Origin of the sequence: Microcoleus sp. AR_TQ3_B6, from assembly GCF_036702785.1 — a bacterium.
Lineage (GTDB): Bacteria > Cyanobacteriota > Cyanobacteriia > Cyanobacteriales > Microcoleaceae > Microcoleus.
This window is the reverse complement of the sequence record NZ_JAUBVJ010000007.1, coordinates 72,552-130,222: the sequence shown is the minus strand read 5'-3', so window position 1 is coordinate 130,222 and position 57,671 is coordinate 72,552. Positions and strand designations below refer to the sequence as shown.

The 57,671-nt window shown below is 45.5% G+C and carries 47 protein-coding genes, 1 tRNA gene and 1 other annotated feature (1 of these 49 only partly in view); of the genes, 28 read left to right on the top strand and 20 right to left on the bottom strand.

Annotated features, from left to right (window positions below; translation table 11 throughout):
* Nucleotides 1–931, top strand: the 3' portion of a protein-coding gene (locus QUB56_RS05925; protein ID WP_332954020.1) for an ATP-binding protein. It extends 455 nt beyond the left edge of the window; the window shows 931 of its 1,386 coding nt (coding positions 456–1,386); its start codon lies off the left edge, out of view; it ends in the stop codon at nucleotides 929–931.
* Nucleotides 931–1,497: a hypothetical protein gene (locus QUB56_RS05920; protein WP_332954018.1), complete on the top strand. Its 567-nt coding sequence runs from the start codon at nucleotides 931–933 to the stop codon at nucleotides 1,495–1,497. Before QUB56_RS05925 ends, QUB56_RS05920 begins: the two co-directional genes overlap by 1 nt.
* A 72-nt stretch (nucleotides 1,498–1,569) precedes the next feature.
* Here QUB56_RS05920 and QUB56_RS05915 read toward each other — a convergent pair whose 3' ends face one another.
* From QUB56_RS05915 to QUB56_RS05900, 4 genes are all read right to left on the bottom strand, one after another.
* Complete coding sequence (locus tag QUB56_RS05915; RefSeq protein ID WP_332954015.1) at nucleotides 1,570–2,046, bottom strand: DUF2656 domain-containing protein; 477 nt, start codon at nucleotides 2,044–2,046, stop codon at nucleotides 1,570–1,572.
* 8 nt (nucleotides 2,047–2,054) lie between these two features.
* Complete coding sequence (locus tag QUB56_RS05910) at nucleotides 2,055–2,942, bottom strand: HEAT repeat domain-containing protein (protein WP_332954014.1); 888 nt, start codon at nucleotides 2,940–2,942, stop codon at nucleotides 2,055–2,057.
* A 3-nt stretch (nucleotides 2,943–2,945) separates the two neighbouring features.
* A complete protein-coding gene (locus QUB56_RS05905) occupies nucleotides 2,946–3,218 on the bottom strand; it encodes a hypothetical protein (RefSeq protein ID WP_332954011.1) in 273 nt (90 codons plus the stop codon).
* A gap of 170 nt (nucleotides 3,219–3,388) precedes the next feature.
* Nucleotides 3,389–3,997 (bottom strand): phycobiliprotein lyase, encoded by a 609-nt coding sequence (locus QUB56_RS05900; protein ID WP_332954009.1) that lies wholly within the window; start codon nucleotides 3,995–3,997, stop codon nucleotides 3,389–3,391.
* Nucleotides 3,998–4,215: 218 nt separating this feature from the next.
* On the opposite strand from QUB56_RS05900, the gene QUB56_RS05895 reads away from it, so the two are divergent.
* Entirely contained in the window at nucleotides 4,216–5,046 is an 831-nt protein-coding gene (locus tag QUB56_RS05895) for a pentapeptide repeat-containing protein (RefSeq protein WP_332954007.1), read from the top strand.
* Nucleotides 5,047–5,048: 2 nt separating this feature from the next.
* Here QUB56_RS05895 and QUB56_RS05890 read toward each other — a convergent pair whose 3' ends face one another.
* Together QUB56_RS05890 and QUB56_RS05885 are read right to left on the bottom strand one after the other, a co-directional pair.
* The gene (locus tag QUB56_RS05890; RefSeq protein ID WP_332954005.1) at nucleotides 5,049–5,801 is read right to left on the bottom strand and encodes a phycoerythrobilin:ferredoxin oxidoreductase; all 753 of its coding nucleotides are present in this window, start codon (nucleotides 5,799–5,801) and stop codon (nucleotides 5,049–5,051) included.
* Between the two features lie 7 nt (nucleotides 5,802–5,808).
* Complete coding sequence (locus tag QUB56_RS05885; RefSeq protein ID WP_332954003.1) at nucleotides 5,809–6,543, bottom strand: 15,16-dihydrobiliverdin:ferredoxin oxidoreductase; 735 nt, start codon at nucleotides 6,541–6,543, stop codon at nucleotides 5,809–5,811.
* Between the two features lie 235 nt (nucleotides 6,544–6,778).
* Here QUB56_RS05885 and QUB56_RS05880 point away from each other — a divergent pair, with 235 nt between their 5' ends.
* Nucleotides 6,779–7,363, top strand: coding sequence for a phycobilisome protein (locus tag QUB56_RS05880; RefSeq protein ID WP_332954002.1), 585 nt, complete (start codon nucleotides 6,779–6,781; stop codon nucleotides 7,361–7,363).
* A gap of 38 nt (nucleotides 7,364–7,401) precedes the next feature.
* On the opposite strand, the gene QUB56_RS05875 is transcribed toward QUB56_RS05880, so the two are convergent.
* From QUB56_RS05875 to QUB56_RS05845, 7 genes are all read right to left on the bottom strand, one after another.
* Entirely contained in the window at nucleotides 7,402–8,058 is a 657-nt protein-coding gene (locus tag QUB56_RS05875; RefSeq protein ID WP_332954000.1) for a HEAT repeat domain-containing protein, read from the bottom strand.
* A 104-nt stretch (nucleotides 8,059–8,162) separates the two neighbouring features.
* Entirely contained in the window at nucleotides 8,163–8,441 is a 279-nt protein-coding gene (locus tag QUB56_RS05870; protein ID WP_332953998.1) for a CpeR family transcriptional regulator, read from the bottom strand.
* A 153-nt stretch (nucleotides 8,442–8,594) separates the two neighbouring features.
* Nucleotides 8,595–9,374, bottom strand: a complete 780-nt coding sequence (locus tag QUB56_RS05865; protein ID WP_332953996.1) for a phycobilisome rod-core linker polypeptide — start codon at nucleotides 9,372–9,374, stop codon at nucleotides 8,595–8,597.
* A gap of 239 nt (nucleotides 9,375–9,613) precedes the next feature.
* Nucleotides 9,614–10,381 (bottom strand): phycobilisome rod-core linker polypeptide, encoded by a 768-nt coding sequence (locus QUB56_RS05860; RefSeq protein WP_332953994.1) that lies wholly within the window; start codon nucleotides 10,379–10,381, stop codon nucleotides 9,614–9,616.
* Between the two features lie 111 nt (nucleotides 10,382–10,492).
* Nucleotides 10,493–11,377 carry a phycobilisome linker polypeptide gene (locus tag QUB56_RS05855; protein WP_332953991.1) on the bottom strand — a complete coding sequence of 295 codons (885 nt, stop codon included), beginning with the start codon at nucleotides 11,375–11,377 and terminating at the stop codon, nucleotides 10,493–10,495.
* A 226-nt stretch (nucleotides 11,378–11,603) separates the two neighbouring features.
* Nucleotides 11,604–12,206 (bottom strand): chromophore lyase CpcT/CpeT, encoded by a 603-nt coding sequence (locus QUB56_RS05850; RefSeq protein ID WP_332953989.1) that lies wholly within the window; start codon nucleotides 12,204–12,206, stop codon nucleotides 11,604–11,606.
* Nucleotides 12,207–12,260: 54 nt separating this feature from the next.
* Nucleotides 12,261–12,797 (bottom strand): phycobiliprotein lyase, encoded by a 537-nt coding sequence (locus QUB56_RS05845; protein ID WP_332953988.1) that lies wholly within the window; start codon nucleotides 12,795–12,797, stop codon nucleotides 12,261–12,263.
* Nucleotides 12,798–13,031: 234 nt separating this feature from the next.
* Here QUB56_RS05845 and cpeB point away from each other — a divergent pair, with 234 nt between their 5' ends.
* From cpeB to QUB56_RS05815, 7 genes are all read left to right on the top strand, one after another.
* Nucleotides 13,032–13,586, top strand: coding sequence for a C-phycoerythrin subunit beta (gene cpeB / locus QUB56_RS05840; RefSeq protein WP_332953987.1), 555 nt, complete (start codon nucleotides 13,032–13,034; stop codon nucleotides 13,584–13,586).
* A gap of 76 nt (nucleotides 13,587–13,662) precedes the next feature.
* Nucleotides 13,663–14,157 carry a bleomycin hydrolase gene (locus QUB56_RS05835; RefSeq protein ID WP_332953986.1) on the top strand — a complete coding sequence of 165 codons (495 nt, stop codon included), beginning with the start codon at nucleotides 13,663–13,665 and terminating at the stop codon, nucleotides 14,155–14,157.
* A gap of 171 nt (nucleotides 14,158–14,328) precedes the next feature.
* Nucleotides 14,329–15,618, top strand: a complete 1,290-nt coding sequence (locus QUB56_RS05830) for a HEAT repeat domain-containing protein (RefSeq protein WP_332953984.1) — start codon at nucleotides 14,329–14,331, stop codon at nucleotides 15,616–15,618.
* A gap of 27 nt (nucleotides 15,619–15,645) precedes the next feature.
* Nucleotides 15,646–16,377, top strand: coding sequence for a HEAT repeat domain-containing protein (locus tag QUB56_RS05825; RefSeq protein WP_332953982.1), 732 nt, complete (start codon nucleotides 15,646–15,648; stop codon nucleotides 16,375–16,377).
* Nucleotides 16,378–16,598: 221 nt separating this feature from the next.
* The gene (locus QUB56_RS05820) at nucleotides 16,599–17,078 is read left to right on the top strand and encodes a GNAT family N-acetyltransferase (RefSeq protein ID WP_332953979.1); all 480 of its coding nucleotides are present in this window, start codon (nucleotides 16,599–16,601) and stop codon (nucleotides 17,076–17,078) included.
* A 45-nt stretch (nucleotides 17,079–17,123) separates the two neighbouring features.
* Nucleotides 17,124–17,633 (top strand): GNAT family N-acetyltransferase, encoded by a 510-nt coding sequence (locus QUB56_RS37125; RefSeq protein ID WP_445243311.1) that lies wholly within the window; start codon nucleotides 17,124–17,126, stop codon nucleotides 17,631–17,633.
* Between the two features lie 542 nt (nucleotides 17,634–18,175).
* On the top strand, nucleotides 18,176–18,379 hold the full coding sequence (locus QUB56_RS05815; RefSeq protein ID WP_332953978.1) for a hypothetical protein: 204 nt from the start codon (nucleotides 18,176–18,178) through the stop codon (nucleotides 18,377–18,379).
* A 306-nt stretch (nucleotides 18,380–18,685) separates the two neighbouring features.
* On the opposite strand, the gene QUB56_RS05810 is transcribed toward QUB56_RS05815, so the two are convergent.
* Nucleotides 18,686–24,394, bottom strand: a complete 5,709-nt coding sequence (locus QUB56_RS05810) for an AAA family ATPase (protein WP_332953976.1) — start codon at nucleotides 24,392–24,394, stop codon at nucleotides 18,686–18,688.
* A gap of 574 nt (nucleotides 24,395–24,968) precedes the next feature.
* Here QUB56_RS05810 and QUB56_RS05805 point away from each other — a divergent pair.
* The 4 genes from QUB56_RS05805 (at nucleotide 24,969) to QUB56_RS05790 (ending at nucleotide 28,914) form a co-directional block, all read left to right on the top strand.
* Complete coding sequence (locus QUB56_RS05805) at nucleotides 24,969–25,163, top strand: hypothetical protein (RefSeq protein WP_332953974.1); 195 nt, start codon at nucleotides 24,969–24,971, stop codon at nucleotides 25,161–25,163.
* Nucleotides 25,160–25,483 carry a hypothetical protein gene (locus tag QUB56_RS05800; protein WP_332953972.1) on the top strand — a complete coding sequence of 108 codons (324 nt, stop codon included), beginning with the start codon at nucleotides 25,160–25,162 and terminating at the stop codon, nucleotides 25,481–25,483. Before QUB56_RS05805 ends, QUB56_RS05800 begins: the two co-directional genes overlap by 4 nt.
* A gap of 182 nt (nucleotides 25,484–25,665) precedes the next feature.
* Nucleotides 25,666–25,866 (top strand): type II toxin-antitoxin system HicB family antitoxin, encoded by a 201-nt coding sequence (locus tag QUB56_RS05795; protein WP_332953971.1) that lies wholly within the window; start codon nucleotides 25,666–25,668, stop codon nucleotides 25,864–25,866.
* 1,053 nt (nucleotides 25,867–26,919) lie between these two features.
* Nucleotides 26,920–28,914, top strand: a complete 1,995-nt coding sequence (locus QUB56_RS05790) for a bifunctional serine/threonine-protein kinase/formylglycine-generating enzyme family protein (RefSeq protein WP_332953969.1) — start codon at nucleotides 26,920–26,922, stop codon at nucleotides 28,912–28,914.
* Between the two features lie 246 nt (nucleotides 28,915–29,160).
* On the opposite strand, the gene QUB56_RS05785 is transcribed toward QUB56_RS05790, so the two are convergent.
* On the bottom strand, nucleotides 29,161–30,939 hold the full coding sequence (locus QUB56_RS05785) for a DMT family transporter (RefSeq protein ID WP_332953966.1): 1,779 nt from the start codon (nucleotides 30,937–30,939) through the stop codon (nucleotides 29,161–29,163).
* 656 nt (nucleotides 30,940–31,595) lie between these two features.
* On the opposite strand from QUB56_RS05785, the gene QUB56_RS05780 reads away from it, so the two are divergent.
* Nucleotides 31,596–34,931, top strand: coding sequence for an amino acid adenylation domain-containing protein (locus tag QUB56_RS05780; protein WP_332953965.1), 3,336 nt, complete (start codon nucleotides 31,596–31,598; stop codon nucleotides 34,929–34,931).
* A gap of 731 nt (nucleotides 34,932–35,662) precedes the next feature.
* Nucleotides 35,663–36,760, top strand: a complete 1,098-nt coding sequence (locus QUB56_RS05775) for a HAMP domain-containing sensor histidine kinase (protein ID WP_332953964.1) — start codon at nucleotides 35,663–35,665, stop codon at nucleotides 36,758–36,760.
* 76 nt (nucleotides 36,761–36,836) lie between these two features.
* On the opposite strand, the gene QUB56_RS05770 is transcribed toward QUB56_RS05775, so the two are convergent.
* A complete protein-coding gene (locus tag QUB56_RS05770; protein ID WP_332953963.1) occupies nucleotides 36,837–37,946 on the bottom strand; it encodes an alpha/beta hydrolase in 1,110 nt (369 codons plus the stop codon).
* A 245-nt stretch (nucleotides 37,947–38,191) separates the two neighbouring features.
* Between QUB56_RS05770 and QUB56_RS05765 the strand changes: the two genes are divergently transcribed.
* The 3 genes from QUB56_RS05765 to QUB56_RS05755 all read left to right on the top strand — a co-directional run bounded on the left by QUB56_RS05765 (nucleotide 38,192) and on the right by QUB56_RS05755 (nucleotide 47,915).
* Nucleotides 38,192–38,338, top strand: coding sequence for a hypothetical protein (locus tag QUB56_RS05765; protein ID WP_332953962.1), 147 nt, complete (start codon nucleotides 38,192–38,194; stop codon nucleotides 38,336–38,338).
* Nucleotides 38,339–38,344: 6 nt separating this feature from the next.
* The gene (locus tag QUB56_RS05760) at nucleotides 38,345–43,690 is read left to right on the top strand and encodes an amino acid adenylation domain-containing protein (RefSeq protein WP_332953961.1); all 5,346 of its coding nucleotides are present in this window, start codon (nucleotides 38,345–38,347) and stop codon (nucleotides 43,688–43,690) included.
* 118 nt (nucleotides 43,691–43,808) lie between these two features.
* Nucleotides 43,809–47,915: an amino acid adenylation domain-containing protein gene (locus tag QUB56_RS05755; RefSeq protein WP_332953960.1), complete on the top strand. Its 4,107-nt coding sequence runs from the start codon at nucleotides 43,809–43,811 to the stop codon at nucleotides 47,913–47,915.
* 394 nt (nucleotides 47,916–48,309) lie between these two features.
* Here the strand turns inward: QUB56_RS05755 and QUB56_RS05750 are convergent, their stop codons facing one another.
* The gene (locus tag QUB56_RS05750) at nucleotides 48,310–49,686 is read right to left on the bottom strand and encodes an inorganic phosphate transporter (RefSeq protein WP_332953958.1); all 1,377 of its coding nucleotides are present in this window, start codon (nucleotides 49,684–49,686) and stop codon (nucleotides 48,310–48,312) included.
* A gap of 67 nt (nucleotides 49,687–49,753) precedes the next feature.
* Here QUB56_RS05750 and rplS point away from each other — a divergent pair, with 67 nt between their 5' ends.
* Together rplS and QUB56_RS05740 are read left to right on the top strand one after the other, a co-directional pair.
* Nucleotides 49,754–50,137 (top strand): 50S ribosomal protein L19, encoded by a 384-nt coding sequence (rplS, locus tag QUB56_RS05745; RefSeq protein ID WP_015174940.1) that lies wholly within the window; start codon nucleotides 49,754–49,756, stop codon nucleotides 50,135–50,137.
* A gap of 134 nt (nucleotides 50,138–50,271) precedes the next feature.
* Nucleotides 50,272–50,344, top strand: a tRNA-Trp gene (locus QUB56_RS05740).
* Nucleotides 50,345–50,402: 58 nt separating this feature from the next.
* Here the strand turns inward: QUB56_RS05740 and QUB56_RS05735 are convergent.
* Complete coding sequence (locus QUB56_RS05735; protein ID WP_332953953.1) at nucleotides 50,403–50,597, bottom strand: hypothetical protein; 195 nt, start codon at nucleotides 50,595–50,597, stop codon at nucleotides 50,403–50,405.
* Between the two features lie 78 nt (nucleotides 50,598–50,675).
* On the opposite strand from QUB56_RS05735, the gene secE reads away from it, so the two are divergent.
* The 6 genes from secE to rplL all read left to right on the top strand — a co-directional run bounded on the left by secE (nucleotide 50,676) and on the right by rplL (nucleotide 54,400).
* Nucleotides 50,676–50,909: a preprotein translocase subunit SecE gene (gene secE, locus QUB56_RS05730; RefSeq protein WP_332953951.1), complete on the top strand. Its 234-nt coding sequence runs from the start codon at nucleotides 50,676–50,678 to the stop codon at nucleotides 50,907–50,909.
* On the top strand, nucleotides 50,906–51,544 hold the full coding sequence (gene nusG, locus QUB56_RS05725) for a transcription termination/antitermination protein NusG (protein WP_332953948.1): 639 nt from the start codon (nucleotides 50,906–50,908) through the stop codon (nucleotides 51,542–51,544). The genes secE and nusG overlap by 4 nt, the downstream gene beginning before the upstream one ends.
* A 3-nt stretch (nucleotides 51,545–51,547) precedes the next feature.
* Entirely contained in the window at nucleotides 51,548–51,973 is a 426-nt protein-coding gene (gene rplK / locus QUB56_RS05720) for a 50S ribosomal protein L11 (protein ID WP_194061482.1), read from the top strand.
* A gap of 285 nt (nucleotides 51,974–52,258) precedes the next feature.
* Nucleotides 52,259–52,972 carry a 50S ribosomal protein L1 gene (gene rplA / locus QUB56_RS05715; protein WP_332953943.1) on the top strand — a complete coding sequence of 238 codons (714 nt, stop codon included), beginning with the start codon at nucleotides 52,259–52,261 and terminating at the stop codon, nucleotides 52,970–52,972.
* A gap of 108 nt (nucleotides 52,973–53,080) precedes the next feature.
* Nucleotides 53,081–53,253 (top strand) — a sequence feature (ribosomal protein L10 leader region).
* 29 nt (nucleotides 53,254–53,282) lie between these two features.
* Nucleotides 53,283–53,873, top strand: a complete 591-nt coding sequence (rplJ, locus tag QUB56_RS05710) for a 50S ribosomal protein L10 (RefSeq protein ID WP_332953942.1) — start codon at nucleotides 53,283–53,285, stop codon at nucleotides 53,871–53,873.
* Nucleotides 53,874–54,010: 137 nt separating this feature from the next.
* Nucleotides 54,011–54,400, top strand: a complete 390-nt coding sequence (gene rplL / locus QUB56_RS05705) for a 50S ribosomal protein L7/L12 (protein ID WP_332953940.1) — start codon at nucleotides 54,011–54,013, stop codon at nucleotides 54,398–54,400.
* A gap of 165 nt (nucleotides 54,401–54,565) precedes the next feature.
* Here rplL and crtD read toward each other — a convergent pair whose 3' ends face one another.
* Both crtD and QUB56_RS05695 read right to left on the bottom strand, forming a co-directional pair.
* The gene (gene crtD / locus QUB56_RS05700) at nucleotides 54,566–56,182 is read right to left on the bottom strand and encodes a C-3',4' desaturase CrtD (protein WP_332953939.1); all 1,617 of its coding nucleotides are present in this window, start codon (nucleotides 56,180–56,182) and stop codon (nucleotides 54,566–54,568) included.
* Between the two features lie 179 nt (nucleotides 56,183–56,361).
* The coding region (locus QUB56_RS05695; RefSeq protein WP_332953937.1) for a CopG family transcriptional regulator at nucleotides 56,362–57,671 on the bottom strand (1,310 nt) is incomplete at its 5' end.

Here is a 57,671-nt window from a genome sequence, read left to right as displayed (position 1 = left end):
GATAGTTGAAAAAGACAAGGTAAAAATTCCCAAGTATATAATTAGGCATCTCATTACTGATGCAGTAAAAGACATTATTTTTGCTAAAATTATTCCTCGTCCTTTTATCGCTAGTGCAGAACGAACTGGTACAGCTATTTTTCGCAAAGAGTTGAATTTTGCCCGTAATCGCTTGCTTGACGAAATGGATCCAGCCAACAATAATCTCAATCCAATGAACCTTTTCTTAGAGGTTTATCAGAATTATGCTCTGCCGATAGAGACAAATGTAGATTTTACCAGAAAACTGGAAACCATTGTTAAAACAACCAGTTTCATTGCTGAAAACCATGCCGATGTATTGACAGATTTTGCTGACATCCTCGGTGGTGAGTACACTGTAATCCTAAACGATCACCTTTATTATGTGCCGAAGGGTAAACGGGTTAAGCTTTCTATGGATCAAAGTTCTAGTGCTGTTCGTTCTCTATTACATATCGGTTTTTACCTGAAACATGAGGCTCAGATTGGCGATTTATTGATTGTAGATGAACCAGAATTGAATCTACATCCTGAAAATCAGCGCCGCGTCGCACGGCTATTTGCCAGACTGGTTAATCTAGGTATTAAAGTGTTTATAACTACCCATAGCGATTACATTATTAAAGAACTGAATACTTTGATTATGCTTAACCACGATCAACCTCATCTGAAGCGAATTGCTGAAGAAGAAGGTTATCGCGAAGTGGAACTGATCTCGGCTGAAAAAATTAAAGTTTATATTGCAGAAGAAGCATCAATTCTTTTAGAAGGGAAGAAAAGAAAAACTCAATGTCAAACCCTGACACCAGCAGATATTGATCCAGAAATGGGTATTGAAGCTCGCAGTTTTGATACAACTATTGAGACTATGAACCGGATTCAGGAAGCGATTGTCTGGGGTAAGGATTAATGTCTGATATTGCTATCCTCAAAGAGATGATTAAACAAAGTGCTACAGTGCCATTGGTAGAGGATAGCTATGGTAAAAAGCAAGTGACACTCAGAGAACCCGCTCTCCCCAACTGCTTTGTGACAATTCGTGGAATGCCCCAGGACGATCAAGTTATTATCATTAAAGTCGATGATTTTACATCACCTAAAGCGATATTTTGTGGCTCAAAAGGTGAATGCAAACGTGCAGATTTTGCGATCATTGCTGATACTGGTAAGAAAAAAGTTATCCTCTGTATTGAGATGAAGGCAAAAAGTAAAACAAGCCTAGAATGGGAAATTATTCAGCAACTTAAAGGTGCACAGTGTTTTGTCGCGTATTGTCAGAAAATTGGCAAAGAATTTTGGTCTGCAAAGCACTTCCTTGATGCTTATGTCTATCGATTTGTCACTATCAGAAATATCAATATTCATAAGAAACCAACACGGGAGGCAATAACTGATAACCATGACTGTCCAGAAAATATGCTGAAAATCAGTTCCCCACATTACCTTCAATTCAATTTTTTGATCGGAGGGAGATAGATAATATCCTGGCCAACATCAAAATCAGTATTTTGGGACTTAGCTCTTACTTTTCCAACAACCTGTAACCCGTTACCCCTTTCTCCTTTCAACCTTAAAAACATCCTCAATACTTTTCCCCGCCGTTTTCTCCTCCCACCCCATCGCCATCAAAAAACTCTCAGCAGACTGAGTTTCCACCACATCCACCCCCCATTCTCCCGGTTGCAACGCATCAGCATCGCTACTCAAAGGAGGAGTCTTCTTCAATCCCGCTAAAATCAAAATATCAGGAAAAGAATCATCAGTTTTCCCCTGACTCATCCGCTTATCCACCAAACTTTGAACACAAAATTCTCCCACTTGAGGCGGAGAAAAAGCATCAGTAGAAAATAAAACTTCTACCATCCAATGCGGATGATTTAATTGACGACACTTAATCTCAGAATATTGACTTAAACCCTCAGCAAATACCCGAGTAAATTCTTCCCTACTTAAACAGGGAAAAACACCCTCGGGCATATCAAAATTATGAGAAAGTAACATCCGCCCCGTTCCCGATTCAGTCATACTTTTAGTTACTTAATTTGAGAAATTGCCAACTTAATCACACCTTGAATCGCCGCTTCAGACTCCTTTGCCAAAGCAGCTTGTAGCGGTTCGATCGCAGCCCGATCGCCCACTTTCATCAAAGACAAAGCCGCCGCCCTACGAGTTTCCCCATCACCATGCTCCAGCAACTCAATCAGATTAGGAATAGCCGGTTTATAAGCCAGATTTCCTAAAGCCGCCGCCGCCTCACAGCGCACATCCACATCAACATCCGTCAGAGACTTAACCAAAATCTCGAATAATTCATCCTGCGGTTCTTCCTGTGCAACCTTCGCGATCGCACCCACCACCGCACCGCGCACCACAGGTGAATCAGACGCGATCGCCCGATACAAATACTCCTTCGCCCCCGCCCCAATAAAAGCCAACGCCCAAGCCGCATGACCGATCGTACTCTCAGGCAAATCAGTTGACCCTAAAATATCCAACAAAGCCTGCACAGACGGCTCCCCAATCCTCGCCAGCGCCCCAATTGATGAACCCTTAACCACCGTATCCTCATCATTCAACAAAGCATGAATTAAATGAGGAACCGCAGTCGGATCCGCAATCAAAGTCAGAGTTTTAGCAGCAGCACGCCGCACAACCGGATTAACATGATTTGCCAAAGCATCTAATAAAAAAGGAGTCGCCACTTCCCCAATTTCAGCCAAAGTTTCCGCACAGCGCAGTCGAGTCATCCCCCGCGTATCGCCCAAAGATTCAACCAGAAGGCGCAAAGTTTCCGCATCATTAGCATTGAAAGTATCTAAATCTATTTGTTCCCTAACCCTTCCCAGTAAAGCATCTGTTTCAGCCTGAGCCAATAAAATTGGATCGGCCTCCGCTCGAGCATTAGAATTCACCATCATCATCACCTAATTATTAGTAGTTAGAGCCGCCAATTGAGCGCGAAGAGCGTCCAGTCCAGCATCAATCTTAGCAAGTTCCGGCTCAATTTTAGCCATCGCCGCCTTCTGAGGTAATTTTGCCTTTTGTGCCGCAATCATCGTTTCATTAACCAAACGTTCGCGATATTTCTCAAATTCAGCAATTACTTCTGCCACTTCTTCAGCATTAGTCTCCCTGGAATTAGCAACAGTTTCATCACCCTCAGAATCCGATGGATTAAATTCTTCGTTTTCAGACATAGTTTTGATACTTTAATAATTAGTCCGCCTAGGCAAAATTTGTGTGTGTAGCCGCGATTGCAATCGCCCGGATATTTTTTGTTTATGTAACCGCAACTTCAATCACCGGGATATTTCGACTTTGTGTGTGTCTAGCCGCGCCCGATTGCAATCGCCGGGATATTAGTGCTTTAAGGTGACAGCACACCCACCCCAGAAAACCTCAAGCGATTGTGTTCTAACATCTCTTCTAAAGCAGAGTGAGAAACACAACGACGCTCAGAACAGTACGCCATTTGTTTAATCCCATTTATCATCTGCACCGTCATCACCCGTACCCGAAAATGATCGTTAATAAACCAACAGCGTTCCTGTCCTTGATTAGTCTCATATTCCGTATCAATAGTCAACACCCCATCATCCGCAAAATGGTAAACACCAATGACCGGAATACCTTCAACATACCCTCGATTTCGCAGAAACTTGCCCGTTCTCGGATTACTAGGATTAGGCACATCTACAAGAATAGCAGCATAGTTTTCGTTCGGGACAGTATCATCTAAATTATCCTGCCACATAAAACTGCATCCCCCACTAACTAAAGCGGGATCCACATTCTGCTGTTGACAAACTTCTAAAATTCTGCGATCATCTGTTGACAAGACATCAACGATAACATTGGATTCTCCCGACTCATCAGCCGCAGCAGTATCAAAATTATGGACTGTTCGCTGAGTAAACCAAACGCCCTCACTCTTGCGAAAGAAATCCATCATAGTCATAGGTGGTGTTAGCAGCATTTCTGTGTCAAATTAGCGATAGGAATCAGAGGCATTGAGACAAATCTCCTTGAAAAACCGAGATTTAGGCTTTGACCTGAGCTTAGCCGAACCGCGAATCCGATCTGATTTTGGTTAAGAAAAATAAACAAACGTCAGTCTCGAATCCGTCAAATTCTAGGATAAATGACACAGGACAAATTTGAGCAACTCGCTCAATAAAATTTCAGAAAAATATAATGTCACCTCGTCAACACTCATCTTTCCTCTCCCAACCCCTTTCTGCAACAGAAATCTTACCAGCCATTGAGCAAGGCAAAAGTCTAGCTCAAACCAACCTCCCGGGAATCAACCTCAGCCAGATGGATTTATCTGGTATTGATTTCAGTGGAGCAAACTTGATAGGGGCAAACCTCAGTCAAACCAATTTGCAAGGGGCAAATCTCAAAGGAGTTGATTTACGAAGGGCCAATCTCAGAGATGCCAATTTGAGTGGAGCGAATTTACAAGAAAGCTATCTTTTTCGTGCAGATTTACAGGGCTGTAATTTAATCGATGCCAACCTACAAGAGGCAAAATTAAAATTTGCTCAATATGATGCTCATACCCTGTGGCCAGAAGGATTCAATTACAAAAATTCCGGAGCCATTGGTCCCCAAGCCAATCTCAGTGGAGCTTTTCTAAATACAGCTTACCTCAGAGGCGCAGATTTACACGGCTGTAATCTGCGAGGTGCCTATCTAAGTGGAGCCGATTTAACTGGGGCAAATTTAGAGGGAGCAGCCTTAAGTGGGGCGAGTCTTCAGAATGCCTTTCTGACTGGTGCTTATTTACGGAATGCTATCTTAATAGGAGTCGAATTACAAGGAGCGGATTTACGAGCGGCTGACTTAACCGGGGCAAACTTAGAGCAATTAAAGAGTATCGCTGGCGCTGATTTTACCCTAACACAAGGACTCACCAAAGAGATGAAAGCCATGCTTTGCAGTCGCGATCCCAAAGAATTAGGAACTTGGAATGCTTTTACTCGTAACAATACCGCTCAGAGTCTTGGCTCTCAGGTAAGATAAATTTACACTGATTGTGGAACTTCAAGAAGGTAGCGTTCTAAATCGAACAGAAAACCGTGAATATATTCCTCAGTCCACTCCTCACCATAGAACCGCGTAAACATCCCCCTCGCCGGATCTTTTGCAGCACGATAATTAATATAACGTCGCTGTGCCTCAAGAATCTCTCCAAGTCGCTGACTATCTGTGACAGGTTGTGCTTGCTCAACCAAATCGAGATAAGCTTGAAGATAATCCTTAAAAGCTTCAAAGACCGTAGTTTGCACAGCCTCTGTTTCCTTGGGGCGAGTCCAAAGAAAAGCAGGAGAAAAGAAAGGTTTTGCCTCGTCAGGAAAATCTCCTCCCCAAGGCAACTCCTTTTGATAAGTGTTGAAAATCGGTAAAATCGGCTCTGAGTATTGCTTCTGGTAAGCCCCATCGTGAAAAAGAGGCTGCATATCTAAAGCAATTAAATGTCCCCCCGGCAAGGTTACTAAGTCTGCCCCAAAAAAGGGCACGTCATAATTTAACTGCGGGAAAATCACAAAATTAAGTACCTGGAGAGCATCACCACCCTGAACATGAGCCGCCCGAATTTGCCGTAATTTTGAGGACTTAAAAGCATGACTTGTCGTCACAACCAACTGCTCTTTTTTCCCCTTCCCAGTTAGAGATTCTTTCCGTTCAAAACCTGCGGGAATGGGATAGGGCGCCCAGTCAAGTCGTTCTTTGAGAAGGGGGATAGCGTAATCTAAGAAAGGCTGATAAAGAGTCATTTTTAACTTATCTTACCCCCGCTGGAACTGCTAAGGGCACAGCATCTTCAAACAAAAACTCGTACAGAAATCGCTCTGACCATTCATGCCCAAAATAGCTGCCGAATAGCCCTGATGCTGGATCGCGTTCCGCACTATACTGATCGTAATCTTTCTGCGCCTTCACAATCCGCTGAATCTCTTCGGGAGTGTTAAGCGGAGAGGCTTGCTCTAGCATTTGCCAATACAACTCGACATATTCTTGATAGGCTGGAAACAAACGAGTTACAACCGTTTCTGCATCAGTTTTAGCAAATAGCAAGTTCTTGGAAAAATACTGGTTCGCATCGTAAAACTTCATTTCTAAGTCTTGCGTTAAATCTTTGTATTTCTCCTTAAGTGCGCTCATTGGCCCGATATATTTGTCTAGATAGGCTTCATCGCGGAATAAAGGTTGAAAATCCAAGACCACCAAGATTTTCTTCTGTCCAAAGGCTAAAAAATCAATTCCTAGTAAGGGCAGATCGTAATTATAATTCGGATAAATGACACTATTGAAAATTTGTGCCGTTTCTCCCGCATCAATGTAGGTGTAACGAATCTTTCGCAATTCGGGACATTGATAGCACCAACTTTGAATCGTGGCGGGATTTTTGCCTCTTTCACTCACCACCGATTCCAACCCAGAGGGAATGGGACGACTCTCTAGAGCAAAACGTCCAAACAGTTCTTTTTCTAAGAATTCCTGAAACGGCTTAAACATAGATTAAAATTTAGCTCCTTCAATCTTTCCCTCAAAGCACAATCATAAGGGATTGCCTTAAATCTTGTCCCTGTTTTTGACAAACAAAGTAATATTTCGTTACGAAACTCTGTTGTGCCCTCAGGATTTCCAAGCAAAACCCTGTACCAACCATCATTAAACGGCTGTAATTGTAATAAATCTTAACAAACTCCCTCATAATTTTAGTCTATCCTAGTAAACTACGTGTAATTTAATGACTATGCAATTAAGTGAAAGAGCAAAGCAATTAATTCCCCAAGCCAGAATTGTCAGTTTTGCCACTTGGAAAAACTTATATTCAGATGAAGTAATTGCCATTTTTCAAGAGGCTGACAATCAAAGTCGATATCTCACAGATGAGGATTTAGAACGCCTTAAAAAAATCGAGCCTAATCTCTCTTCAATGCTAGACAAAGCCAGATTATTGCGAGAGCAAGCTCCTAATCTTGTTGCTGATGCGAGGAAAAAGGTATTAGCCGACTTTCCCCATATCACTGAGCTTGGTAATGACCTTTATCCTCCCGAGCGTGCTGAAGCCTGTTGGCGAGATTTTTGGCATTTCCTACGCTGTATCACCTATGGAATTGCAGGTAACAGTCCTCAATTTACGAGCCAAGAAGGACTCAAAAACATGGAGCTACTCTATCAAGAATTGCGGGTTCCTCTTTCGGCGATGCTCTGTGGACTAGAAGAGTTGAAAACAGTTAGCTTGCAGCAATTTAATTTGGAAGAGCGGGATTTATTGAGTCTCTATTTTGACCATTTAATCACTGAGTTAAAAAAATTTAGTCAAGCTTAATCAACTCTCAAAGTATCAGATTTCTTACTATTTATTGTCTAAAGCAGCTTTTCTAAAGCAGTAGCAACGACTCGATGATTTGAGTCTTGCCGAAGTTGACTTAAAATTTCCTTAGCCTGCGGAGCGTCAAAATGTTGCAAAGCAGATGCGACGTGCTGACGCATACGTTCCGACTCAGAATTAGCCAGCATTAGTAACTGAGAAAGTGCAGCCTGTTCCTGATTAGTTCCGGCTAATGTACCAAGTGCATCCACAGCGGCTTCCTGGGTGGTCGTATCTTCGCCAGCTAAGGCTTCCAGACAGACCTCAAAGAGTTCGCTTTCGCACTCCATATCAACCAAAACAGCCAGAATACTACGACGAACTAACCAGTGGTCATCCTGAAAAAAAGTCAAGACTAAATGAGATGCAGCACATCGACCAAAAAGCGAAAGAGAATTAGCAGCCTCAGCTCGCACATTAGGCGTATTATCAAATTTCATGATTTGGAGCAATGCGGCGAAGGAATCGGCGGTTTGTTGTGTCCCAAGTGCCCGGCTAACAAAGGAACGTACTAAGAATTCCGGGTCATCGAGTTTGCCCTTGAGCAAGGGAACGGCAATCTCTGGTTGATAATCCTTGAGAGCCGCGACGGCCTTGAGTCGATACTGAAAATCAGGATTGTTCAAAGATGTTTCGATTTCGTGAATATCCATAACCACAACAAATTATAATTTTTGTTTATTTTAACCAAAAAGTTCCTAATTGTGCAAATAACCAAAGATATTTTAACACTTAATAACCTTGGCGGTTGTTAGTGCTAAGCTCTTTGATCGAATCGAGTCTGAAAACAGCCGTACTTGAACCAATATTGTCGCAGTTCATGATGAGGTGTATGCAAGCTGGCTTTAGCCTGATAGAGAATCACTTGTCGATGATTTCCCATCCAAAGTCGTTTGCCTGGTTCAACAGAAATTAAGCACCCTCCTAGACTGTTAACACATTCCTCAAATCGCTCAACTGCTGGATAGTCTAAAGTTTCAAAAATTAGCAATTGACCGGAAAAAATTAGGTGACGACTTCTGATCCAAGCCTGCATTTTTTTACAAGCTATTGGGGGTAGCATCTTTAAGATACTCAGCTTGAAAACCGAGTGATTTTTTTTCAACGTGGACAGAGAAAAAGAGCGAATAATAAACTCGCTCTAGAGAAAGTAGGAGATACCCAACTTAAAGGAAGACAAAGGTGAAGTTTAGGTAAATTTAGAGCCAACTTCAGTAATATTGAGAATTTTGCCTCCCATTCTCTGAATATTTTTAATTTGCTTAGACATTTGAGCATAGCTGACTTCATAGCTGATATTGCTCACTCTGACCTTATCGCCACCAGACTTAGCAGCAGTAATCCGAAAACGTTTACCAGTTGTGCTAGAGGCTCCACTGCTACCAACGCTAGAAAGTTTGATTTTCTGAGGCAGATTGCTCGCAACCGTAGCAATTAATTGAGCTTGATTACTGCTATCGCTAGTAGCTGAGCCTCCCAGCAAAGAAAGCATCCGATTAAACCCGACATTCTTGATACCAGTTTGGCTGCGAATGCTCCGAGGATAAGGCACAATATTCTCACCAAAGTTCTGGGTGTAATCGTCACTATCGATATAAGAATCGATTTCGGCTTCATAGCCTTGACCTTTACAAATTTGGACGTGTTCCGAAATCTCCGTCTGTTCTAAAGGAGGGCGACCTAGCAAATGCTTGCAGTTTAACTCGATGAACCGATAGGCAAAATTGGTGTTAAAAAATAGAGACTGATACAGGTCAGATTTTGCCACTTTTCTGACAAAATCACTGACGGTAATGTCACCATTGCGAAGCAAAGATTCGGCACTGGTGAGACGCTGACTTTCCATCACGTGAGCATTTCCTAACACCTGTCGGTAAGCAGCACGAATGACGGCTTGTAACTCGTATTTCGTTGCATTGGCTCGCAGTTCTACGGCGTCACTGACGAAAGCTGCTGTTAGACTGGACATTGTTTTTTCCTAACGATAATTAACGTTAATTAAAGTTGGATTGAGACTGTCAAAAGATGTTACTGTTGGTTGAATTAGCTTGACAGACGCGATCGCATCTGTTATCTAGACAGAGGAACACTATCTGTTTTTATCGTTATCGATTTCATAATTTCGAGGGGATAAGATAAAAATCGCGATGTTTCTGAGAGGGTAGAGAAGCAAATCTTTACTTCTCTACCCGCGCATCAGTCTAGGCCTCAAACAACTTCTGTGATGCTGACAATTTTGCCGCCTGCACGATGAATGCGCTGAATTTGCGGAGTCATATTCGCACCGGATACCAGATATTCAGTGTTACTTACTCGGCGAGGACTATCAAATTTAGACCCCTTGACTAAAATCTTGAAGGTCTTTTCGGTGGCATCTTTGTAAGCGCTGAGCCGACCGCCTGTTGTTGGTAAAGTAATCTTGTTACCGCTATTTCCAGCCACAGAATCTACTAAGCGAGAAGCGGTAAAAGCACTATCAACTCCTGCATAACCTTGATACAGGGAAAGGGTGCGATTGTAGCCGACTTGCTTTTGTCCGACTTGACTTTTTGCCCCTTTATAATAAGGGACTGTATTCTCGCCAAATTTTTGTTGATATTCTGGACTATCGAGGTAAGAATCAATTTCTGCCTCGTAGCCTTCTTGGATACACCGACAAATATGCTCAGAAAGTTCCTCTTGAGCTAAAGGAGCGCGACCCAACAAATGTTTGAAGTTTAGCTCGACAAAGCGGTAAGGAGCGCAGGATTCAAAATACCGACTGCGATAAAAGTCAGATTTAGCCACAGCGCGGACAAATTCTCGTACTGTTATGCTGCCATCGCACAACTTGGATTCTGCACTCGTCAGGCGTTCACTTTCCATGACATGGGGATTGCCCAACACTTGCTTGTAAACAGCGCGAATTACTGCCTGTTTATCCTCGGAGCTGCTGGTAGGCCAAAGTTCTACTGGCGCATCTAAAACGACACTCATTGAGTTTCTCCTCAGAAAAAATTATGCTTCAAAACAGAAAATCAGGGATTGTAAAAAACACGATCGGGGAGATAATTCCCCAAGTCGTTAAGGCAGAAGTTTGAGCGGTTGTTAGTTGACAGCAGTAATGCTGGAAATTATGCCGCCTTGTTTGTGGATGCGTTGATATTCTTGCGAGAGCCTTTCAAATGGTACGAGATAGGCTTGATTGCTAGAGCGAAATTTAGAGACTCGGTTGATCCCAGTCGCTGCTGAAGAACGATATCCAGTCACGGTAATGCGATAAACTTTGCCTTCTGTTGAGCCGCCTAATCCAGCACGAGTACGTGAATTAATAGCAGACTCTTGGAATGCCCAACCATCTCCAACTGCACCACCTGAAGGGGGAACTATTGGTAGGGGGGTTTGCTGAATCACGAATTTATTCAGAACAGGGGTTTTTCCTGAAAGACTGCCCTTGAGGTCGCTACTGGAAGCTCCCCGCAACAGAGCAAACATATGAGTAAACCCAACCATATTTTGTCCTGGCTGGGTTTTGTAGCCTCGGTAATAGGGAACGATATTTTCCCCGTAGGCATTTTGGTATTCATCGCTGTCGAGGTAAGAATCAATTTCTGCCTCGTAGCCTTCAGTATCTAAAATGGTGCTGTGTGCTCTCATTTCTTCTAAGCCATCTGGAGCCCGACCTAGAAGATGTTTGAAATTGAGTTCAATAAACCGATAGCGAGGAGAAGTATCGAAAAAGCGAGAGCGGTAAGCGTCTGATTTTGCCAGAGCGCGGACAAATGCGCGCACGCTCAATTCACCACTTTTGAATTGGGATTCAGGAATCGTCGCTCGTTCACTTTCCATGACGTAAGCATTACCCAAAACTTGCCGATAAACGGCACGAATAATGGTTTCTACTTCTTCTTCTGAACGTCCTGGGGTCAGTTCTAAACGGGGTGTTTCTTCAAATAAACTGACTCCAAGTCGAGATGCAGGTCCAAAAACCATTGAGAAAATCTCCACAATTGTATTACAGGAAAAACTACCATACTTAGACGTTCTATTAGAAAACTTAACATAAGTTAACAGTATGTCTGATTTGGCAGCTTATTTGTAGTACAGAATGAGGTTGAGATCTTGGCTGGGAGTCTCTTGTTACAAAAATTTTGCTGTAGTACGAAATGAAGGGTTGTAATATATGGCGAATGTGAGTTGAAATTATTAAGCCGATAAGTTATAAGATGTGAGGTAACTCAGTGGCAAAACTTTGACGCTTTTGAAAATGTAGAGAGCCAAAAGCCGAACCCCAAACCTGTTGATGAGTATTCACATCCAGTCCTCGATCGAGGCTACTCCAAGTTGTTTCTGTAATCTCGACATCACTAACTAGGTAGGTTGAACAACCTCTTTTTTCAATGAGACAAAGGTTTCCCGGTTCCACTCCGCCTCGAAACATTTCACCGTCTCGTTTGAAAATCATGGAACAGTGATAGCGTCGTTGCAGACTATCTGGTTTAATAGTTTTGAGAATGCTTAATTCTCGTGCGGCTCCGGCGTACTGTATTGGGTCTTCGAGGCTATAATTTTCAATATAAATTTGATCTCCTTGGTCAATTAAGCGATGAACTCCCTGACGATAAGGAGTCCACAGATCGTGGTCGTAAACCTGTTCTGAGTAAAAGCCAATGGCATTGAAAAATTCAAAGGGTAAGGGACGAAAAAATATCCGAATATGGGCAAATTTTTGTGGGTTATTAAAGGATTGTTGAGAGTTACTGAAATCCCCAGCCATCCACTGAGCTAAAGTGATTAAATCATTGCTTTTAACTGAATTCATAAGCTAGGAAGAAGGTAGAAGAAAGTTTGAGGGTAATTAACAATTAGCAAGTCACTAATTCCCTGAAAGCGAACGAATCTCTGAGGAAAATGAGGCGGTTACTACTCCACTTCCTCCACTGGTTTTAATTAGGGAAACACGAAACCGTAAATTAGGATTAGCAAACCAGATTTTTTCTTCTGCTGCGGCGCGATCGTAGCTAGTCAACAGCACAAAAGTTCCGTCCTCTGTGATGTGATAGTCACTTGCTGCGGCCATTGTTTCAGCATAACCTCGATCGCGTAATAACTTACCACGATTAGGCAGATTGGGATCGGGGATTGGTACAAGAATGCAACTCCCCTTAACCTCAGAATTTTCATCCCAATCTGACTCACCCTCCCAACTCATTTGAAAAGGGATTACGGCTTGGGATGGGTCAACCTTATACAATTGGCAGAGTTCGATTACGGCAGGATCGTCCGGTGAGATAGCAACGATATCAATGACTGACTGCACAGATTCAAAGTGTCTGAATGTCAAATGATGGGCGCTGCGCTGCGATCGCCACCGTCCTAGAGAATTTTCAACAAACTGCTTAATATTGTTCATGGAAAACATTGTACAGGGGCAAGAGCCAAAATATTGTTGTCTTGAGAACTACACTTTTTGCGCTCCTGTCCACGAAAAAAAGTGCTTTTAGCAACAAAAGTAACAAATTGTTACTTTGTTTCTCAGGAATGAGACAAAGGGAACACCCCAGAGATATATTCAAAACCATCAAGTTAGTCACCAAGTTGACCAACTCAGATTCAGAAATAATTTTTCTAAGTTAAGGAGAACTCAATGCTTGACGCTTTTTCAAGAGCTGTAGTTTCAGCCGATGCCAGCACCTCGACTGTCGGTGATATTGCTGCCCTCAGAGCTTTCGTTGCCAGCGGCAACCGACGCTTGGATGCTGTAAACGCGATCGCCAGCAACGCTAGCTGCATGGTTTCTGATGCTGTTGCCGGTATGATCTGCGAAAACCAAGGCTTGATTCAAGCTGGTGGTAACTGCTATCCCAACCGCCGCATGGCTGCTTGCTTGCGCGATGCAGAAATCATTTTGCGCTATGTCACCTATGCTTTGTTGGCTGGTGATGCTTCTGTTCTGGATGACCGTTGCTTGAATGGTTTGAAAGAAACCTACGCAGCTTTGGGCGTGCCCACTACCTCCACCGTGCGTGCCGTTCAAATCATGAAAGCTCAAGCCGCTGCTCACATCCAAGACAACCCCAGCGAAAAATTTGCTGGTGCTAAGTTGCGCAAAATGGGCAGTCCTGTAGTAGAAGATCGTTGTGCTAGCCTCGTTGCCGAATCTTCCAGCTACTTCGACCGCATCATTTCTGCACTGAGCTAGTCTGTTGCTAATCGCAATTCGCTCAGCAAAATAGAAACTACGCTCACTGTCAAAAGCACTTTAGGAGATTTAGGAAATGAAATCAGTTCTCACCACGGCTATCGCCTCTGCTGATGCAGCAGGCCGCTTCCCTAGCACCTCAGATCTAGAATCAGTTCAAGGTTCTATCCAACGCGCTGCTGCTCGTTTAGAAGCTGCTGAAAAACTAGGCAACAACCTCGATGCAGTTGCTAAAGAAGCTTATGATGCTTGCATCAAAAAGTATCCTTACTTGAACGAATCCGGTCAAGCTAACTCCACCGATACTTTCAAATCAAAATGCCATCGTGACATCAAGCACTACCTGCGCTTGATCCAATACTGCTTAGTTGTTGGCGGCACAGGCCCTCTGGACGAATGGGGTATTGCTGGTCAACGCGAAGTTTATCGCGCTTTGGGCTTGCCTACTGCTCCTTACGTTGAAGCATTGAGCTTTGCTCGCAACCGCGGTTGCGCTCCTCGCGATTTGTCTCCTCAAGCTTTGACTGAGTACAATGCTCTTCTTGACTACGCGATCAACTCTTTCTCCTAATTAACGGACTGGTTGGTAATGTCGTGACTGGGTAGTTTCTACCCAACAAGTCTAGGAACTCTTGGCTCGTTGCTTTACCGATTTTGGTGAGGTAAGGGTAAAGAATTTCTAGGCTTGTTATTGTGTTTTAAGAGGCATATCATATTATAGTTATTGCAGAATGCTAATTTTATGGATAAACGCTTTTTTAGTTTTTTTAATTTAACGGAAGACCAGGCGATCGCTCTTTTAGATACGCCGCAAGCCCAAATCGGGGAAGAGGATTCCCGCTACATAGCTGCTTCCCACTTGATCAATTTCTCAACAGATCGATCGATCGCAGCACTGATGCGAGCTGTACAACAAACCGATCCGGTGCTGGAAAACCGGATTGTGCGCCGCAAATCGGTGGAAACCTTGGGAAGGCTGCAAGCTGTGCAAGCATTGCCGGTGATTCGCAGCTGTCTGGCGGATGATGATTGCTACACGGTGGAAAATGCTGTTTGGGCGATCGGCGAAATTGGCACTCAAGATCCGGATATTTTAGAAGAAGTTGCTCAATTGCTGGATAAACCGGGACAAACCTACCGGGTAATTATCCACACCCTGACTAAGTTAGATTATCAGCCAGCGGTAGCCAGAATTCGCAGATTTGTCGATGATATTGACCCGCCGACTGCTAGTGCTGCGATCGCCGCAATTTGTCGCTTAACCAGAGACTTTTCTCAAATGGGAAAAGTTGTGGCAATGTTGCAACACAAAAATGTCCTTGGGCGCCGATTATCTATTCAGGATTTGATAGATGCGCGTTACTACGATGCAATTGCCAATATTGCCAGATGTCCGGTATCTTTAGTTTTTCGGCTCAGAGGAATTAGGATGTTAGCAGAAGCAGGAATTGCTGACAAAGCCCTTACCTTTGCGACCATTCAACCGCATTTAGAACAAACCTTAAGAGACTATCCAGGGGATTTAGATTTAGTGCACAGTTATGAAAAATTACCAGATTTACCGTTTCTGATTCGCCAGTTATATGAAACGGATTTTGGACGTTGCTATTTAGCCGCTAAAACGATACTGGAAAATTACTCAGAGGAGGCCCCAGCAGCTCTGTTTGCGGCCTTTGCGGAAGAAGCAAATAATGACTATGGAGCGCATTTTCATGTGGTAAAATTGTTTGGTTGGTTAAAACATTTTCCCGCCTACGATTTGTTATTGGAAGCTTTGCATAACTCCCAGCCCCAGTTTCAGAAATCCCGTGCAGCGGCGGCGATCGCCCTGGGGGAACTGGGAGAACAACGTGCTATTCCAGAATTGAAAGCCTGTCTGGAAACTAAAATCTGGGATTTGAAGTATGCTGCATTAATGGCACTAGAAAAACTTGGTGATGTCACGGGTTATGAAATCGCTGCGGCAGACCAAGATTGGTTGGTTCGAGCTAAGGTAGATGCTCGTACTTGTGTAACATCCGAACTATCTTAATAGGGCATAGGGCATAGGGCATCGGGCATGGGGCATCGGGCATACCTCACCACGCGATCGAACCGCCATACAACTATCAACAGTCAACAGTCAACAGTCAACAGTCAACAGTCAACTGTCAACTGCTATAAAACCACAAAAACCATGACAACAGATGCTTTGTTTGAACAACTAAAACACCCAAATCCTCATCTGCGCGAGCGGGCAATGTTTGAAATTGCTGATTCCCGCGATGAAAATACAATTTCTCGACTGGTGGGCATTTTAGATGAAGAAGATGTCACCTATCGTCGGGCGGCGGTAAAAGCCTTGGGCGTGATTGGTGAAGATGCTGTGCCATCGGTGGTTGAGGCATTGTTACACAGTGATAATGTGACTGTGCGAGGGAGTGCGGCGAAGGTATTGGCACAAATTGCGGTTAATTATCCAGATTTGCCGTTTCCTGAAGCGGGGTTGCAGGGATTGAAAAAGGCGATCGACGATCCGAATCCTGTGGTTAATATTGCTTCAGTGATGGCTTTGGGGCAGATGGGTTCCTCTGCTTTTGAGATTTTGGTGGAGTCGCTGAATACAACGGATAATGTGGCGGTACAAGTGGCGATCGTGAATGCTCTTGCTTCTGTGGGCGATCGGCGTTGTGTAGAAGTTCTCACCACTTTTGCGAATGATGAATCGGTGGATTCTTATGTGCGGGAATCAGCGACAAGTTCTTTATCGCGGTTGGATTTGGTGATGAATTATAAGCGTGCAGATAGTTAGATTTAGTGAGATTTTTAGCAATACTCTCGATCGCACACAGCACTGGCAGCCGACTAAGCTACGATCGAACTTTGGGCTTTGCTGATTCAGGGTATAAATCAACTTTTCGCTTGAAGTTACAAAACTCACCCTCAAGCGGGCTTATAGCTATTGGGAAATCTTGAATTCATACCTCTATTCAGCAACGCCAGCTTTCAGAGTTAACTGGAGTTCATGTGGGAATGCAAATTGAACCCTACGACCCTCGCCACCTTGATGCTGTTATTCGTCTTTCGCTTCGGGCATGGACTCCGGTATTTGATTCGATTCAGAAGGCGATGAACGCTGATGTTTACCAGGCATTCTATCCCAATCATTGGCGCGTGAGCCAGCAAAAAGCTGTGGAGGATGTCTGTGCTGCGGAAGATACGAATGTATGGGTTGCGATCGATGCGGGTTCTACTGTGGGCTTTGTGGCCGTGAAACTACACTCAGAGGACAGCATGGGTGAAATCCACATGGTTGCTGTCGATCCTGACTTTCAAGGTCGCGGCATTGGTAGTGCTTTGATAGAATTCGCTCTGGGTTGGATGAAAGATGCTGGGATGTCTATTGCTATGGTTGAGACTGGGGGCGATCCAGGTCATGAAAGAGCCCGTCACACCTATGAAAAGGTGGGCTTTGAGCTATTCCCAGTTGCCAGATACTTCAAGAAGCTTTAAGTGCAAATGTGTTGATTTCGCGATCGCATTGTATGCTTCAAATTAATGCGATCGCCCGATTTTATGAGTGAATTGGTAATTGAAACAGAGAGTCTCAGGCTGATCCTCCCATCGACTGAGGAGCTCCTCGCCCGCATCGAGTCCCTGAGTCCTGCCGATAAGGCGGAGGTCTCACCCGATTGGCTGGCGCGGGTTCGCGCCTCGACAGCGCCAGACCCGTGGACGCATGGATTCTCCATGGTGGAGCTCACTAGCGGTGCCGTCATCGGAAGCTGCGCGTACAAGGGTCCCCCGGACGAAGGCGGAGTCGTTGAGATTGCTTACGCAGTAGACCCGGAGTATCAGGGGCGTGGGTATGCCACGGAGGCAGCAAGGGCGCTGGTCAATTTTGCGTTCCGTAGCGGGCAAGTCCGTCTCGTTCGTGCCCACACACGGGCGGAGAACAATGCCTCGATGCGGGTGCTCGCGAAGTGCGGGTTTGAGCGTATCGGTGAGGTGGTAGACCCAGAGGACGGCTTGGTTTGGAGGTGGGAATTACAGGGAGGAGCCACCTAACAGTTTGTATCCTTCAAGTTAATGCGATCGTCCGATCTTGTAGGTCGAGTTGAAGGATGAAACCCGACACTCATCACTGCTTCTTCACCTCAATCCTGTGCGATCGGCCGATCGAGTCATGTTTGGTTTTACGTTCCCGGCTGATTCACAAGTAAGGACGTGACAAGCTTAATCCAACCTAGAGCGAGGGGCGATCGAACTCGTTCCAATGCTCCGCCTTGGTATGCTCCGCCTCCAGCAAGCGGCGAAGCTGCATCCGAGCGGTGGTTGCGACATTAGGTTAATGCTCGATAAGACCGATATAGCAATCCTAAATCATTTTAAATTATTTCCTCAAGAACTATTTTTTTGCTAAAATTAAATAATTTGACTCAAGAAGACTGTTGATTTAAACAAAAACGAAGACACAACTGTAAGATTTATGTCCATAATCTAGTGATAAAACCCTTGAAATACTATAGCAAATACCAGAATATGGTAATGGGATAAGGCAATTCAAAGTCTAATCCAAACTGAAAAAACTTTACCTAGGAGATATTCAAATGGCTCGCATCCAGATTTGTGACCTTAATCACTCTGATTCTGAATTAATTCAATGTTTATCAGACCGAGAAAGTACATCCATTTCAGGAGGAATATCAGTTCAAGAATTTTTGGTACTGGCTATGTATTTTTTAAATACATATGACGTTGTAGTTGGTCATTGGGATTCTTCTGGTGCAGGATTTCTTTTCGGAGCAAACTAGAGCAATCCTCGCATCAGTTTCAATAACTGGTTAACTGGTTACCAGGAAGAGCCTCTTAACCGATGTCACTCTTGCTCTGCCTCGGCCCAGACTATGGAGGCTCTTCCTCCGGATATGCGTTACCAGGCTCGGACTGGTAACGAGTATAATCATTTAGGATTGCTATATAGGGGATGTTATCAGCAAAAGTTACGGATAACACCCAAGAGCCGGGACTTAACCTAACCTGCAAAATTTCGGTTTAATTCCTTAAGACGAGGGAATTATCCTGCAGATCTGACAGATAATACCAATAACAACAACTCATCAGGTTTGGCTTTGGACAGCCAATTCTTGATAGTCCTGTCGAATAGGAATGTGAATGATGAACTCTGCCCCCTTACCGGGATGAGAAACACACTTCAACAGTCCGCGGTGTTTTTCTACCACAATCTGGTAGCTGATTGACAGCCCCAGACCAGTGCCCTTCCCTATCGGTTTCGTCGTGAAGAAGGGGTCGAACACCCGCCGGTACACTTCCTCTGTCATACCCGGGCCATTGTCGCAAATGCGAATCACAACAAATTGGGGATTTTTCCGGGTCTGGGCGAGGTTGTGGGAATCCACCTCAACCGAAGAAACTGTAGAGCTTTCGGCAAGAGGGGAATTGGAAATCGGGGATTTTTCTTCTTCCGCATACCCCACAGAGGTGCGAATCGCGATCGCCCGCGGTGTTTTTTGGTTGCTGAGAGCCTCAATCGCATTCGCCAGTAAATTTACAAACACCTGGTTCAGTTGGCCGGCATAGCACTCCACCAGCGGCAGCGGGCTGTACTCTTTAATGATTTGAATAGCAGGCTGGTCTAATTTAGCTTGCAGTCGATGCTGCAAAATCAGTAGGGTGTTATCGATGCCCTCATGGATATCCACCTCTTTCATTTCCGCTTCATCCAGTCGCGAGAAATTTCGCAGGGAGAGGACAATTTCGCGAATTCGGTCTGCCCCCACCTTCATCGAATCCAACACTTTGGGTAAGTCTTCCATCAAGAAATCTAATTCGATCGCGTCTATCTCCTCAACAATCGCTCCTGTGGGATGGGGGTATTGTTCTTGATAGAGTTTCAGCAGTCCTAGTATGTTTTCACTGTATGTCCTGACGTGAGTTAGGTTGCCATATATAAAGTTAATCGGGTTATTGATTTCGTGGGCCACCCCTGCCACCATCTGTCCGAGGGAGGACATTTTCTCAGTCTGAATGAGCTGCGTCTGGGTGCGCTGGAGTTCTTGGAAAGAAAGCTCTAGTTGTTGGGCTTGTTTTTTTAATAGCGCTTCTGATTCTCGCAGAGCTTGCTCTATCTGCACGCGATCGCGAATTTCCTGGCTCAAGAGCAGATTTTTTTCCTTTAATTCCTGCGTCCTATTTTCCACTTTATGTTCTAAAGTCCGGCTGTAATCTTCTAATTGCTCGTTGGCTTGTTTCAGGTTGTCAGTCGCCTCAGACAAACTGGCATAGAGTCGGGCATTTTCCAGGGAAATCGCCGCTTGAGAACAGATCGCGGTTAAAACTTCCAGGCGATCGGGAGTAAACGCACTCCTTGTCAGATTATTTTCCAAGTAAAGCAGACCAATGAGCTTTGCTTTATGGACGATCGGCATACATAAAACTGACTTGGGTTGGGCATTAACTATATAGCTATCCCTGGTAAAAATTCCCTCCTGACTTGCATCATTTAATACCACACTTTCCTGAGTTCGACCCACATAATTGAGGAGAGAAAACGGCAAATCTTGAGTAGTTTCTATTGGTGTGGATTGCAGCACTACGACCTCATTATTATCGGTGCTTGCCGTGCCTTCTACCACCATTTGACCATCTTTTTCTAAAATCAAGTAGCTTTTTTCGGCCCCAGCATTCTCCATCGCAATTTTCAATAACTTAGAAAGCAGACTTTCCAGAACAATTTCGCCAGAAATAGCTTGAGAAGATTTCATCACAGAGGCGAAATCCAGTGCGACAAAACTCCCAGTAGTCGTCGAGCTGGTCGTCCGCGATACGTCGAAGCTGGGGGCTTCTTTAGTCAGTATTCGCGAGAATAATTCAGGATATTCTTCTGATAAATCCTGCACTTTTGCTTGCGCTCCCCAGCGAACATAGCCATAGTAAGCATCCGTCAAATAAATCTCCGCTATCTTCTCCCGGCCGCGAGAGAAATAAAACTCGGCAGCCCGTTCATTAGCTAGGGCTTCTTCCTGAATGTATCCCTGTTCTCTGGCTCCTTGAATGCTAGCGTCATAATACTCCATCGCTTTGCCAATTTTACCCAATACCCGCGCTTTCTCCGCCTCCACTAACTCGTACTTATGCTGGAAGTTAGACGGGGCATGAAATGCCCATTTCTGCATTTTTTCTTGATTAGCTTCAACTAAGCTGATGTATTGTTGTTGTTCGGCCTGTGAAGCTTGAGGATAAACAGCGAGTAGAGCAAGGGAATAATAGAAGTTGTGAGGAGCACTAACTACCATTCCCATCACGCTGACTGCGTGTTCGGCGGCTAAACTGGCATTGGCAACGGCATTCTTTGGTTCGTTAAATAGATATAATAGAATTGTCTTGGCTAGATAAGTAATAAATAGCAAAATTCTATTGTTAGTTTCAATAAAAACAGGCAACATTTGTGTTTCATTAAAACTTTTGCCTACCAACTGACATTTTGCCTCAGATTCATTTTGAAGATTTAGCGTCAATTGGTGAAATATCTGGCTGTAATAGATAGAATAGTCTTGTTTTAGTTTGAGCGCTAAATCAAGATATTGCTCTTGTTCCTCTTCTACAATGTCTAATCGTTCGCCAGTCAAAAATATGCTCGCACAATAGACAGTCACACAATAACCGGCATATTCTATATCTCCAGTTTCCAGTCCACTTTGAAACGCTGACAGTAATGGGGCTAAAGCTTGTTTAGCTGGCTCTTTCCAGTGTATAACAAAGCCATAAAATAATTGATTAACTCTACATTTAAGCGAGTTGGCATTAAATTTATTCAACAACTTTAATGCCAAGTTGCCAGACTGATATCCGGCATCTATATCCCCTATTGCCGAGCACAGTATTACACTATAAAAAGCATAGGCAAAAGCAGCAGTAGAGGAATAGCCATGCTCCATGCAGATTTTAACCAAAGTCACTGCAAGTGGGAGCATAATTGCGGGATTAGCAGTCATAACAGGAGAAATAAGAGAAGTCAGTATACTTAAAGCCGCTATTTTGTAAGGGTCTGTCATCTCTGGGATATTGTCTAAGTCTGCGATATCTGGCAACTCAACCACAAAACCCCCGTTACCCTCGTCATTTGACAAGGAAACACCCAGCATATCCAGCACTTGCATCCCAGTATCAATGGCTTTTAACATCTGATTTTGAGCCATATAAAACTGGATTTGTAGCTCGTATACTTTCACTTTTTCGAGCAGGGTGGTAGCTTGTTGCAGAACAATCTCAGCAAGAATTGCTGACTGTTCGTAATTGGTATTAATATATTCAGCTTCCACCGCTTCTACATAGAGTGCTAGTGTCAGATCGTAGTTACTCTGCCAACTGTTTTCTGCCAAGAGTTCTAACCCTACTCTTAGTTGCGTGACAGCAGCTTCATAAGCTGACGATGCTTTGGCTTTTCGACCCGCTATTAAATTTAATCGGGCTAGACGATCTTTTTCTGCCTGGTCCGTGATGAAGCCAGCCCCAACATTTAACTGATTGACAATCTCAAAAATATTTTCTTCAATCTCGTCTGCTGGAGTATGCAGCAGTAGCAGTTCACCAATTTTTAGGTGGGTCTGTTGTTTCTGAGATTCGGGAATAAGAGAATACGCCGCTTGCTGCACCCGGTCATGGAGAAATTTGTAAGCGATAGGCGCGTGATAGCTGTAAGGCAAAGGGGCAGGTGAGGATGATAGGAGAAGAGAATCTGGAGCTATTCTCTCCTTTCCTTCCCTGCTCATTTCATCGGAGGTAAAAACGAGAGGGATTTTGTAGGCTTCGCTCAGGGGCAAAACCAAGCCAGCCTGAAGTGCTTCCCACAAATCAGCGGCCGTTTCCGACTGAAATTTTTCATTGACAATAGCCAGAACGTCTAAATTAAATTTGTCTCCAATGCAGGCGGCTAATTTTAAGACATCCTGCGTCTCCTCCGGGAGTTTTTGAATATTTCTGGCAATCAGTTCGACGACATTATAATCCGTGATGCCTACCGCTTGAATTTGGTTCAATGACCAATGCCAGCACCCAGCACTGAAATCAAAGGTCAATAGCTTTTCTTGATGCAGAGTAGCGAACATCTGAGTCAAGAAGAAAGGATTGCCCTGGGTTTTATTGAAAAGTAGCTGGGACAATTTAGAAACCCGGTTTCGAGGAGCGGAAGACTCTTTCAGGGTATCTGCTACCAGCAAGCTGACATTGGCAATATCCAAAGGACGGAGGGTGATATTATTTACAACCGCCCCATTTTTTTGAATCTCATCCAACGTCAGCATCAACGGGTGCGTCGGACTGACTTCGTTATCTCGATAGGCTCCCATCAGCAGTAAATATTGGCTGTCCGGGTCACAAATAAGCAGATGAATCAACTTGAGCGATGCCGAATCTGCCCACTGTAAGTCATCCAAAAAGACGACGAGGGGGTGTGAGGGTTTAGTAAATACATGAATGAATTCTTTAAACACGCGATTAAAGCGATTCTCGGATTCAGATGGCCCCAATTGCGGAACCGCTCCTTGAGGCCCGACAATCAGTTCGACTTCGGGAATGACATCTACTATGACTTGGCCATTTGAGCCTAAGGCTTCTAAAAGTTGCTGTTTCCAAATCGCTAGTTTTTCCGAACTTTCTGTTAACAGATGCCGCATCAAGTTGGCGAAAGCTTGAATCAATGAAGCATAAGGAATATTTCGCTTTAATTGGTCAAATTTACCGGAGATAAAATACCCGCGCTGCCTGACAATCGGTTTTTGAACTTCATTCACTAAGGAAGATTTGCCAATTCCTGAGTAACCGCTCACTAGCATCAGTTCGCTGTTTCCGCCGGAGACTCGCTCAAAGGCTTCCATCAAAGTGGCTACTTCTTGCTCGCGGCCATAGAGTTTTTGCGGGATAAGAAATTGTCCAAATTTATCCCTCTTACCGATTGAGCAGTTGTCAATTTTCCCATGGGTTTGTAGTTGATGACGGCACATTTCTAGGTCAGCTTTTAGCCCCAAGGCGCTTTGGTATCTGTCTTCAGCGGTTTTGGCTAATAATTTCATTACAATGTCAGAAATCGCTTTGGGAATTTCAGGGATATGCTCATGGGGTGGCACTGGTCTTTTAGCGATATGGCAGTGAATTAATTCCAGGAGGTCGGTGGCTTGATGCGGCAGCTTTCCCGTCAGAATTTCATAAAAGGTGACACCTAATGAGTAAAAGTCGGTGCGGTAGTCTATTGAGCGATTCATCCGCCCGGTTTGCTCTGGGGACATATAGGCAAGGGTGCCTTCTAGCAAGTTGGGATTGCTGAGGGTCTGGTTTTCTCGCTCTAGGTACGTGGAAATGCTAAAATCTATGATTTTAATTTTATCTCTTTTGGAGCTGATAATGATATTCTGCGGTTTAATATCTTTATGGATAATCTTTTTTCCGTGCAGTTGAGCTAGGGTCTCTGCCAAATGAATTGCCAGACTTAGAAATTCGCTTATTTCAAGGTGTTTAGCTGCGATTAGGTTTTTCAGAGATTTTCCCCCAAAATCTTCTAATATCAGCGCCAGACCGTTATTATGCTTTTCCAAAGAGTGAGCTTTGACAATCCCTGGCACGTCCAGGGTTTTGAGGATTTTATATTCATGTCTCAACCGCGCGATTTCTTCTATTGTGGGATACTCGGCTTTGATGGCTTTTACTATAACCTGAGTTTGCTCCGACTCCCTAACCCCCCGATAAATAACTGTATTGACACCTTCATGAAGCGGCAACGATAAGAGTTTGTAACCGGGCAGCGTGGTTTTCATATTCGTTTTTTCGATGAGTACCATTATTCAGGTCGGGAATTGATAGAGGGGAATCTGAGACGGCCATGTTCGATCGCCTGTTGAAAAAATTAAACTAGCAGAACATCAGCTTCTTAGCAAGTGGCAATATTTTCTCCGCTCATTGTAATGCTAAAGTGTATCATGGTGTGATGTTTAACTATCATATCTCTGCTGGAGTTGGATAAACAAGGATTGGCGCTTGGACAGGTGCATCCAGATAAATTATGCGATCGCACTAACTCCACCGTATGTTTAAATGTTTCTGGACGTACTCCGCACAAACACTTAAAATTTTCAGAACTCAGGTTTTTTAATCTCAGTAGTTCATTATGTGTCTCAGGCTGAATTATTCCAGCTTCGGATTATAAATCCTACTACAACATATTCGCAGCACTTCGACCGGGCGCGATCGTTGCTCTTACTAGGGTAAAAATCGCGATGCTTTGTCTACTTTTGTAAGTGGTCTATTGTAAGAGTGTGCTAACAATGACTGAGTTACTTGAGGGCGCGTAAGTGTTGCTTGCAGCTATTGGATCGCGCGGGTTGAAAAACCTTGTCTGCAAGTGAGCGCGCGCAAGCGTTGCCCTTGAAGAAAATCGCCTCAATGATTTTGGCAGAACTTGAAGACGATCCCAGATACGATCGAGCAAATCCTCGTTCTCCCGATACTCTTGCCAAACTTGCAGCGCCGCCAATGGCTGAGTATCACGCAGGTAAAACCCACGAACGCGATCGAGAAACATTGTGAAGTCGCCGACTACAGCCGAATTCCGTAAATCTTTTGTCGCACTGCCAAAGCAAGTCCATTCTTCTCTCCGCGCGAGGCCTATCGTCAGTTCAAGGAAAACCCAAGTTATCCAAGTCTGCGTTTCAAAAAAGTGTATCGAGAGTTACGAATCTACTCGGCTCGAATTAGCAACAATTATCGACACATTGGTCAGTTGGATGGAGATACTGCGATCGGGTTTTGAGTTGGTTCACACGCAGAGTACGACAAGTTGCTATCTCAGTTATAACCGTGCAGCACAACAAGTAGCTGCACTGAAAGGTCCCACTCTTGTTGGTTGAATCGCAGAGTTTGTCTGCGTCTGGCGATATCGATGGTTAGCGGGCGATTAAGAGCCCGATAGCTTCGCTTCAGACAATACTCGATACCCAATACTTCAAAATTACCTGGGGGCGATCGCTTCAAAAGCAAGTTTTGAAGCGATGCGCTAAAATCCTCTTCAGATAGCTATTAGAGATTAATCATGAAGATTAAGGCGATTATCTGGCAAGAAGATAGCCTATGCTGCGGCTCAGTTCCAGCACTGCCAGGTTGTCACACATGGGGAGAGAGTTACCAACAATTGTTAGAGATGCTTGAAGATGCTGTTCAGGGTTGGCTTGAAGTCGTCAATCAACCAAATGAACTTGCGCCAAAGAAACAGTTAATTGAGTTATTTCTATGAAATCTGTTTTTGGCAAAGCACTCTGCAAAATATTTTAGCAACAGGTTTAGAAGCTAAAAAAACTCGCTTTGTCTCGTTAAAAGACTCTTTTGCTCTCCTTTTCTAATTATTCAATCCACCGGGTTGTATTCATCAAAAATATTGAAAATGTAAAAGCCTTTTTAAATCTATGAAATGGTTAATTCAATATCTTTACGAAATCAAATTAGATAAAGCTATTCTCTGGTGCTATCTCATTTGGTATGTTACAGTAGTTTGTTTTCATTTTGATCCTTCGGTTAAGATATGGATCAATTCAATTGGTATAAGTGCTGTAATCGGTACGGGCCTGATGCTAAGTGTTTCTTCTAGTAAGGTCGAAAGAGATCGTTGGCAGGCATTCAGGTTATATCTCATGCCATTTTGTGTCTCAAGTTTCTCTGCCTTGATTAAAGAGCAGGGATTTATCCTATTCATATCACCAAATATCACAGAAACAATAGTGTCAGTATCATGCTGTGTTCTGTTTATCTTAGTTATTTTCGTAGTTAAAAAAATTAAAAATAAAGTTATTTAGCAGGAGGCGGAAAGTTGGCACAATGTAGCAGAAATATGAGATTTCAGGTTGAAATTACCCCTAGATATTTTAAGGACTATGGAGCTTGTAGAATTCTGAGGCCCCGACTCTAGCGATTGAATAGGTTATTGAAATCGCTTTCTTAGTTTCTAGTCCGATAGTTCTTTGAGTGCGATCGCTTTTTAGTTGGGCGATCGCCGATTTGTACTATACTGGCTTCTGTAAATAAATTACTAATATCCCCAGAGGAATATCTGCCGTAAGCGGGTTGCTAAAATCGATCGCTCGCGCTAACCTTTTTTGCCATTAAATCGCTTTCTTTGTTGGATTAATTGGCATTTTAAATTCTGCCTTCTACTTTCTCCGTTGGGGCGACACAAGCTGCAGTAATGCCCTCACAACGATCGACGGTCAATAACCAATTATTAATTGTTAGTATTCCATGAGGGGGCAAAAAAGATATATCATAATCTTAACCGGATCATTTCTTCCCAGATATGTTCTACTGTTCTAATCCCAGATGTTCTAATCCTTTCAATCCCGACAACTCTAAATTTTGTCAAAGTTGCGGCAAGCCCGACCTCACGCCTCTCTTCAGAAACCGCTACCGCGTGATTCGACTGTTGGGCGAAGGGGGATTTGGCAGAACTTATGAAGCGGTAGATACCGATCGCATGGACGATCCGTGCGTCATCAAGCAGTTTATGCCCCAATTTCAAGGAACCTCAGCACTTGAAAAAGCCACAGAATTGTTTAAAGAAGAAGCGAAACGGCTTTACGAACTCGGCGAACATCCCCAAATTCCTCGATTAATTGCTTATTTTGAACAAGACAACCGACTTTATTTAGTACAAGAGTTGATAGAGGGGCAAAATTTACTGGCTGAATTAACTCAGCAGGGCGTTTTTAGCGAAGAAAAAATTTGGCAGTTGCTGGCAGATATTTTGCCAATTCTGAAATTTGTGCACGAACGCAATGTCATTCACCGAGACATCAAACTTGAGAATATCATCCGCCGCCGCACCTCTGTCAGCTCATCTGTGCCTAAGGCGGGAAATTTTCGCAGTACCGCTTTCCCAAGGGGAGGGCGAGGAGAGTTAGTTCTGATAGATTTCGGCATTTCCAAACAAGTGACGGGCTCGCTAATGAGCCAAGTAGGCACAACGGTAGGAACGCCCGGATATTCGCCGATGGAACAAATGCGGGGTCAAGTTTTCCCCGGAAGCGATTTGTACAGTTTGGGGATAACTTGCCTGAGACTGCTAACTCAATGTTTGCCAAAAGCTGACGGTTCCGATGACCTTTACGACCCAATAAACGGCGGCTGGATGTGGAGAAAACGGTTGCCCCCCGGCACAAAAATTAGCACCGAGTTGGGAAACATTTTAGATAAATTAATTCAAGATTATCTCAAAAATAGATATCAATCTGCTGATGAAGTAATCAAAGCTTTAAATCTCTATTCTTTACCTCCCCAACCCCAGTTTGTCAATGGGGGACAACGAGATATAAATTCTTTGCGGGCAAAGGGAGGACAAGTTGCTATCACTCCCCCGCTCACTCTAAGCGGCAAAATCAACAGCAATGTCTCTGTAAATCCGAGGGAAAAATCCAACACCAATCCGCCTCCTAGCAAGGCACCGCAAAGAATTTCTGTTGTCAAAAGCACTTTTGAATTTCAAGTAGTGACTATAGACAAAAGCGGGAAGCAAAGTAATATTAAAAGCGGCAAAGCTGGTTTTTTTGAAGAACATCTCGATAGCAGTACAGTCCTGGAAATGGTATCTGTTCCTGGCGGTACTTTCCTCATGGGTTCCCCAAATAATCGGGGTGACAGCGACGAAAAACCGCAGCACCCAGTAACTTTAGCATCTTTCTATATTGGCAAATTTCCCGTCACTCAGGCACAGTGGACAGCAGTTGCCGCGCTGCCGGAAATTAAAATATTTCTCGATCCCGATACGGCCCGTTTTAAAGGTCCAAATCGACCTGTAGAAAATGTATCTTGGTACGAGGCTATGGAGTTTTGCGCTAGACTTTCTCGAAAAACTGGTAAGCGTTATCGCTTGCCTAGTGAAGCCCAATGGGAATATGCTTGCCGGGCGGGAACTCAGACGCAGTTTCACTTTGGAGAAACGATTACCAGCGAGTTAGCAAATTACAACGGAAATTCTAATTACGCTGAGGCGCCCAAAGGAGTTTATCGCTTTCAAACGACAGATGTAGGCAGTTATAAACCCAATGCTTTCGGATTGTACGATTTCCACGGAAATGTTTGGGAATGGTGTGCGGATGCTTGGCACAATAATTATAACGGTGCGCCTGCTGATGGCAGCGTTTGGGAGTCTGACGGCGACCCTTCGCTGAGGTTGTTGCGGGGGGGTTCTTGGAACGATCATTCTCCGAATTGTGGCAGCGCGTGTCGCCTCCGATATCAGGCGAATTGCAAGGCTAGTATTGTGGGTTTTCGAGTGGTTGTTTCTCTTGTTTAGACTCCAATTGCAGGCCTTCGCTCTCAAGACTTGAAATTCATCTGCGTTAATCTGTGTTTATCTGCCCTCATCTGCGGTTAAAAAAAGAGAATTTATTAACCGCAGATGACAAGGGATTGACGCTGATTAACGCAGATGAGGAGAAGAGAGATAGGAATAATTCCGATGCTAACAGATTTGATATGATATTGTGTCGGCCATTCAAGAAACCGGGTTTTTGAATGACCGATCGCCAAAATTCAAGGGTTAACTAGCCTTCTTCTGAGGAGCCATTATGCGTTCCACACTCATAGCACCCACGCTCAACGTCACCACAGCCATGCCGAGAATTGCCACAGGCTGCAACTTCTCATTGATAATTATAAACCCGAAGAGTGCGGTCAGCGCTGGTCCCAAAGTGCCAATTACTGACGCTAAGGCTGCCCCCGCGAACCGGATGGCAAAATTATTCAAAAGATAGCTAAACAGCGTCAGCACCCCTAAAACAACGCCTCCCACAATCAAACCAGGCCACACATTTTGGTCGATTTTAGGAGCAAAATTTTCCGACAGCGGCACCCACAAACTCAGGGAGGAAAATACAAAAACCGCGGCGAAATTAATTAAACTAAAAGGAATCGGGTGCAGCTTGCCCGCGGCCATTTGCGTCAGCAATACGTAACCTGCAAAGGTAATCCCAGAAGCCAGTGCAGCCGTGACTCCCACCCCGACATTGCCGCCGCCCGGAGCTGGGACCGCAAAACTCGGCCACCCAGCTAAAATCAGACCTGCGGTAATCCCGACTATTGCCAAAAAGCCGACTCTGCTGGGGCGAGAGCCAAACAAGATCCAAGAACCCAGTACGGTGACGATCGGATAAATAAAGAAAATCGTAATCGCAATCCCCGCCGGAATATTGCCGATCGCCAAATAAATCAAAACCTGAGACAAAAACAGAAAAAATGCGCTTCCTAAAACCTTGCTCCACAAAGCTCGATCGCCCGACTGGAACAACCGCCTAATATCTTTCCACACAGAAGGATACAGAAAGGTCGCCAATATCGGCATCAAAGCCATCACTACGATCAGCCGCATCAACAAAATCAACAAAGAATTTCCAAAACCCGGAGTCACCACCCCCGGAAATTCAAACAAGCCAAAAGCCACCCGAGGAGTTTTGCTTTTAATCAGAATTCTCAAACAAACATTAAACAGCGACAATACCACGGCCGAAGATAAAGCCAGCACCAAACCTGTCTGTACTTGAGACGGTGCTTTAGCGGGTGCGGTCGAGGCCGCTGAAGAGGAATCCGGCACGGGTTGCCGCGGCCTATCCGCAGGTGTTGGCTGCAGAACTTGCGGGCGGACAGAATTAACAGAATTAGTTGATTCCTCGGGATAGGAATCTTGAGCATCGAAAGGATTCTCAAGATATTCTTCTTCTGATTCAAGTTCTTCCCTGATGCGGTTTACGAGATTTTGTAACAGTTCTTCCCCTTGCCGCTCTAGGGTTTGCATATTGTTGAGCCGCATGGAAAGCTCGCTTTCATAGCTGCTCAAATCTTGTTCCAGCATCTGGAAACTGCGATCGATCCTTTCATCCAGGGCCGCCAGCAACTCCGAGGCTCGTTCGCCGTAGTTGCTCGGCGGCATGGGTATCGGGAACTCCCCGCTGGGAATAGGGTTGCTGAGAGAATGTCCCGAGTTAGCGCTGAGTTCGTTGAACCGCTGCACTAACAAATCCTGCAAATTGTGAGCCAAAACTTGAGCCAACTGCTTCAGCCACAATTGCTGCTGCTGAATGTATCGCCCAGACAGAGATTCCATTTGCTGAGACTGCAATTTGCGGTATTGCTCTCTGAGGTCTTCAATATCCTCAATCAGGTGATTTTTTTCAGTTTGCAGCCGTGTAATGTCTTGATTTAACTGGCCTTTGACATTTTCATGCAAAGCGTCCAGTTCTTGCATTACTGAGTGGAGGACTTCTTCTGCTGATTGTCCATCCTCTGGCTCGCCCTTTGACGAGTATACATTCCGCTGCGCCATTAGCCTATAACCTCTAATTTAAACTGCACGTTCAGTGTTCTTAAGTATTGTGGCAAATCAGCTCGCAAGTTATAGTGAGTCGATCTAAAAGATTGCGGAGACTGTTTAATCAATAGTAGTCGCTCAGTTGGAGATGTGAAAATTTGGCGATCGCCCCAAGAACACTTTGTGCAATTAGAAATCATACTATACCTTGACCTCTCCACCGATTGCTCCCGGTAATTCTCCCATCTAACTCACCCGATTGCACCCGAATCACCAGCCTAATGACCGAAAGCATCCAGGATACAAGCTCCCGGATTCATCCGTCCAGAAATAAAAAACCTGTATCCGATGAAACTTGCCTAACGTATTTATCCGTGGGGTCAAGGCTTCAATCTAAAATCTAAAATCTAAAATCTAAAATCGATTGACCCGTTCCGCGACTAAATTTGATTGGGGGGTCGCACTCCTAGCCCCTCAATGGATAACTTGATGCTGCGGCCAGAAATCCGGTTTCTTTTCCCCGCCTTTCTCCCGCACTCCCGCACCCAGGTTTATGATTTTAACAGTTCCGATCTTTTGCTCGCGAAAGTTTTAAGAGGCGATCGCACCCTCAAAAAGCAACCCCGCGCCATCAAAAAATTAACACATCCCATCCCCCAAGAGCAACAGATATGGCCTCCGAAATTTATGACAATTCCTTTACAAAGGATATAGAAAAACTGAATATTTCCTCAGAAGCCGAAGTGTTTGTCTTTCCGGCATCATTTGCCCAGCAGCGCTTGTGGTTTCTCGACCAATTCGCACCGGAAAATCCTTTCTATAATGTAGTAACAGCCCTGCGCTTAACTGGTTCCCTCAACGTAACAGCCTTAGAGCAAACCTTCAACGAAATAGTGCAGCGCCACGAAACTTTGCGAACCACTTTTGCCGCGGTCTCAGGCCAACCCGTGCAGATAATCTCTCCGGCTTTCAAGACTCATTTAAAACTCTTAAACCTGCAACATTTGCCGCCAGAACTACGGGAAACAGAAGCACATAAACTCACCGCAGCCGAATCTCTTCGCCCTTTCAATTTATCCACCGGGCCGCTGATGCGACTAACCATCCTGCGGCTGACAGAAACCGAGCATATTCTCTTGCTAAATATGCACCACATAGCTGCCGATGATTGGTCGATCGGTGTGCTAATTCGAGAACTGGAGGCGATCTATACAGCTTTGATAAATCAACAGCCATCTCCCCTCCCAGAATTATCACTTCAATATGCCGACTTTGCCGAGTGGCAGCGCCAATGGCTGCAAGGCGAAGTATTAGAAACTCAACTAGCTTATTGGCGGCAGCAATTGCACGGGATTTCAGCGTTAAATTTGCCCACTGATCGCCCTGCACCAGCTAGGCAAAATTATCGGGGAAAAACTCAATATTTAGAACTGCCGAAAAAGCTGAAAAACGCACTCTTAGCGCTCTCGCAGCGAGAAGGAGCCACTTTATTTATGACTGTGCTCGCTGCATTTCAAACTTTGCTTTACCGCTACTCGCAACAAGAAGATATTGTTGTAGGTTCGCCGATCGCCAATCGCAACCAGAGCGAAATTGAAGCATTAATCGGTTTTTTTGTCAATACTTTAGTGCTGCGGACAGACTGCTCGGGAAACCCGACATTTCGAGATTTTTTGGGCAGGGTGCGGGAAGTAACCCTGGGAGCTTACGCTCACCAAGATTTGCCTTTTGAGAAGCTCGTCGAGGAATTGCACCCAGAGCGATCGCTGAACCGCCACCCGCTGTTTCAGGTGGTATTTGGCCTGCAAAATGCACCTGTGGACGAGCTAGAATTGCCAGGATTAAAGTTGAGCTCTTTTCCTTTGGAGACTCAAACAACGCGCTTTGATTTAGAGCTGTATTTGTGGGAAGCTTCCGATAATTTTAGGAGCAGATACGGCGAACATTGGGAAGATTCGGAAGGGCTCAGAGGCTTAGCTGTGTACAATACGGATTTATTTGATGAAGTTACGATCGCCCGAATGCTGAGGCATTTTAAAACGCTGATGGAAAGCATTGTGACTAATCCAGAACAAAGAATCGCTAGCTTACCTTTATTGAGCGAGGATGAAGTGAATCAATTATTCAGAGAATGGAACGATACTCGGACAGATTATCCTCAAAATAAGTGCATTCATCAGTTATTTGAAGAGCGGGCCCAGCAGCATCTGCAGGATGTCGCCCTAACTTTCGAGGGCCAGCACCTAACTTACAGAGAACTCAACAGTCGCAGCAACCAACTGGCACGCTACCTGCAAAAACTGGGCGTGGGGGCGGAGGTTTTGGTGGGGCTTTGTGCAGAACGATCGATCGACCTAATTGTTGGGATGTTGGCTGTACTGAAAGCGGGAGGGGCTTACCTACCGTTAGATCCGAGCTATCCGCGCGATCGGCTAAACTTGATGCTGGAAGATGCTAGAGTTAAAGTCTTGCTAATTCAGGATAAATTGATTGAGAATTTCCGAGACTTCTCAAACTCGGTGATTTACTTCGATCGCGATTGGGAACACATAGCCAAAGAAAGCGCCGAAAATCCCGCCAACACCGCAACAGCAGACAACCTAGCTTACGTTATTTACACATCTGGCTCCACAGGAAAACCCAAGGGAGTTGCTGTCACCCACAAAGCAGTAAATCGGCTGGTACTCAACACCAACTATATAAAAATAGAACCTACCGATAAAATTGCCCAAGCATCAAACGCTTCGTTCGATGCAGCCACATTCGAGATTTGGGGAGCCTTGCTTAACGGCGCTCAACTCGTGGGAATTAGCACAAATATTACCCTCTCGCCTCACGATTTAGCCTTAGAACTGCGCCAACAAGGCATCACCGTTTTGTTTTTAACAACTGCCTTATTTCAACAAATTGCTAGAGTTTTACCGCAAGCTTTTGATTCGCTGCGCTGCTTGCTGTTTGGCGGAGAAACGGTCGATATGAGATGGGTTAAAAAAGTTCTCCAACAAAAGCCAAGCACTAAATTAATTCACGTTTACGGGCCTACAGAAAATACCACATTTTCGGCTTATTATTGCGTGCAAGACGTACCCGAAACCGCAACATCTATCCCCATCGGCCGCCCGATCGCCAACACGCAGATTTATCTCCTCGATGCGGATTTGCAGCCGGTGGCGATCGGTGTTATAGGTCAATTGTACCTCGGCGGTGACGGATTGGCGAAAGGCTACCTCAACCAGCCAGATTTAACTGCTGCTGCATTCATTCCCAATCCTTTTAGCAATAAATCTGGTTCTAGCCTTTATAAAACAGGTGATTTAGGCCGCTATTTAGTTGACGGCAACATCGAGTTTTTAGGCCGCGTTGACGACCAAGTAAAAATTCGCGGCTACCGCATCGAATTGGGAGAAATTGAAGCGGCTTTGTGCCAGCATCCGCAAGTGCGCGAAGCAGTAGTAATTGTGAGGGAAGACATCCCCGACGATAAACATTTGGTAGCTTATGTTATTCCTGACGGCATTAATGAAAAATTAGAAATTCCCAATCTTAAGTCAAGTGACTTGCGCCAATTTTTGAAAGAAAAGTTACCAGGATATATGGTTCCTGCAACTTATGCAGTGTTGGAGTCCCTGCCGCTGACGCCCAACGGCAAAGTAGACCGCCGCGCCTTGCCCGATATAGATACAGACAGCGAGGATATAACAGAAAATTATGTAGCGCCTAGGACTGAGCTCGAAAATGCGATCGGGAATATTTGGGCTAAAGTTTTGAGAAAACAGCAGGTTAGTATCTACGATAATTTCTTTGAACTAGGCGGGCATTCCCTGCTAGCAACTCAGTTAATTTCTCGCATCCGAGACTCTTTGCAAGTCGAGTTATCGGTCAGCAATTTGTTTGAGGCTCCGACTGTGGCGAGTCTGGCAAAATACATTGAAACAATGCGCTGGGCTGCGAAAGGTTTGGATACTCCCAGAACCGACGAAAATGAGCGCGAAGATGTGGAATTTTAAGGGCTTACATAATTGCGGGATGATTTTGATTGTTTTGTGGAATTGGCGTCCAGGAGCATCTCACTTTTGGAGCCCAGCTAGAAATCTCAGTTTTGAGGCAGGAGGAAAAAAGAAGAAGGAAGGAGCCAGAAAAAGTGTTTTTACAAATATGAGATGCTCCCAAAAACTGTGTGTCTAAGTGCAATCAAATTGGCGGCATAAAACCAGAGGAATAGAACTCCAACCGATGTAATCTTTGGCGTCCAAAGGTTGAGCTAATTTGGAGACTGAATCCTCTACTAGAAGCTAGGGCATCACCATTTGGATGGTCTTTATCTATAATTTTGGCATCAAATTTATAGGTGAGTCAATCGATTTTAGATTTTAGGTTTTAGATTTTAGATTGAAGCATTGACCCCAGGGATAAATACGTTAGGCAAGTTTCATCGGATACAGGTTTTTTATTTCTGCACGGATGAATCCGGGGGCTTGTATCCTGGATGCTTTCGGCCAGAATGCCGAGAATGAGGAAGCATAACTAGCGAGTGCAAAATCAATTCAAGCCCTGTGGGTAGAAATTACCGCAATGGGAACTGATATTTAAGCCGGTTTCACGAGGAGATTTAGCCCTGTTACTTGCTAACCTGCTAAAGGCTGAGGCTGCCTATATAGTTGTAAAATTGCTTGCAGGGCATTATAAATAAGGGAGAAAATCTTCTCTCAACAGCGACTCATCCCGAAAATCAAAAACGATGTCCAACCAAGCGTCTGACCGTCTTAAACAAAATGCTGAAAAAATTATGGAGATGTGGGAGAAGCGGGCGCGTGAGGAAGTCAGCGCATCAACGCATCAAGATTCCCTTGTCTTGCAAGATTCCCTACCTCTGTACTTAAACCAACTGGTAGATGAACTCTCAAACAGAATTGTTAGGACATCTGCCCGAATCACAGCCGACGAGGTAGAAAGTACGCGGATTGGCAGGCTGCATGGGCAGGAACGGGCGGGGTATGCTGACTACTCCATGACTCACCTAATTTTCGAGTATCACCTCCTCCGTCAAGTAATATTTCAAGTTTTAGAAGAAGAAGCACCTTTAGGAGTGCAGGATAGAGACATTATTATCGGCTCAATTGAGCAAGCCGTTAATGACGCTGCCACTCAATTCTCCGAAACGCTGCGAGATATTCAAGAACTATTTATGGTGACGTTAACTCACGACCTCAGAAATCCCATCAATGTCGTAAAAATGGGAACTCAACTGACTCTGCGGCGGCTGGAACGAGGAGATACCCACACGGATGTGGCCGCAAGGATGCTCAATGCGATCAATCGGCTGGATTCGATGATTCAAAATCTGCTTGATGCGAGTCGGCTGCGGGCAGGGCAGAGCTTAAAGATGGAATTTGAAGAATGCAATTTTGAGATGCTCGTCCAAGAGGTGGTAGAAGATTTGAGCTTTGCCTATGGAGAGCGGTTTGTTATAGTCTCTGATTCTGATATCAGGGCTTATTGCAGCCGTAAAGAAATACGGCGGGTGATTGAAAATTTAGCAATTAACGCTGTGAAATATGGTGCGCCTAGTACGCCGATTACACTCACACTGCAGCAAACTGAAACGCTGATCAGCCTTACTATCCATAATGAAGGCGATCCGATCGCCATAGACGCTCAATCCATCCTATTTCAACAATTTCGTCGAACCATTTCTGCCGAGGAGCAAACTGGCTGGGGATTAGGATTATTTTTAGCAAAAAATATTACTGAGGCGCATAAAGGGACACTGGCGGTTGAAAGTGCAGAGGGCAAGGGGACAAGCTTTATTATCAACTTACCTAAAGTTCTTCTTTAGTTCGGGACATTAAGACTAAGAAGAAAAATAGGGTATCCCCAGCCAGAACCTACAGGATTTTAACTCACATTTTTAGTCAGGAAACTTCAGTGCAGAATGCCCTGACAGCTTCTGCAAACTGCTGGTTATGCTCGATTAATGCCATGTGTCCTCCTTTCTGTATAGTAAGTAGCTCTGCTTGAGGTAATTCTGCTTTCATTCGCAGGCTAGCTGGGGGGGTAGTGGCAATATCTGAATCGCCGCATATCACCAACACAGGAATGTCAATTGATGGCAAAGTTTTTGTTTCGTCAAATTTGAGCATTCCCAGTGTGCCGCGAGCGAGAACGCCGGGAGAACCCAAGGCTGATAAGAAAGCTGAGAAATCTAATTGACCGCGCGTTTCAGTGCCTTTAAATCCCGATACTTCTACACTGATGTACAGTGAACCATTGAGATAGCTCAGCCAAGTCATGCCCCACATAATAGGTTCAAGAGCTATGGTGAGATAGAGCAGAGGTTGGAGCAGCGGCTTCTGCAAAGCGCGCCATAAACCGCTAAAAATAGCGGTTTTGAGAGGATTAGTATAAGTCGTATCTACCAGAATTAAACCAGCTACTCGACTACCGAGAAGTTCTGGGAAAAGCCGACTGAATGTTAGAGAAATCATGCCGCCCATGCTGTGTCCGAGTAGGATAACAGGTTTAGTTCCTGCTATGGCAATGACGGCTTCGAGATCGCGGGCAAATTTTTCTAGGGAGTAGTCGCTGTTTTTTGGTCGAGTGGATTTTCCCAAACCTGGAAGATCCCAAACAATCACTCGGTAGCGATCGCTTAGTTGCCGTTTCGCGTAATACCAAACCATACTGTTCGGCCCCCAACCATGGGAGAGAATAATCGGCTGTCCGTCCTCTGGGCCGTAGAATTCTACTTGTAAAATAGTGCCATCAGGTCTCTCTACCCGCTGCACCGTACCCGTCCGCGTCGGCTTCGGTTCGTCAGCACCGGGGCGGCGGAACAGCGGCAAACTGATAAAGCGGCCGCCAACGGACCAAAGAACCATCAAGACTCCGCTGACTAAGTAGGAAATCCCTATAAGTTCGCCGATGTACCATTCGTAAATAATGTATATACCTCCGCCAAGTACCCCGAGGGACAGCAGTCCCACCAGCCATAGAAACAGAAAATTGAAGGGCATGAACGGCATAAGCTGAAACCTTGGGTAGAATTTGGGTTGCGGATTCAAACAGAATCATACTGAGGTTAGGCCACAGTAGGCAAGCGATCAGTTAAGCTCTTAACTTGTGCGCTGGTGGAATTTATTTTATATTTGCCAAAGTAATCATATCAATTCCGGTAGTAAGGCCGGAATGATATCAAATCCTTGCTTCAAGAGTCGGGCGTAAAGTCGAATCAAGCTCGCAACTAATAATTCGCGCAATTTTCATTTTTTTGACCCGCCCGTCAACAGTCAACAGTCAACAGTCAACAGTCAACAGTCATCAGTCAACAGTCAACAATCAACAGTCAACAGTCAACAGTCAACAGTCAACAGTCAACAATGATTCCGGTGCAACCGGAATCGATATCACAGGATGACTCAAAATGCCCGATCCAAAAATATCGAGTTCATCGCCAAATGCCAGAGATTCTGTCAGGGTGGAGTTAGTTGAGTTTTTATCTTACCTTCGCAGTCTAGATATTAATATTTTTGTTGAGGGAACTCGCCTGCGCTGCAACGCTCCCGAAGGAATTCTTACACCCGAACTGCGCGCCGAAATTTCTCAGAAAAAAGCCGAAATTATTTCATTTTTAAAAGCCGCTAATCGTACTTCTAGTTTCACTCCTGCACCGATTGTTCCGATGGGGCGGGACGGAAATTTACCGCTTTCCTTTGCACAGCAGCGCTTGTGGTTTCTCGACCAATTAGTCCCGAACAATCCTTTTTATAATGTTCCCGCAGCATTGCGTTTTACAGGTGCGCTAAATTTTGCGGCGCTGCAACAAACCTTCAATGAAATTGTGCGCCGCCACGAAGCTTTACGCACGACTTTAGCAGTAGTGTCGGGGCAACCCGTTCAGAGAATAGCTGCTGCTTTCCACCTCCCGATTAATGTAGTGGACTTGCGAAACTTGCCAAAGGAATTTCGACAAACTGAAGCAAACCGGCTCACCGCCCAGGAAGCTCAACGCTCTTTCAATTTGTCCGAGGACTTGTTGCTGCGAGTCACATTATTGCAGTTAGATGATGCCGAATATTTACTAATGCTGAATATGCACCACATTGTCTCCGATGGTTGGTCTATCGGAGTGCTAATTCAGGAATTAGGCGCGCTTTACACGGCATTTGCTAGGGAAAAACCTTCGCCTTTACCGGCTTTGTCGGTCCAGTACGCTGATTTTGCCAAATGGCAGCGCGAATGGCTGCAAGGGGAAGTTTTAGAAACGCAGCTTGCTTACTGGCGGCAGCAGTTAAACGGCATTTCTATGCTAAATTTGCCTGCGGATCGACCCAGGCCAGCAATTCAAAGTTACCGAGGCAAGAGGCAATTTTTGCAACTGCCAAAACAACTGAGCGAGGCTTTAGAAACGTTGAGCCAGCGCGAAGGAGTGACGCTGTTTATGACTGTGCTGGCAGCTTTTAAAACGTTGCTTTACCATTACGCGCAGCAAGAAGATATTGTTGTAGGTTCGCCGATCGCCAATCGCAACCGCAGTGAAATTGAAGCATTAATCGGTTTTTTTGTCAACAGTTTGGTACTGCGGACAGATTTGTCGGGAAATCCAACTTTTCGGGAACTTTTAAACCGAGTCAAAGAAGTAGCATTAGGAGCTTACGCTCACCAAGATTTGCCGTTTGAGAAGTTAGTAGAAGAACTGCACCCCGATCGCGCGTTGAACCAAAATCCCTTATTTCAGGTGGCGTTTGCGCTGCAAAACGCGCCGGGGAATCGGTTAGAATTGCCAGAATTAACACTCAGCCCGCAGCAGTTAGATGTGGGTACAGCGCGGTTTGATTTGGAGTTTCATTTGTGGGAGCGATCGCCCAACAGCTCGGGAAGCAACCAATCGCCCAGCAATAAGCTCTGGGTTGATAGCTCCGAGGGGATCAGCGGCATGGTTATTTACAGCGCCGATTTATTTGATGAAGCTACGATTACCCGCATGATCGGACATTTTCAAACTCTGTTAGAAAGCATTGTGGCAAATCCCGAACAGCGCATAGCAAACTTGCAATATTTGAGCGCCCAAGAGCGCGATCGTTTGTTAGTTGAATGCAACAATACTCAGGCGGATTATCCGCAAGATTTGTGCATCCATCAGCTATTTGAAAAGCAGGCCGATCGGACACCGGATGCGGTGGCGCTGGTATTTGGAGATGAGCGAGTCACCTATCGAGAGCTAAATCTCCGCAGCAACCAACTAGCACGTTACCTGCAAAAAATTGGGGTTGGGGCGGAAGTTTTAGTCGGGCTTTGTTGCGGGCGATCGCTCGATCTGATCGTGGGGATGTTGGGTATCCTGAAAGCGGGAGGAGCTTACTTAATTTTAGATCCGAGCTATCCTGCTGAGCGATCGAGCTTTATGCTAAAAGATGCTCAAGTGTCAGTATTGCTTACCCGCCAGGGAATAAATTCCCTGTCTAATAGCGAAAGTCGTCTAAAGACGACTGAAGGAGGACAAGTTTCCAGTCGGCTTCAGCCGACTTCAGCTATGAGCCAGGGAATTTATTCCCTGGTGGATGATGGCGAAGTGCAAAATTTAGAAACACAGTCAGAATTGCTTACCCGCCAGGGAATAAATTCCCTGTCTAATAGCGAAAGTCGTCTAAAGACGACTGAAGGAGGACAACTTTCCAGTCGGCTTCAGCCGACTTCAGCTATGAGCCAGGGAATTTATTCCCTGGTGGATGATGGCGAAGTGCAAAATTTAGAAACACAGTCAGAATTGCTTACCCGCCAGGGAATAAATTCCCTGTCTAATAGCGAAAGTCGTCTAAAGACGACTGAAGGAGGACAACTTTCCAGTCGGCTTCAGCCGACTTCAGCTATGAGCCAGGGAATAAATTCCCTGGTGGATGATGGCGAAGTGCAAAATTTAGAAACACAGTCAGATGATAAAATTCACCATCCAAGGGTTGTTTTTCTAGACACAGACTGGGAGATGATTTCCCAAGAAATCGCCGACAATCCCACCAGCGCAGCCACAGCCGAAAATCTGGTTTACGCGATTTACACCTCCGGTTCCACGGGAAAGCCCAAAGGAGTGGAAATTGAGCACGGGAGCTTGTTAAATCTCGTTTTTTGGCATCAAAGAGAGTTTGGGGTGTCAGCGGGCGATCGGGCAACGCAAATAGCAGCGATCGGCTTTGATGCTTGCGGGTGGGAAATTTGGCCTTATCTCGCCGCGGGCTCTAGCATCTACTTTCCAGAAGATGACATTAGGCGAGATCCTGAAAAACTGCAAAACTGGTTAGTATCAAACGCCATTACAATTAGCTTTTTGCCAACACCTTTAGCCGAGAAAGTTTTGCTATTAGATTGGCCTCAAACAACAGCGTTGCGAATCTTGCTCGCAGGCGGCGAAAAACTGCAACAACATCCTTTAAAATCCCATCCATTTAAGCTAGTAAATAATTACGGCCCAACCGAGAATACTGTCGTCACAACTTCCGATTATATTCCTGCAACAGAGCAAACAGACATCGCCCCGACAATTGGCCGCCCCATTGCTAACACTCAAATCTACATATTAGACAAATATTTGCAGCCAGTGGCGATCGGCGTTGTTGGCGAATTGTACATCGGCGGAAACGGACTCGCTCGCGGCTACCTCAACCGCCCAGATTTAACCGCACAAAGCTTTATTGTCAATCCTTTTAAACCAAATTCAGGAGAGCGAATTTACAAAACCGGCGACTTAGTGCGCTACAGAGGCGATCGCAACCTTGAATTTTTAGGACGCATTGACGAACAAGTAAAAATTCGCGGTTTCCGCATCGAATTAGGAGAAATCGAGACAGTATTAACTCAACATCCGGCCGTGCAGCAAACTGTAGCAATAGCTTCGGAAGATGGACAGGGAGATAAACGTTTAGTAGCTTATATTGCCCTGAATCCTGAATATAGCGTTGCCCGCGAAAAAAACCAAATAATGCAATTGCAGGACGAACAGGTTTTGCAGTGGCAAATGCTCTACAATGAAACTTACAATCAACCTGCTGTTGACTCAGATCCAACATTTAATATTGTCGGCTGGAATAGCAGCTATACTAATCAGCCAATCCCAGCAGAACAGATGCGCGACTGGGCGAACAATCAAGCCGCCCAAATTTTAGCTTTGCAGCCGAGCCGAGTGTTAGAAATTGGCTGCGGCACAGGTTTATTGCTGTTCCAAATTGCCTCTCGCTGCACTCAATATTGCGGAACCGACTTTTCACCTGTTTCGCTCAACTATATTCAGCAGCACTTGGCAAACCAACAGTTAGCTAATGTAACGCTGCTTCAGAAAATGGCGACTGATTTTGAAGGAGTAGAGACAGCAGCTTTTGACGCAGTAATTCTCAACTCTGTCGTGCAATATTTCCCGAATATCGACTATCTCGTGCAGGTGCTAGAAGGTGCGGTGAAAGCAACTGCCCCCGGCGGCTTTATATTCATCGGAGATGTCCGCAGCTTGCCGTTGCTGGCAGCTTTTCACGCTTCGGTACAACTGTATCAAGCCGAACCTTCTCTCGCGGGCGAACAGTTGCAGCAGCGAGTACAAATGCAAATTTTTCAAGAAACAGAGTTAGTTATCGCTCCAGATTTTTTTAGCGCATTAAAGCAGCGCTTTCCGCAGATTTGCGGCGTAGAGATTCAATTAATTCGCGGTAGCAGTCGCAATGAGCTAACTGATTTTCGGTACAATGCTATTTTGCATATTGCGTCTGAAACAGATCCCCCCAACCCCCCTTATGAAGGGGGGCTAAGAAGTGTCTCTAACTTTTATGACAAAACAGAGCTTCAGAACCCCCCTTTTCAAGGGGGGCAGGGGGGATCAAAACGGCTGGATTGGTTGGATGAAAATCAGAAGCTGACTGTTACCAAGGTGCAACAAATATTATTGCAAAATCAACTCGATGTTTTAAGAATTGCTAATGTGCCTAATGCGCGGGTAACGGCAGCAGTTAAGGCGGCAGAGTTGCTGTCGGTTGTCGATAAATTTTCAACTGCAGGTCAGTTGCAGAAAGCCGTGGAAAAAGTCGAGGATTTAGGAGTCGATCCCGAAGCGTGGTATGCTTTGGAAGTTCCGTATAATGTTAATATTAGTTGGTCTAATTCCGACAGTCAAGGGCGCTACGATGTAGTGTTTGCACGGGGCGAAATTAGAGATTTTATGCGAGAAACCCGAAGCGATAACTTGCGTCCTTGGCGCTCTTATGCTAACAATCCCTTACAAGCTAAAGCAGCGCGTAAATTAGTGCCGCAGTTGCAGGCTTTTCTAGCAGAAAAACTGCCGGAATATATGGTTCCGTCGGCTTTTGTGGTGCTGGAGTCGCTACCTGTGACGGCTAACGGAAAGGTCGATCGCCTCGCTTTGCCTGCACCGGAGCCGATTAAGTTAGAATGGGCTGGCGGTTATGTTGCGCCTGAGACTTCTATTGAGGAAGTTTTAGTGAAAATTTGGGCTGAGGTTTTGGGGATAAAGCGAGTGGGTATCCGGGACAATTTCTTTGAATTAGGAGGCCATTCGCTGCTGGCGACTCAGCTTGTTTCGAGAGTGCGAGATGCTTTCGGGGTAGAGTTGCCGTTGCGCCGGGTTTTTGAAGCACCGACAATTGCAGAATTAGCTAAGATTGTGGAAAGTTTAAAAGATAAGAATGCTAAAAGTGATGCTCCGGCTTTAGTGCCGATTTCGCGCGATAGTCGGCGGCGGAAGCTATCATCTTTTAATGGACCTATTGCATAATTTTTTGATTGATAGAGCAACCGCAGATGAAGGGCAGATTAACGCTGATAAACGCAGATAATTTTAAGAGGGTTTTTGGCTTGGGCAAGATGTTGAATCGAGAAAGTAAATGAAAAGGATGGCTGTTGAACAGGATGCAATTTCGATAAGTATGCAGCAAGAAACAGAAGTTTTTGTATTTCCAGCATCGTTTGCTCAGCAGCGGCTTTGGTTCCTCAATCAATTAGCACCGGGTAATCCTTTTTACAATGTCTCAGCAGCGCTCCGCTTAACTGGTTCGCTCAACTTAAGATGCTTAGAGCAAACTTTCAATGAAATTGTGCAGCGGCACGAAACTTTACGCACTACTTTTACGCTTTTGGAAGGGGAACTCGTACAAGTTATTGCTCCCTTTTTAACCGTTTCTATCCCCACAATAGACTTACAAAATCTTTCGCCAACTCAGCAGGAAACCGCAGCGCTGCAACTTGCAACCGATGCAGCGCAAGGCCCTTTCGATTTAGCCGCTGGGCCGTTATTTAAAGTAACGCTGTTACAAATCAGTGAAACAGAACATATATTGTTGCTGAATTTACATCATATTGTGGCTGATGGTTGGTCGATTGGAGTGCTAATTCGAGAGCTGGGAACGCTCTACACCGCATTTGTAAAAAATGGGATCTCGCATTTACCAGCACTGCCCGTGCAGTACGCCGACTTTGCAGAATGGCAGCACCAATGGTTGCAGGGCGAAGTATTAGAAACCCAGTTAGCTTATTGGCGGCAGCAGTTAAACGGAATTACCGCACTCAATCTACCAACTGACAGGCAAAGACCAGCCGTTCCATCCTACCGCGGCGCTAAACAATTTATAACACTATCACCTGCTTTGAGCGAGGCGCTAAAGTCATTTAGCCAGCAAGAAAGGGCGACTTTATTTATTACTCTACTAGCCGCTTTTCAAACTTTGCTGTACCGCTATACAGGACAAGTAGATATTGCAGTAGGAACGCCGATCGCCAACCGCAACCTGAGCGAAATAGAAGCATTAATCGGTTTTTTTGTCAACAGTTTAGTGCTGCGTGCAGATTTATCGGGAAATCCAACTTTTCGGGAACTATTGCATCGGATAAAAAACGTCGCAATGGCAGCCTACGCGCACCAAGATTTGCCCTTCGAGAAGTTGGTTGAGGAAATGCACCCCGATCGCGAGTTGAGCCGCAACCCCCTATTTCAAGTTAGTTTCAGCCTGCAAAACACTCCTGTAGCACCGCTAGAATTGCCGGGAATCGTTGGAGAGGCGATCGACTTTGACGCGGGAACCGCCAAGCTCGATTTAGAGTGCCACTTGTGGGAAAATGCAGGAAGTATTCAAGGGCAATTTGTCTACAGCACAGACTTATTTGATAGCGGCACAATTGCGCGGATGGCGGGACATTTCCAAACGCTGCTCGAAGCCATTGTTGCCAATCCCACACAGCACCTCAGCGACTTGGCTTTGCTGACAGCGCCAGAATACCAGCAATTATTAATCGATTGGAATGACACTCAGAGAGATTATCCGCAAAACCAGTGTTTCCATCAGCTATTTGAAGAGCGAGTCGCGCGTGAGCCCGATGCTGTAGCCGCCGTCTTTGAAAACCAGCAGTTAACCTACCGCCAACTCAACAGCCAAGCCAACCAACTTGCACGTTACTTGCAGCAATTGGGAGCAGCACCAGAAGTTTTAGTGGGCCTTTGTGTAGAACGTTCCTTAGATGCGATCGTCGGATTGCTAGGCATTATCAAAGCAGGCGCAGCCTACCTGCCTTTAGATCCAACTTATCCTCAAGAGCGGCTTAACTTCATGTTAGAAGATGCTCAGGTGTCGATTTTGGTAACTCAGCAGCACTTAGCCCAAAACTTGACGCAGCCGGAAAATTACGGAGTTTTTTCAGTAGTGTGTTTGGACTCCGACAGAGAAATTATCGCCCGACAAAGCCCAGAAAACCCAACTACAAAAATCCTACCAGAAAACCTAGCCTACGTCATTTACACATCTGGTTCAACCGGAAAACCGAAAGGCGTTTTAATCGAACATCGGGGACTCTACAACTTAGCCCTAGCTCAAATAGAAGCTTTTAACTTAAACTCAAATCACCGCATTTTGCAATTCGCCTCCCTGAGTTTTGATGCCTCAATATTTGAGATTGTCATGGCCTTAGGAACCGCAGCAACACTTTACTGTGCCAAGAAAGAATCTTTGTTGCCCGGACAAACATTAATCCAATTTTTGCAGGACAATGCTATTACCTACGCTACCCTCCCGCCCTCGCTGCTAGCTGTCCTTCCAAACGCCGAACTTCCCGCACTGCAAACAATCATCTGTGCTGGCGAATCTTGTTCCCCGGATATTGTTAAACGCTGGGCTTCCAGGCGCAGATTTTTTAACGCTTACGGCCCTACAGAAGCGACAGTCTGGTCAAGTTTGGCCGAAGTTGGCGATTCCCTGCGGGATAGCTTCGCTTCACGCAAAAAACCGCCCATTGGCCGCCCAATAGCTAACACTCAACTCTATATTTTAGATAAAAATTTACAGCCTGTACCCGTGGGAATTCCCGGTGAATTGTACATCGGCGGCAGCGGATTGGCGCGAGGCTACCTGAACCGCCCCGAATTAACCGCCCAGCGATTTATTGCTAATCCGTTTAGCCAAAAAGCAGGAGAACGAATTTATAAAACTGGTGACTTAGCTCGCTATTTTCCCGACGGCAATATTGAGTTTTTAGGCCGCACAGACGAACAGGTAAAAATTCGCGGTTATCGAATAGAATTGGGAGAAATTGAAGCGCTGCTGGTTCAGCATCCAGCAGTCAAAGAAACAGCGGCGGTTGCTGTGGATGATTTGTCTGGCAACAAACGCCTAGTTGCTTATGTCGTCCCCAATCACAATCAGACGCTTAATCCCGGGGAAATACGCAACTTCCTCAAACAACAACTGCCCAATTACATGATTCCCAGTGCTTTTGTAGCGATGGATTTTCTGCCCCTAACTCCAAATGGCAAAATCGACCGCCTGCGCCTACCTGTACCGGGAACTCTAACTAGCAATTCAATAGATAAAAGCTGCCTTGCACCTCGCACGCCAACCGAGTCAACCCTCGCCCAAATTTGGGCCACAATCCTCAACGCAGAGTGCGTTGGCATTCGCGACAACTTCTTCGATTTGGGTGGAGATTCCCTGCTGGCAATCCGCCTCATCAATGAGATTAACCAGCAATTTCAGCGCGAATTGCCGCTGTCTGCTCTTTTTTTAAATCCGACAATTGAAGGTTTAGCAGATTCGCTATCTTCAGAAACAAATTCTCTGGAATGGTCGCCTTTAGTTGCAATTAAGCCTCGCGGTAAAAATCCCCCGTTCTTCTGCGTCCATCCCATCTTTGGCGTCGTGTTTCCTTATGTCGAGTTAGCGTTTCATCTAGGAGAAAATCAACCGTTTTACGGGCTGCAACCAAAGGGTATTGACGGCGAAAGTTCTCCGTTAACTAGCATTGAAGACATGGCGGCTGATTACATCGCAGCCTTGCGTACCGTTCAACCAAAAGGGCCTTATTTTTTAGGAGGCTGGTCTTTTGGAGGTTTGGTTGCTTTTGAGATGGCTCAACAGTTGCTCGCAGCGGGGGATGAAGTGGCTTTACTTGCTGTGCTGGATACTTTAGCGCCGGTTTCTGCTAACAAACCTTCTTTTTGGGACGGCTGCAAGTTTATTCTGACTACGGTTTCGCGCTCTATCTGGCCTTTTGTAGTAGATTATTTTCGTTTGGTGGCTGCTGCAGAAAAAGTTCAAAGTGGCGGTATTGTTGCCAAATTTCCGAAATTAAATAAGATGCTTAATTTGGCAGCTAATTTTTTGCATCGCTGGAATTGGAAACAGGCTGTTATGGTTAGCATCCTATCTCAGGAGTCAAAAGAACGGAGCTGGCGCGAGCTGGCAATCCCCTCAATGTTTACTGTATTTCAGGCTAACAGTCAAGCAACTCTCAGCTATGTACCGAAAATTTATCCGCAGCGAATTACTCTGTTTAGATCCAGGGAACAGCTAAGCATGAGTAATCAAGATCCGACTCTTGGCTGGAGTGAATTAACGGCCCAAAAAGTAGAGGTGATTAGAGTTCCTGGGAATCACCTGACTATGCTGAGAAAACCCTGCGTCGAGGTGCTGGCTCAACAGCTAAAGCATTGCTTGGATCGGGAATTAAGTGATTGATTTACCCTGGTTATTGTGCGTCGAAACCGGGTTTGACGTGGAAAATTTCTATTATTGATAAATAAGTGGGCAATCTGATATCCGGTCAAATTGCCGTTATCATGTTTGTAGTGAGGATGTAAAAAAAGTGTGAGTGCCAGAAGCAAACTTTGTGCAACTAGAAATCATATCACATCTGTTAGCATCGGAATTATTCCTATCTCTCTTCTCTGCATCTGCGTGAATCCGCGTCCATCCATTGTCATCTGCGGTTTACATTCTCTTTTTTTGACCGCAGATACAGGCAGATAAACACAGATTAACGCAGATGAATTAGATCGAGTCCGGTTGCACCATCCATCGGTGATTGTTGACTGTTGACTGCGATCAAATTCCTCAATCTAAAATCTAAAATCTAAAATCTAAAATCGATTGATTGGGCGATGCTGAAGATGATAGCAGCCAAACCTGCTGCGATCGGAATTGTCACCAGCCAAGCCGAACCAATTGACAGCAAAGTTTGCAAGCGTACTGTTTTCCAAGCTTTGATCAGCCCGACTCCGACGACTGCACCGACTAAAGCGTGGGATGTGGAAACTGGCAAACCGAATCGGGATGCTAGCAAGACTGTGGTGGCTGTGGCTAATTCCGCGCAAAATCCGCCGCTTGGTTGGAGTTCGATGATTTTTTCGCCGACTGTGGCAATTACATTTTTGCCCCAGATGGTTAAACCGATGACTATTCCTGCGCCTCCGAGGACTAAAATCCACAGGGGAACGCTGAAATCTTCTGAGGGAAAGGAACCTGTTCGCTGGATGTAGGCGATCGCAGCTAGGGGAGCAACTGCATTTCCTACGTCGTTGGAACCGTGGGAAAATGCTACAAAACAGGCGCTCAATACTTGAAATCTCGCCATTTGTTGCTCGATGAGAGAGTGACGGAGTTTCGGAGTGGGGGAGGAGTTTGTACTTGGGCCGAATCCCTTATCCCCTCTTCCTTCTTCCTTCTTCCTTCTTTCTTCTTCCTTCTCAATTGATTCTAATTTTTTCCAGCTATTGAGTGTCAGGCCGATCGCAGCTATTGCCCCGATGCCGATGACAATATCGTGAATTGGAAGATTCCAGCCTAATCGATCGTGCGCCGCGGCGATCGCCCCTGTCTGCACGAAAGCGACATTCACAACCGACGGCAGTACAATTATCCCAAATACGCTCAGCATTGCTGCACTCAGCCAAGGTATCCACTCGCGCATTTGAAATAGAGGATCTGGCCGATCGAGAATCGAATACTTGACGACACTGTAAAATAGCGCGGCTAAAGCACCGCTAGCAAAAGGTGTCGCTACCCAAGTTAGGGAGATTGTGCCGATGGTTCGCCAATCCACTGCATTAATTCCGGCTGCAACACAGCTAAAACCCGCGATCGCGCCCACCACTGCATGGGATGAAGAAACCGGCAAACCTCGACTGGTAGCGATTTGCAGCCAGATCCCGCAAGCTATCAGCACTGACACCATCCCGATTAAAAATACTTGCGGTTTGGCCGCGAACACTTGTGCATTCACAACTCCTGTTGCCAGAGTTTCGGAAACTCCTTGGCCGAACAGCACTGCGCCGGAAAACTCCAGTATGCCTGCAACAATTATTGCCTGCTGCAGCGTTAGCGCCTTCGAGCCTACGGATGTTCCCATCGAGTTAGCGACATCGTTGGCCCCCAAGTTGGCGGCGACGTACAAGGCGAGTGCAGCCATTGCCCCCAGTTGCAGAAATACGACCCCAGAGGTATCTAGCATAGAATTTTTTTGACATAAAACGGGCATTTCGATATATGATAAGGGATTGTGAGTTTTGGTAAATCCGATGAAAGGCGCAGAAATAATCCGTTCTATAGAAACGGAAGAAATAAATAGAGTCAAGCAAGAACTCAATAAACAAGTCCCCGAAATTTACGTGGGCGACACAGTGCGAGTCGGCGTGAAAATTAAAGAGGGTAACAAAGAACGGGTTCAGCCCTACGAAGGGACTGTGATTGCCATGCGCAACGGCGGGATTAATGAAACAATCACCGTCCGCCGAGTGTTTCAGGGCGTCGGAGTGGAACGGGTGTTTTTGATTCACTCGCCCCGCATCGCTACGATCCAAGTGATGCGCCGCGGGAAAGTCCGCAGAGCAAAACTTTACTACCTGCGCGATCGGGTGGGCAAAGCTACTCGCGTCAAACAGCGGTTCGATCGCTCCCTGTAGGAATGCACCCAGCTTCCCCTTGGTTCATGGTTCATGGGAAATTGAGAAATTTCAAAAAAAAGTTTCCCATTTAAGAGCGCACTGTGTTAAAATAGAAATCTAGAGGTTAAGCGAATTTCGGCAACCTCACCTGTGCGCTCTTAGTTCAGTTGGTAGAACGCAGGTCTCCAAAACCTGATGTCGGGGGTTCAAGTCCTCCAGGGCGCGCTGAATCACCAAACTTTAAATTCTGCCCGAAAGCGCCCGGATTATTGACTGGCAACAGTCAAAACCCCAAATTTTCGGGTAGAATTAGTTTTTGTGGGCGGTTCGCAAAAAATGCCATCAACAAATGCTCGGTGTCGCTTCTCGATCGTCGGTTTCGGCGATCGGCAGTTACACAGTTGATAGGTTGGGCTTGTAAAAAAGTCGTGGCTTTAGATTTGAGATTTGGGACTTGGGCGTAAGTGGTTAGTGTCACAAAATCAGAGAGCCGCGGGCCACTCACACCATCTAAAATCTAAAATCTAAAATCTAAAATCGCAAGGGGGATTGAATCGTGGCGAAAAAAGACGAAGCTCAAGAAACTCAAGAAATAACGGCGCCTGGGTTTAATCCTACGGGTTTTTTAAAGGAAACTAGAGAAGAACTCGAAAAAGTGGTTTGGCCCAGCAGGCAGCAGCTAATCAGCGAGTCTTTGGCCGTGCTTTTGATGGTAATCCTCTCAGCAAGCCTGATTTATTTGGTGGATAACTTCTTTAACTGGGGCGCGGGAAAGGTGTTTGGGCCATGACTTTTGCATCAGAAGAATCTGAGTATTCCACAGAAGCGACGGGACAGGCAGCATCGCCAGATGTGCCGGAGATTGATGCTCGCTGGTATGCTGTTCAAGTTGCCTCGGGCTGCGAGAAGCGGGTGAAGGCAAACTTGCAGCAGCGGATTCAAACTTTGGATGTTGCCGATCGCATCGTTCAAGTCGAAATTCCGCAAACTCCGGCGATCAAAGTCGGCAAAGACGGTTCCAGGCGGCAGTCAGATGAAAAAATCTTTCCAGGCTACGTACTCATCCGTATGTTTATGGACGAGGATACCTGGCAGGTGATTAAGAATACCCCGAATGTAATTAATTTTGTCGGGGCAGAGCAGAAACGCCGCTACGGGCGCGGCAGGGGTCACGTCAAACCGCTACCTCTGAGTCATTCAGAAGTAGAACGGATCTTCAGAAACGCTCAGGAATCAGAACCGGTTGTCAAAGTATCGATGTCTGCTGGAGACCACGTTGTGGTACTTTCCGGGCCGTTTAAGGATTTTGAAGGTGATGTGATTGAAGTTAGCCCGGAACGGAACAAGCTCAAAGTTTTACTCTCGATTTTTGGGCGCGATACGCCTGTAGAATTGGAGTTCAATCAGGTTCAGAAACAGAACTAACTAATGGCAAAGAAAGTTGTTGCAGTAATTAAGTTGGCGATTACGGCGGGAAAAGCCAACCCAGCTCCTCCGATCGGCCCAGCTCTGGGTCAGCACGGCGTCAATATTATGATGTTTTGCAAGGAGTACAATGCTAGAACCGCAGACCAAGCGGGTCTGGTGGTTCCGGTAGAAATTTCGGTTTTTGAAGACCGCAGTTTTACTTTTATTCTCAAAACCCCGCCGGCGTCGGTTTTGATTCAAAAAGCGGCTGGCATTGCTAAGGGTTCGGGAGAACCGAACCGCAAGCAAGTAGGGAAAATTACACAGGCTCAGTTACGAGAAATCGCTGAAACGAAAATGCCTGACCTCAATGCTAATGATGTTGAGGCTGCTATGAAAATTGTGGCAGGAACGGCTAAAAATATGGGCGTGGCGATCGCGGATTGAAGGAAGAAGGAAGTTCGGCAACGGATTCTGTAACGGATGTTAGGAAGAAGGAAGAAGGAAGAGTTTTCCTAGTCCAAGTTCCAAATTGCTAATCCAAAATTCCTGATTGTGAAGGTAAAATCTTCAATCTAAAATCCCAAATCCCAAATCCCAAACCGATCGGTTCAGGGGGAGAAGCAAAGCTTCGCTAGTAACTGAAAACGGGTAGATTTTAAGATTGTCCGACAGGTTCAATCTAAAATCTAAAATCTAAAATCTAAAATCGACTGACCCCAGGAGATAACAATGGCAAAGAAAGTATCGCGAAGACTGCAAGAACTTCAAAAGAAAGTTGAAGACAGACCTTATCTACCGCTGGAAGCTCTGCAACTTTTGAAAGAAACAGCAACCGCTAAGTTTGGCGAAGCGGCAGAAGCTCACATCCGTTTGGGAATTGACCCGAAATATACTGACCAACAGTTGCGGACAACTGTATCGCTGCCAAAAGGAACTGGTCAAGTAGTCAGAGTTGCGGTGATTGCTAAGGGCGAAAAAGTTAAAGAAGCTTTGAATGCCGGCGCTGATATTGCGGGTTCTGAAGAGTTGATCGATGAAATTCAGAAGGGCATGATGGACTTCGATTGCCTGATTGCTACCCCAGACGTGATGCCGTTGGTGGCAAAATTGGGTCGGTTGTTGGGCCCGCGCGGTTTGATGCCTTCTCCGAAAGGTGGCACGGTGACGACTGACATTGCTCAGGCGATCAATGAGTTTAAAGGTGGTAAACTAGAATTCCGTGCCGATCGAACTGGCATCGTTCATGTTATGTTTGGCAAGGCAGCTTTCTCAGCGGAAGATTTGCTCGTCAACCTTCATGCTTTGCAAGAAACTGTTGACCGCAACCGTCCTTCTGGTGCTAAAGGTCGCTACTGGCGCAGTCTGTACGTATCCGCAACAATGGGCCCGTCGATCGAAGTCGATATCAATGCCCTGCGCGATACCAAAATTGATGCTGCCTAGAAAGAATTAAGCATTCGGCAGAAGGTAAAAGACAGCTTCGGCTGTCTGTGTAAATCTCTCACAAGATTTGTGTCATAGCCTTGCTATGTCTGCCTTCTAGTGATAGCCTAATCAAAAATCAATAAGCTGAAGACCGCAGGTGCCGATCGCTTAATTTCCTGCCGAGGCTGAAGAAATAAAAACTCAAGACTCAAAGATTAGAAATTTTCTATTTTTAATTCTGACTTGTTAATTTTTAATTCTCTGCCCCGGCTCGAAGGTCGGGGTTTTTGACGGGCAATTTTCGATCCTAAAAGGAGGTGAAATAAGTATGGGCAAAAGTTTAGCAGTAAAAAATGAGATTATTGCAGACCTCAAGCAAACCTTGAGCGAATCTCAACTGGCGATCGTGATTGACTACACGGGCTTAACTGTTGCTGAAATCACAGATTTGCGTCGGCGTTTGCGTCCGAAAGGCAGCAGTTGCCAAGTGGCAAAAAACACGCTGATGCGAATTGCTGTTGAAGGCAACGAGACATGGCAGCCGCTACAGGAATTGCTGACCGGTACGTCGGCGTTTGTGTTCGTGCAAGAAGATATTGGCGGCGCGATTAAAGCTTACCAAGAATTCCAAAAAGTCTCTAAGAAGACTGAACTTCGCGGCGGCGTGATGGAAGGACGGGTACTGAAAGAAGCTGATGTTAAAGCATTAGCCGATCTGCCGTCGAAAGAACAACTCATGGCTCAAATTGCTGGCGCTATCAACGGTGTCGCAACCAAGTTGGCTGTGGGTATCAATCAAGTTCCTACTTCGATCGCTCGGGGTCTTAAAGCTTATGCTGAAAAAGACGGCGATTCCGCAGAAGTAGAAGCTGAAGCACAACCAGAAGCACAACCAGAAGCAGAAAGCGCATCTGTGTAAGTCATTAGTAATTAGTCGTGAGTCATAAGTCGTTAGTTTTGAGAAACAAACTGATGACTGGAGACGAGAAACTAATAATTAATGAGCAATCAAAAGTCTCAAATTCCAAATCTACAATCGAACTAGGAGTTTAACGAATGTCTACTGCAACTGATGAAATCTTGGAAAAACTTAAGTCTCTGACTTTGCTCGAAGCATCTGAATTGGTCAAGCAAATTGAAGAAGCTTTCGGCGTCAGCGCTGCTGCTCCTGTAGGCGGCATGATGATGATGGGTGCGGGCCCGGCGGCCGCTGCTGAACCCGAAGAAGTACAAACTGAGTTCAGCGTGATTCTTGAAGAAGTTCCTGCTGACAAGAAAATCGCAATTCTGAAGGAAGTCCGCGCAATTACCGGTCTGGGCCTGAAGGAAGCAAAAGATTTGGTAGAAGCCGCACCGAAGGCAGTTAAGGAAGCTATTGCTAAGGAAGCTGCTGAAGAATTGAAGAAACAGCTTGAAGCTGTGGGCGCAAAGATTGCTATCAAGTAGTCAGAGAATGTAGTTGATATCAATTCCGGTGACACCGGAATCACGGTTGACTGTTGACTGTTAACTGTTAACTGTTAACTATTCCGTTAAATTAATCGCGCGATAGTTACATCTCTCGCGCGATTAATTATTTTTGGCGTAGGGAAACGGCATTGCCCTGTCCTCTTAGATTTTAGAGGCGGCCTCCATTTGTCGCACTACTGTTAAAGCAGAATAGGAAACACCGGCAGTGCCTTCTCCGGGATGGGTGGAGTCGCCTACTAACCACAAATTTTTAATGGGTGTGCGGTTGGCAAATCCGAAGGGTCCGAAGGTTGGTATTCGCTGCCCAATGCCACCCACAACGCCTCTATCTCTCGCCGTGTAGCGGGCAAAGGTGCGGGGTGTGGCGGCTTCTTGGTGTACGATCGACTCTGGCGTCAATTTGAAATATTCGCTCAAACGGGCGATCGCCCCTGCGCTGTATTTTTGCTTCAATCCTTCATAATCAACCGCATTCCACCACATTCGAGTATCAGTAAATGACGAAGCGATAATTGTCGCCATTCCCTCCGGTGCTCGCCCATCACCTGGATGGCTGACAGAAACAAATAATGAGTTATTCTCGCCAATCTCGCCGTCGTAATCGTAGAGAAACTGAAGGTGCGGCGGACAATTTGCCGGAATTGCGCTTTCATGCACTCCCAAATATATGACAAATGCACCGGATGCGGGCGGCAATTTATCAACTCGATATTTGTAGCCTGCCATTTCATTTGGGAGTTTGTTTGTTGTCTCTGAAGTCTCTAATTTAACGGATAAATTATCTGTTAAATTGCCGACACTTGGCTCGCTTGAGATCAATTTTACTAGATTTTGCGCTGTCACATTGGCAACAATGCGATCGGCTGTTTCTGTCCAAACTTCGCCTGTTTTTTGATTGCGAATCACTGTAGCGGTGGCTTTGCCGTTGGCGGTGACAATACTTTCAACTGTGTGCCGCAACAAGACTTGACCGCCGTAGAGTTCGATCGCCTCTACAAGTCGATCGCTCAACACCTGCATACTTCCTTCTAGATGATACAATCCTTGCGGCTCTTGCGAAACTCCTAAAGCCGTCGCCGCGTAAAGCAGCGCCGTTTCTTCGGCATCAACTTGAGAATACAATTTTAACTGCAAATCCAGAAAAGTTTTCAAGCGCAAATTGTCGCCCAACCCACAAAGCCGCAAAGCATCTCCCACTGTCATAAAAGTGAAAGGCAAAGTAATTAGAGTATCGGGGCGAACTGCTTGAATTAATTGCCAGAAATCCCAGAAGTTTCTGGGCGGTAAAACTGGATCGCGCCCTTGAAAGTTCCAGCTAGCTTTGAACAATGCAGACAATAATTGCCAAAAATGTTCGCTTCCAGGAAACTGCCGCTGCCTTTCTTGCTGCCACTTTTGCGGATCTCGCCACACGCTAATCGGTGCGGTTTCTCCCGGCAAAAACACCGCACAAGCGGGATCGCAGGGTGTCGCCCGGGGAAGTTCTATGTTTAATTCTGAGAAAATTCGGTGGTGAATGCCTCCGGGTTCCAATCCTGCAACCTGCGTGGCGCCGACATCGAAGGTAAAGCCTTTGCGTTTGAAGGTGGAAGCGCATCCTCCGGGGACGATCGCCTGGTCTAAGACTAGCACTTTGTATCCTCTGCGGGCTAGGAGGGCGGCTGCTGTGAGTCCACCGATGCCTGCTCCAATTACCGTGACGCGGCCCTTAGTGTCTGCTGCACTAGATTTGCCAAAAGGGGTGCGATCGCCTCTCATAATTTATTTATTGTAATATTTCTTAATATTCTTATCATATTTTGTAATAAAAAGCTCTTGTAGCGACAGGTTGAAATCTATCGCTACAAGAGGAAGGAGTCCGAGTTTAGAGGACGTTTTAGGGGTAAGGTGCTCCGGGCGTACCCGGAGCGTGAGACTGTGCCGTGCTGATGAGAGAATTAGGGACGGCGCCACTTGTTGAGATAAGCTTCGCCAATCCCAGCCACAGCCTGCATTTGAGCTAGCTGTTCCCGTAAAGCTTTGATGGTTCTTAGCTGTTCTTGAGACTGTTGCTGCAAAGCGTCGTAATTCCGCTGTATCGCGGCACTCTGGCTCAATTGATTTTCTAGAGAGTGCAACTTGGTTAGTTGAACTTGGAAGTCGCCGATCGCACTTGACTTTTCTGCTAACTCGTGCTGCAAAGATTCGTAACTCGACTTCGACACGGTTTGCTGCAATTGCTGTGCTAAATTTTGCTTTTCGGTAGCTAATTGCTGTTCCAAAGATGCGATCGAACTTTCTCTTTCTGCTAACTGCTGCTGCAAAGATTCTATCGAACTCGATTTTTCTGCTAATTGCTGCACAAAGTCGTGTTCCCGCTGTTCTTTAGCGGCGACTTGCTGCTGCAAAGATTCTATCGAACTCGATTTTTCTGCTAGCTGCTGCACCAAGTCGTGTTCCCGCTGTTCTTTAGCGGCGACTTGCTGCTGCAAAGATTCTATCGAACTCGATTTTTCTGCTAGCTGCTGCACCAAGTCGTGTTCCCGCTGTTCTTTGGCGGCGACTTGCTGCTGCAAAGATTCTATCGAACTCGATTTTTCTGCTAGCTGCTGCACCAAGTCGTGTTCCCGCTGTTCTTTGGCGGCGACTTGCTGCTGCAAAGATTCTATCGAACTCGATTTTTCTGCTAGCTGCTGCACCAAGTCGTGTTCCCGCTGTTCTTTGGCGGCGACTTGCTGCTGTAAATATTCTATCGAACTCGATTTTTCTGCTAGCTGCTGCACCAAGTCGTGTTCCCGTTGTTCTTTGGCGGCGACTTGCTGCTGCAAAGATTCTATCGAACTCGATTTTTCTGCTAGCTGCTGCACAAAGTCGTGTTCCCGTTGTTCTTTGGCGGCGACTTGCTGCTGCAAAGATTCTATCGAACTCAATTTTTCTGCTAATTGCTGATGAAACTCTTGTTCCCGCTGTTCTTTAGCAGCGACTTGCTGCTGCAAAGATTCTATCGAACTCGATTTTTCTGCTAGCTGCTGCTGAAACTCTTGTTCCCGCTGTTCTTTGGCGGCGACTTGCTGCTGCAAAGATGCGATCGAACTTTCGCGTTCACTCAACTGCTGCTGTAAACTTTCGTAACTTGACTTCGCTACAGTTTCCTGCAATTGGCTTTCGAGATTTTGCTTTTCGGTAGCGAATTGCTGCTGCAAAGATGCGATCGAACTTTCGCGTTCACTCAACTGCTGCTGTAAACTTTCGTAACTTGACTTCGCTA

Bases quoted from the DNA above. Each gene is read 5' to 3' on its own strand.
- QUB56_RS05820 (WP_332953979.1), top strand. From the start codon at position 16,599: ATGCAAATTGAACCCTACGACCCTCGCCACCTTGATGCTGTTATTCGT.
- QUB56_RS05830 (WP_332953984.1), top strand. From the start codon at position 14,329: ATGGATAAACGCTTTTTTAGTTTTTTTAATTTAACGGAAGACCAGGCG.
- QUB56_RS05880 (WP_332954002.1), top strand. From the start codon at position 6,779: ATGACTATGCAATTAAGTGAAAGAGCAAAGCAATTAATTCCCCAAGCC.
- QUB56_RS37125 (WP_445243311.1), top strand. From the start codon at position 17,124: ATGCGATCGCCCGATTTTATGAGTGAATTGGTAATTGAAACAGAGAGT.
- rplJ (WP_332953942.1), top strand. From the start codon at position 53,283: ATGGGCAAAAGTTTAGCAGTAAAAAATGAGATTATTGCAGACCTCAAG.
- QUB56_RS05755 (WP_332953960.1), top strand. From the start codon at position 43,809: ATGGCTGTTGAACAGGATGCAATTTCGATAAGTATGCAGCAAGAAACA.
- QUB56_RS05790 (WP_332953969.1), top strand. From the start codon at position 26,920: ATGTTCTACTGTTCTAATCCCAGATGTTCTAATCCTTTCAATCCCGAC.
- QUB56_RS05895 (WP_332954007.1), top strand. From the start codon at position 4,216: ATGTCACCTCGTCAACACTCATCTTTCCTCTCCCAACCCCTTTCTGCA.
- QUB56_RS05900 (WP_332954009.1), bottom strand. From the start codon at position 3,997: ATGCTGCTAACACCACCTATGACTATGATGGATTTCTTTCGCAAGAGT.
- rplK (WP_194061482.1), top strand. From the start codon at position 51,548: ATGGCAAAGAAAGTTGTTGCAGTAATTAAGTTGGCGATTACGGCGGGA.
- QUB56_RS05835 (WP_332953986.1), top strand. From the start codon at position 13,663: ATGAAATCAGTTCTCACCACGGCTATCGCCTCTGCTGATGCAGCAGGC.
- QUB56_RS05815 (WP_332953978.1), top strand. From the start codon at position 18,176: ATGGCTCGCATCCAGATTTGTGACCTTAATCACTCTGATTCTGAATTA.
- QUB56_RS05875 (WP_332954000.1), bottom strand. From the start codon at position 8,058: ATGGATATTCACGAAATCGAAACATCTTTGAACAATCCTGATTTTCAG.
- QUB56_RS05750 (WP_332953958.1), bottom strand. From the start codon at position 49,686: ATGCTAGATACCTCTGGGGTCGTATTTCTGCAACTGGGGGCAATGGCT.
- QUB56_RS05855 (WP_332953991.1), bottom strand. From the start codon at position 11,377: ATGGTTTTTGGACCTGCATCTCGACTTGGAGTCAGTTTATTTGAAGAA.
- rplL (WP_332953940.1), top strand. From the start codon at position 54,011: ATGTCTACTGCAACTGATGAAATCTTGGAAAAACTTAAGTCTCTGACT.
- nusG (WP_332953948.1), top strand. From the start codon at position 50,906: ATGACTTTTGCATCAGAAGAATCTGAGTATTCCACAGAAGCGACGGGA.
- QUB56_RS05905 (WP_332954011.1), bottom strand. From the start codon at position 3,218: ATGTCTGAAAACGAAGAATTTAATCCATCGGATTCTGAGGGTGATGAA.
- QUB56_RS05920 (WP_332954018.1), top strand. From the start codon at position 931: ATGTCTGATATTGCTATCCTCAAAGAGATGATTAAACAAAGTGCTACA.
- QUB56_RS05780 (WP_332953965.1), top strand. From the start codon at position 31,596: ATGGCCTCCGAAATTTATGACAATTCCTTTACAAAGGATATAGAAAAA.
- rplS (WP_015174940.1), top strand. From the start codon at position 49,754: ATGAAAGGCGCAGAAATAATCCGTTCTATAGAAACGGAAGAAATAAAT.
- QUB56_RS05870 (WP_332953998.1), bottom strand. From the start codon at position 8,441: ATGCAGGCTTGGATCAGAAGTCGTCACCTAATTTTTTCCGGTCAATTG.
- QUB56_RS05865 (WP_332953996.1), bottom strand. From the start codon at position 9,374: ATGTCCAGTCTAACAGCAGCTTTCGTCAGTGACGCCGTAGAACTGCGA.
- QUB56_RS05775 (WP_332953964.1), top strand. From the start codon at position 35,663: ATGTCCAACCAAGCGTCTGACCGTCTTAAACAAAATGCTGAAAAAATT.
- crtD (WP_332953939.1), bottom strand. From the start codon at position 56,182: ATGAGAGGCGATCGCACCCCTTTTGGCAAATCTAGTGCAGCAGACACT.
- QUB56_RS05770 (WP_332953963.1), bottom strand. From the start codon at position 37,946: ATGCCGTTCATGCCCTTCAATTTTCTGTTTCTATGGCTGGTGGGACTG.
- rplA (WP_332953943.1), top strand. From the start codon at position 52,259: ATGGCAAAGAAAGTATCGCGAAGACTGCAAGAACTTCAAAAGAAAGTT.
- QUB56_RS05795 (WP_332953971.1), top strand. From the start codon at position 25,666: ATGAAGATTAAGGCGATTATCTGGCAAGAAGATAGCCTATGCTGCGGC.
- QUB56_RS05915 (WP_332954015.1), bottom strand. From the start codon at position 2,046: ATGACTGAATCGGGAACGGGGCGGATGTTACTTTCTCATAATTTTGAT.
- cpeB (WP_332953987.1), top strand. From the start codon at position 13,032: ATGCTTGACGCTTTTTCAAGAGCTGTAGTTTCAGCCGATGCCAGCACC.
- QUB56_RS05910 (WP_332954014.1), bottom strand. From the start codon at position 2,942: ATGATGATGGTGAATTCTAATGCTCGAGCGGAGGCCGATCCAATTTTA.
- QUB56_RS05860 (WP_332953994.1), bottom strand. From the start codon at position 10,381: ATGAGTGTCGTTTTAGATGCGCCAGTAGAACTTTGGCCTACCAGCAGC.
- QUB56_RS05890 (WP_332954005.1), bottom strand. From the start codon at position 5,801: ATGACTCTTTATCAGCCTTTCTTAGATTACGCTATCCCCCTTCTCAAA.
- QUB56_RS05760 (WP_332953961.1), top strand. From the start codon at position 38,345: ATGCCCGATCCAAAAATATCGAGTTCATCGCCAAATGCCAGAGATTCT.
- QUB56_RS05785 (WP_332953966.1), bottom strand. From the start codon at position 30,939: ATGGCGCAGCGGAATGTATACTCGTCAAAGGGCGAGCCAGAGGATGGA.
- QUB56_RS05850 (WP_332953989.1), bottom strand. From the start codon at position 12,206: ATGAATTCAGTTAAAAGCAATGATTTAATCACTTTAGCTCAGTGGATG.
- QUB56_RS05825 (WP_332953982.1), top strand. From the start codon at position 15,646: ATGGGGCATCGGGCATACCTCACCACGCGATCGAACCGCCATACAACT.
- QUB56_RS05810 (WP_332953976.1), bottom strand. From the start codon at position 24,394: ATGAAAACCACGCTGCCCGGTTACAAACTCTTATCGTTGCCGCTTCAT.
- QUB56_RS05845 (WP_332953988.1), bottom strand. From the start codon at position 12,797: ATGAACAATATTAAGCAGTTTGTTGAAAATTCTCTAGGACGGTGGCGA.
- QUB56_RS05885 (WP_332954003.1), bottom strand. From the start codon at position 6,543: ATGTTTAAGCCGTTTCAGGAATTCTTAGAAAAAGAACTGTTTGGACGT.